The organism is Asticcacaulis sp., assembly GCF_051954415.1.
Classification (GTDB): Bacteria; Pseudomonadota; Alphaproteobacteria; order Caulobacterales; family Caulobacteraceae; genus Asticcacaulis.
The window spans coordinates 52,791-97,008 of the sequence record NZ_JBQCHT010000010.1; the positions used below are offsets into that span (position 1 = coordinate 52,791).

The 44,218-nt window shown below is 58.5% G+C and carries 55 protein-coding genes, 2 tRNA genes and 1 riboswitch (1 of these 58 running past the window's edge); of the genes, 44 read left to right on the forward strand and 13 right to left on the reverse strand.

The window, feature by feature from the left end; all coding sequences use genetic code 11:
* Both ACTHND_RS03345 and ACTHND_RS03350 read right to left on the reverse strand, forming a co-directional pair.
* On the reverse strand, positions 1-646 hold the 5' portion of the coding sequence (locus ACTHND_RS03345; protein ID WP_440175883.1) for an alpha-N-arabinofuranosidase. 923 nt of this gene lie to the left of the window's left edge; only the first 646 of its 1,569 coding nucleotides appear in the window; it begins with the start codon at positions 644-646; the stop codon falls past the left edge of the window.
* Between the two features lie 86 nt (positions 647-732).
* Positions 733-1,176, reverse strand: a complete 444-nt coding sequence (locus ACTHND_RS03350) for a MarR family winged helix-turn-helix transcriptional regulator (RefSeq protein ID WP_440175884.1) — start codon at positions 1,174-1,176, stop codon at positions 733-735.
* Between the two features lie 116 nt (positions 1,177-1,292).
* On the opposite strand from ACTHND_RS03350, the gene ACTHND_RS03355 reads away from it, so the two are divergent.
* Entirely contained in the window at positions 1,293-1,715 is a 423-nt protein-coding gene (locus tag ACTHND_RS03355) for an organic hydroperoxide resistance protein (RefSeq protein ID WP_440175885.1), read from the forward strand.
* A 52-nt stretch (positions 1,716-1,767) separates the two neighbouring features.
* On the opposite strand, the gene ACTHND_RS03360 is transcribed toward ACTHND_RS03355, so the two are convergent.
* The 5 genes from ACTHND_RS03360 to metX form a co-directional block, all read right to left on the reverse strand.
* Positions 1,768-2,661 (reverse strand): DUF4440 domain-containing protein, encoded by an 894-nt coding sequence (locus ACTHND_RS03360; protein ID WP_440175887.1) that lies wholly within the window; start codon positions 2,659-2,661, stop codon positions 1,768-1,770.
* A 75-nt stretch (positions 2,662-2,736) separates the two neighbouring features.
* On the reverse strand, positions 2,737-3,348 hold the full coding sequence (locus ACTHND_RS03365; protein ID WP_440175888.1) for an SAM-dependent methyltransferase: 612 nt from the start codon (positions 3,346-3,348) through the stop codon (positions 2,737-2,739).
* A 19-nt stretch (positions 3,349-3,367) separates the two neighbouring features.
* Positions 3,368-4,537: a cystathionine gamma-synthase gene (gene metB, locus ACTHND_RS03370; RefSeq protein ID WP_440175889.1), complete on the reverse strand. Its 1,170-nt coding sequence runs from the start codon at positions 4,535-4,537 to the stop codon at positions 3,368-3,370.
* Positions 4,538-4,546: 9 nt separating this feature from the next.
* Complete coding sequence (locus ACTHND_RS03375; RefSeq protein WP_440175890.1) at positions 4,547-5,032, reverse strand: hypothetical protein; 486 nt, start codon at positions 5,030-5,032, stop codon at positions 4,547-4,549.
* A 15-nt stretch (positions 5,033-5,047) separates the two neighbouring features.
* On the reverse strand, positions 5,048-6,028 hold the full coding sequence (gene metX / locus ACTHND_RS03380) for a homoserine O-succinyltransferase MetX (protein WP_440175891.1): 981 nt from the start codon (positions 6,026-6,028) through the stop codon (positions 5,048-5,050).
* Between the two features lie 70 nt (positions 6,029-6,098).
* A riboswitch (SAM riboswitch) is annotated at positions 6,099-6,205 on the reverse strand.
* A 117-nt stretch (positions 6,206-6,322) separates the two neighbouring features.
* On the opposite strand from metX, the gene ACTHND_RS03385 reads away from it, so the two are divergent.
* Positions 6,323-7,045 (forward strand): acyltransferase, encoded by a 723-nt coding sequence (locus tag ACTHND_RS03385; protein WP_440175892.1) that lies wholly within the window; start codon positions 6,323-6,325, stop codon positions 7,043-7,045.
* A gap of 193 nt (positions 7,046-7,238) precedes the next feature.
* Here ACTHND_RS03385 and ACTHND_RS03390 read toward each other — a convergent pair whose 3' ends face one another.
* The gene (locus ACTHND_RS03390) at positions 7,239-8,153 is read right to left on the reverse strand and encodes a DMT family transporter (RefSeq protein WP_440175893.1); all 915 of its coding nucleotides are present in this window, start codon (positions 8,151-8,153) and stop codon (positions 7,239-7,241) included.
* Between the two features lie 155 nt (positions 8,154-8,308).
* Between ACTHND_RS03390 and ACTHND_RS03395 the strand changes: the two genes are divergently transcribed.
* From ACTHND_RS03395 to ACTHND_RS03410, 4 genes are all read left to right on the forward strand, one after another.
* Positions 8,309-9,979: an amino acid kinase family protein gene (locus ACTHND_RS03395; protein ID WP_440175894.1), complete on the forward strand. Its 1,671-nt coding sequence runs from the start codon at positions 8,309-8,311 to the stop codon at positions 9,977-9,979.
* 12 nt (positions 9,980-9,991) lie between these two features.
* Positions 9,992-10,342: an MmcQ/YjbR family DNA-binding protein gene (locus ACTHND_RS03400; RefSeq protein ID WP_440175895.1), complete on the forward strand. Its 351-nt coding sequence runs from the start codon at positions 9,992-9,994 to the stop codon at positions 10,340-10,342.
* Entirely contained in the window at positions 10,339-11,172 is an 834-nt protein-coding gene (gene rlmJ / locus ACTHND_RS03405) for a 23S rRNA (adenine(2030)-N(6))-methyltransferase RlmJ (RefSeq protein ID WP_440175896.1), read from the forward strand. Before ACTHND_RS03400 ends, rlmJ begins: the two co-directional genes overlap by 4 nt.
* Before the next feature lie 119 nt (positions 11,173-11,291).
* A complete protein-coding gene (locus tag ACTHND_RS03410) occupies positions 11,292-11,849 on the forward strand; it encodes a hypothetical protein (RefSeq protein WP_440175897.1) in 558 nt (185 codons plus the stop codon).
* On the opposite strand, the gene ACTHND_RS03415 is transcribed toward ACTHND_RS03410, so the two are convergent.
* A complete protein-coding gene (locus ACTHND_RS03415; protein ID WP_440175898.1) occupies positions 11,846-12,766 on the reverse strand; it encodes an endonuclease/exonuclease/phosphatase family protein in 921 nt (306 codons plus the stop codon). The genes ACTHND_RS03410 and ACTHND_RS03415 overlap by 4 nt on opposite strands.
* 209 nt (positions 12,767-12,975) lie before the next feature.
* Here ACTHND_RS03415 and ACTHND_RS03420 point away from each other — a divergent pair, with 209 nt between their 5' ends.
* From ACTHND_RS03420 to ACTHND_RS03445, 6 genes are all read left to right on the forward strand, one after another.
* Positions 12,976-13,455 (forward strand): DUF4112 domain-containing protein, encoded by a 480-nt coding sequence (locus ACTHND_RS03420; RefSeq protein WP_440175899.1) that lies wholly within the window; start codon positions 12,976-12,978, stop codon positions 13,453-13,455.
* A gap of 68 nt (positions 13,456-13,523) precedes the next feature.
* A complete protein-coding gene (locus ACTHND_RS03425; RefSeq protein ID WP_440175900.1) occupies positions 13,524-15,188 on the forward strand; it encodes a DUF2793 domain-containing protein in 1,665 nt (554 codons plus the stop codon).
* 4 nt (positions 15,189-15,192) lie between these two features.
* The gene (locus ACTHND_RS03430) at positions 15,193-15,399 is read left to right on the forward strand and encodes a hypothetical protein (RefSeq protein WP_440175901.1); all 207 of its coding nucleotides are present in this window, start codon (positions 15,193-15,195) and stop codon (positions 15,397-15,399) included.
* 245 nt (positions 15,400-15,644) lie between these two features.
* Complete coding sequence (locus tag ACTHND_RS03435; RefSeq protein ID WP_440175902.1) at positions 15,645-16,157, forward strand: hypothetical protein; 513 nt, start codon at positions 15,645-15,647, stop codon at positions 16,155-16,157.
* On the forward strand, positions 16,147-16,548 hold the full coding sequence (locus tag ACTHND_RS03440; protein WP_440175938.1) for a helix-turn-helix domain-containing protein: 402 nt from the start codon (positions 16,147-16,149) through the stop codon (positions 16,546-16,548). Before ACTHND_RS03435 ends, ACTHND_RS03440 begins: the two co-directional genes overlap by 11 nt.
* A gap of 1 nt (position 16,549) precedes the next feature.
* Positions 16,550-16,975 carry a hypothetical protein gene (locus tag ACTHND_RS03445; protein WP_440175903.1) on the forward strand — a complete coding sequence of 142 codons (426 nt, stop codon included), beginning with the start codon at positions 16,550-16,552 and terminating at the stop codon, positions 16,973-16,975.
* On the opposite strand, the gene ACTHND_RS03450 is transcribed toward ACTHND_RS03445, so the two are convergent.
* Together ACTHND_RS03450 and ACTHND_RS03455 are read right to left on the reverse strand one after the other, a co-directional pair.
* Entirely contained in the window at positions 16,976-17,269 is a 294-nt protein-coding gene (locus ACTHND_RS03450; protein WP_440175904.1) for a helix-turn-helix domain-containing protein, read from the reverse strand. It lies immediately after the preceding gene.
* A 78-nt stretch (positions 17,270-17,347) separates the two neighbouring features.
* Positions 17,348-17,422: transfer RNA gene (locus ACTHND_RS03455), tRNA-Thr, on the reverse strand.
* 163 nt (positions 17,423-17,585) lie between these two features.
* On the opposite strand from ACTHND_RS03455, the gene ACTHND_RS03460 reads away from it, so the two are divergent.
* The 26 genes from ACTHND_RS03460 to ACTHND_RS03585 all read left to right on the forward strand — a co-directional run bounded on the left by ACTHND_RS03460 (position 17,586) and on the right by ACTHND_RS03585 (position 37,847).
* On the forward strand, positions 17,586-17,756 hold the full coding sequence (locus ACTHND_RS03460) for a hypothetical protein (protein ID WP_440175905.1): 171 nt from the start codon (positions 17,586-17,588) through the stop codon (positions 17,754-17,756).
* Positions 17,757-17,846: 90 nt separating this feature from the next.
* Positions 17,847-19,139, forward strand: a complete 1,293-nt coding sequence (gene murA / locus ACTHND_RS03465; protein WP_440175906.1) for a UDP-N-acetylglucosamine 1-carboxyvinyltransferase — start codon at positions 17,847-17,849, stop codon at positions 19,137-19,139.
* Positions 19,140-19,595, forward strand: a complete 456-nt coding sequence (locus ACTHND_RS03470) for a DUF2948 family protein (protein WP_440175907.1) — start codon at positions 19,140-19,142, stop codon at positions 19,593-19,595.
* 77 nt (positions 19,596-19,672) lie between these two features.
* Positions 19,673-20,131, forward strand: a complete 459-nt coding sequence (locus ACTHND_RS03475; RefSeq protein ID WP_440175908.1) for a UPF0262 family protein — start codon at positions 19,673-19,675, stop codon at positions 20,129-20,131.
* Positions 20,132-20,418: 287 nt separating this feature from the next.
* Positions 20,419-20,937 (forward strand): porin family protein, encoded by a 519-nt coding sequence (locus ACTHND_RS03480; RefSeq protein WP_440175909.1) that lies wholly within the window; start codon positions 20,419-20,421, stop codon positions 20,935-20,937.
* 307 nt (positions 20,938-21,244) lie between these two features.
* Positions 21,245-21,466 (forward strand): translation initiation factor IF-1, encoded by a 222-nt coding sequence (infA, locus tag ACTHND_RS03485; RefSeq protein ID WP_023450735.1) that lies wholly within the window; start codon positions 21,245-21,247, stop codon positions 21,464-21,466.
* Positions 21,467-21,478: 12 nt separating this feature from the next.
* Positions 21,479-22,057 (forward strand): Maf family protein, encoded by a 579-nt coding sequence (locus ACTHND_RS03490; RefSeq protein ID WP_440175910.1) that lies wholly within the window; start codon positions 21,479-21,481, stop codon positions 22,055-22,057.
* Entirely contained in the window at positions 22,054-23,061 is a 1,008-nt protein-coding gene (locus ACTHND_RS03495) for a ribonuclease E/G (protein ID WP_440175912.1), read from the forward strand. The genes ACTHND_RS03490 and ACTHND_RS03495 overlap by 4 nt, the downstream gene beginning before the upstream one ends.
* The gene (locus ACTHND_RS03500) at positions 23,058-23,294 is read left to right on the forward strand and encodes a DNA gyrase inhibitor YacG (protein WP_440175913.1); all 237 of its coding nucleotides are present in this window, start codon (positions 23,058-23,060) and stop codon (positions 23,292-23,294) included. The genes ACTHND_RS03495 and ACTHND_RS03500 overlap by 4 nt, the downstream gene beginning before the upstream one ends.
* Positions 23,295-23,402: 108 nt before the next feature.
* Positions 23,403-23,478: transfer RNA gene (locus ACTHND_RS03505), tRNA-Phe, on the forward strand.
* Positions 23,479-23,640: 162 nt separating this feature from the next.
* The gene (locus ACTHND_RS03510; RefSeq protein WP_440175914.1) at positions 23,641-24,858 is read left to right on the forward strand and encodes a tyrosine-type recombinase/integrase; all 1,218 of its coding nucleotides are present in this window, start codon (positions 23,641-23,643) and stop codon (positions 24,856-24,858) included.
* A gap of 57 nt (positions 24,859-24,915) precedes the next feature.
* Positions 24,916-25,305: a type II toxin-antitoxin system RelE/ParE family toxin gene (locus tag ACTHND_RS03515; RefSeq protein ID WP_440175915.1), complete on the forward strand. Its 390-nt coding sequence runs from the start codon at positions 24,916-24,918 to the stop codon at positions 25,303-25,305.
* Positions 25,283-25,759, forward strand: a complete 477-nt coding sequence (locus ACTHND_RS03520; RefSeq protein ID WP_440175916.1) for a hypothetical protein — start codon at positions 25,283-25,285, stop codon at positions 25,757-25,759. Before ACTHND_RS03515 ends, ACTHND_RS03520 begins: the two co-directional genes overlap by 23 nt.
* Positions 25,760-26,055: 296 nt before the next feature.
* Entirely contained in the window at positions 26,056-28,101 is a 2,046-nt protein-coding gene (locus ACTHND_RS03525) for a conjugal transfer protein TraG (protein ID WP_440175917.1), read from the forward strand.
* Positions 28,102-28,108: 7 nt separating this feature from the next.
* Positions 28,109-28,522 (forward strand): CopG family transcriptional regulator, encoded by a 414-nt coding sequence (locus ACTHND_RS03530; RefSeq protein WP_440175919.1) that lies wholly within the window; start codon positions 28,109-28,111, stop codon positions 28,520-28,522.
* Positions 28,523-28,557: 35 nt separating this feature from the next.
* On the forward strand, positions 28,558-29,544 hold the full coding sequence (trbB, locus tag ACTHND_RS03535) for a P-type conjugative transfer ATPase TrbB (protein WP_440175920.1): 987 nt from the start codon (positions 28,558-28,560) through the stop codon (positions 29,542-29,544).
* A gap of 26 nt (positions 29,545-29,570) precedes the next feature.
* Entirely contained in the window at positions 29,571-29,891 is a 321-nt protein-coding gene (locus tag ACTHND_RS03540; protein ID WP_440175939.1) for a TrbC/VirB2 family protein, read from the forward strand.
* Positions 29,888-30,151, forward strand: coding sequence for a VirB3 family type IV secretion system protein (locus ACTHND_RS03545; protein WP_440175921.1), 264 nt, complete (start codon positions 29,888-29,890; stop codon positions 30,149-30,151). Before ACTHND_RS03540 ends, ACTHND_RS03545 begins: the two co-directional genes overlap by 4 nt.
* On the forward strand, positions 30,145-32,565 hold the full coding sequence (gene trbE / locus ACTHND_RS03550) for a conjugal transfer protein TrbE (RefSeq protein WP_440175922.1): 2,421 nt from the start codon (positions 30,145-30,147) through the stop codon (positions 32,563-32,565). Before ACTHND_RS03545 ends, trbE begins: the two co-directional genes overlap by 7 nt.
* Positions 32,566-32,652: 87 nt before the next feature.
* Positions 32,653-33,453 (forward strand): P-type conjugative transfer protein TrbJ, encoded by an 801-nt coding sequence (gene trbJ / locus ACTHND_RS03555; protein ID WP_440175924.1) that lies wholly within the window; start codon positions 32,653-32,655, stop codon positions 33,451-33,453.
* Positions 33,395-34,561, forward strand: coding sequence for a P-type conjugative transfer protein TrbL (gene trbL, locus ACTHND_RS03560; RefSeq protein WP_440175926.1), 1,167 nt, complete (start codon positions 33,395-33,397; stop codon positions 34,559-34,561). The genes trbJ and trbL overlap by 59 nt, the downstream gene beginning before the upstream one ends.
* Before the next feature lie 3 nt (positions 34,562-34,564).
* Positions 34,565-35,272, forward strand: a complete 708-nt coding sequence (gene trbF, locus ACTHND_RS03565) for a conjugal transfer protein TrbF (RefSeq protein WP_440175927.1) — start codon at positions 34,565-34,567, stop codon at positions 35,270-35,272.
* 14 nt (positions 35,273-35,286) lie between these two features.
* Positions 35,287-36,156 (forward strand): P-type conjugative transfer protein TrbG, encoded by an 870-nt coding sequence (gene trbG, locus ACTHND_RS03570; protein ID WP_440175928.1) that lies wholly within the window; start codon positions 35,287-35,289, stop codon positions 36,154-36,156.
* Positions 36,149-37,351: a TrbI/VirB10 family protein gene (locus ACTHND_RS03575; RefSeq protein WP_440175929.1), complete on the forward strand. Its 1,203-nt coding sequence runs from the start codon at positions 36,149-36,151 to the stop codon at positions 37,349-37,351. Before trbG ends, ACTHND_RS03575 begins: the two co-directional genes overlap by 8 nt.
* Entirely contained in the window at positions 37,339-37,551 is a 213-nt protein-coding gene (locus ACTHND_RS03580; protein ID WP_440175930.1) for a DUF2274 domain-containing protein, read from the forward strand. The genes ACTHND_RS03575 and ACTHND_RS03580 overlap by 13 nt, the downstream gene beginning before the upstream one ends.
* Positions 37,552-37,649: 98 nt before the next feature.
* The gene (locus ACTHND_RS03585; protein ID WP_440175940.1) at positions 37,650-37,847 is read left to right on the forward strand and encodes a helix-turn-helix transcriptional regulator; all 198 of its coding nucleotides are present in this window, start codon (positions 37,650-37,652) and stop codon (positions 37,845-37,847) included.
* A 15-nt stretch (positions 37,848-37,862) separates the two neighbouring features.
* Here ACTHND_RS03585 and ACTHND_RS03590 read toward each other — a convergent pair whose 3' ends face one another.
* The gene (locus ACTHND_RS03590; protein WP_440175941.1) at positions 37,863-38,336 is read right to left on the reverse strand and encodes a helix-turn-helix domain-containing protein; all 474 of its coding nucleotides are present in this window, start codon (positions 38,334-38,336) and stop codon (positions 37,863-37,865) included.
* A 103-nt stretch (positions 38,337-38,439) separates the two neighbouring features.
* Between ACTHND_RS03590 and ACTHND_RS03595 the strand changes: the two genes are divergently transcribed.
* The 5 genes from ACTHND_RS03595 (at position 38,440) to ACTHND_RS03615 (ending at position 42,682) form a co-directional block, all read left to right on the forward strand.
* Entirely contained in the window at positions 38,440-39,081 is a 642-nt protein-coding gene (locus ACTHND_RS03595) for a hypothetical protein (protein ID WP_440175931.1), read from the forward strand.
* A complete protein-coding gene (locus ACTHND_RS03600) occupies positions 39,078-39,392 on the forward strand; it encodes a transcriptional regulator (protein ID WP_440175932.1) in 315 nt (104 codons plus the stop codon). The genes ACTHND_RS03595 and ACTHND_RS03600 overlap by 4 nt, the downstream gene beginning before the upstream one ends.
* Before the next feature lie 298 nt (positions 39,393-39,690).
* On the forward strand, positions 39,691-40,542 hold the full coding sequence (locus ACTHND_RS03605) for a TOMM precursor leader peptide-binding protein (RefSeq protein ID WP_440175933.1): 852 nt from the start codon (positions 39,691-39,693) through the stop codon (positions 40,540-40,542).
* The gene (locus ACTHND_RS03610) at positions 40,539-41,846 is read left to right on the forward strand and encodes a YcaO-like family protein (RefSeq protein WP_440175934.1); all 1,308 of its coding nucleotides are present in this window, start codon (positions 40,539-40,541) and stop codon (positions 41,844-41,846) included. Before ACTHND_RS03605 ends, ACTHND_RS03610 begins: the two co-directional genes overlap by 4 nt.
* Positions 41,843-42,682: a SagB/ThcOx family dehydrogenase gene (locus ACTHND_RS03615; RefSeq protein WP_440175935.1), complete on the forward strand. Its 840-nt coding sequence runs from the start codon at positions 41,843-41,845 to the stop codon at positions 42,680-42,682. The genes ACTHND_RS03610 and ACTHND_RS03615 overlap by 4 nt, the downstream gene beginning before the upstream one ends.
* Positions 42,683-42,706: 24 nt before the next feature.
* On the opposite strand, the gene ACTHND_RS03620 is transcribed toward ACTHND_RS03615, so the two are convergent.
* Positions 42,707-42,856: a hypothetical protein gene (locus tag ACTHND_RS03620; protein WP_440175936.1), complete on the reverse strand. Its 150-nt coding sequence runs from the start codon at positions 42,854-42,856 to the stop codon at positions 42,707-42,709.
* 119 nt (positions 42,857-42,975) lie between these two features.
* Here ACTHND_RS03620 and ACTHND_RS03625 point away from each other — a divergent pair, with 119 nt between their 5' ends.
* Positions 42,976-43,221 (forward strand): hypothetical protein, encoded by a 246-nt coding sequence (locus ACTHND_RS03625; RefSeq protein WP_440175937.1) that lies wholly within the window; start codon positions 42,976-42,978, stop codon positions 43,219-43,221.
* The last annotated feature ends 997 nt before the right edge of the window (positions 43,222-44,218 follow it).

Consider the following 44,218-nt stretch of genomic DNA (forward strand, 5'->3'; position numbering starts at 1 on the left):
ATTCGTCGGCATAGTGTTCCGGCGTCATATTGCCGCCGCAGCCCCAGCTTTCATTGCCGATGCCGAGGAAGTTGACGGCGTAGGGCGCCGGGTGGCCGTTTTCACGGCGCGCCATGGCCAGGCTGGTTTCCTTTTCCGAGGTCATGTATTCCAGCCATTCGGCGGTTTCGCGCGGTGTGGAAGAGCCGACATTGGCCGAGACGTAGGATTCGGCGCCGATCTGGCTCAGGAAGTCCATATATTCATCGGTGCCGAAGGTATTGGGCTCGATCACGCCGCCCCAGTTGGAATTGAGCGTCACCGGGCGCGGACCTTTGCCGATGCCTTTTTCCCAGTGATATTCGTCGGCGAAGCAACCGCCTGGCCAGCGCACATTGGGCACCTTGATCGCTTTCAGGGCCGCCACGACGTCATTGCGGATGCCGCGGGTATTGGGGATGGGCGAATCCTTGCCGACCCAGATACCGCCATAGATGCCGGTGCCGAGGTGCTCGGCGAACTGCCCGAAGATCTGGCGGCTGATCGGCGCGCCAGGCTTGGTGGTGTCGACCATGACTTGGGTGACTGGGGTAGCGGCAGAGGCCGCGGCGCTCCAGCCGAAAGCCAGCAGGCCGAGCGCGGTTAAGGAAATAGCGTGATGACGCATGAAAAGAAACTCCCTGAAGTGTCCGGTATTATGGTTGGGTTATTTTGTAGGACAATTAAAATGGGCTGACAAGGCGTCTTTTTCGGCTATTTTTCGCGTAGATTCTGGCCCAGCACCTTGACTTCCTCACGCAAAGCGATGAGGCCGTCCAGTTCCAGGCCGGAGGCACAAAGCATGGCCTGCGGGATGGCGCGGGCCTTTTCCCTCAGACTTTTGCCTTGCGGAGTCAGGTGGACGCGCACGATGCGCTCGTCCTTTGCATCCCGACCGCGTGTCAGCAGGCCGGCCTTTTCCATGCGTTTAAGCAGGGGGGTGAGGGTGCCGGAATCGAGATGCAAGGGATGGGCGATCTCGTTGACCGAACGGCCATCCTGATCCCACAGCAGCAGCATGACGAGATACTGCGGATAGGTCAGACCCATCGGGTCGAGGTGCGGCTTGTAGGCCTGTGCAAAAGCGTGCGCCGCCGAATAGACGGCGAAGCATATCTGGTTTTCGAGTTTCAGTTCTGGCGGGGAGGTGTCAGGCATTTCGTTCTCGGAAAAATTTATCGATATATAGCGCACAATTTAATTGACATCAAATTGCGCGCAATATAATTGTTCATTATTAAATTTAACCCCAGAGACTAACAAGGAGACTGACAATGACTGAAGCTGTAACCGTTCTTTACACCGCCCACGGCAAGGCCACCGGCGGCCGCGAAGGCACCGCCTCGGCGGGCAATCAAAACCTGAAACTCTCGACACCCAAAGAACTGGGCGGCGCGGGTGGTGACGGCACCAATCCGGAAGAACTGTTCGCCATGGGCTATGCCGCCTGCTTCATCGGCGCGTTGAAAGCTGTGGGCGCCGGCCAGAAGATCGCCGTGCCGGCCGATACCCACATCGAATCGAGCGTTGGCATCGGCAAGATCAGCCACGGTTTCGGCATCACGGTCGAACTGAAGATTTCCCTGCCGGGCCTGGCGCCGGACGTGGCTGATAAATTAATTAGCGACGCCCACCAGGTCTGCCCGTATTCCAATGCCACCCGCGGCAATATCGATGTGAAGCTGTCGCGGGTTTAGGTTAGAGCCTGACCCAGGAATAAAGCCCTCCGGTTCTGCCGGAGGGCTTTTCTTATGCGGTCGGTTTCAGAGGATGATAAATATCGGCGATGATATGCCAGTCGGAGACATTCGGGCCGTCCTTGCGCCAGACGCGGATATAGTAGCCCTGCACGGTGGCATCGTGAGTATCGGTGGCGGCATGTCCCCAGGTGTAACCAAAGTCACCGGCCTTCGAGACGCCCTGGCCTTCGGGCACCCAGGCCAGGCCCTGCGGACGAGTATCGAGGATCGGCAGGCGGGCTTCCAGCGTCTGGGCCGGTGCGCCAGTCTCCTGGCTGACAATGCTCGGCGGCACCAGGAAGCCATTATAGGCCGTGGTGGCGGTTTGCACTGTCAGCGCCTTGTTGAGCGTGATGTCGGCGGCCATCATTTCGCCGGCGGCGGTGCCAGGGTTATCGCTCGTCCCGCGGGGGATGAAGTCTGTATAGGTCGGCTGCTTTGGCGGCAGGGCGTCAACGGGACCACTGCCGGCGCGCGTATCGATCAGCCATTTCCAGGTGCCGTCCGCCTGCTTTTGCCAGACCGTGAAGAACCAGCCGCCTTCAGGATTATCACCATAAGTCCAGCCGCCGAGATCATAGGCCAGGTCGCCGGACGATGAAATGCCGAGCCGCGCCGGCCACCATCTAAGCTGCGAGGGCGGTTCGCTTGGAGTGGCGGCCAGGGCAGCGGCGGTTATGTCGTGCGTGCGTTCCGGCGCGGGACCGAAGGTCAGGGCGTCCGGGGCCGAGTATTCATGGAAGCCGGCATTGAAGCCGTGCTCAAAGGTAAAGGCATCAAAGGCGCGCTCGGCGGCGATGACCTCTTCGGACGGCAGGGGCGGCGGCGCGGGCGGCGCCTTTTTGGCAAAGGCCGGCGCGGCCAATAAGCCGCTGATCAGAATGCCGATGATAACCCGTTTCATGCAGAACCCCCATCTAACCCCATATAGGTATAATGCGCCGCAATATGAGTTTGGCAAGTCCTGAACTGGTGTCTGTTACGGTTTGCGCGCCACCATATCGATGAGGGCCGATTTTCCGCGGTGACCGGGGCCTTCATCAAGTTCCGCCTCGTACGTGCTCAGAGTCAGCATGTCCATGTCAACAAAAGCTTCACGTAACAGCGTCTCGGTGTACAGGTTTTCGATTTCAGAGGGGCCGCCCGTGCGGTATTCGAGCTGTTTCGGGGTATAGCCGTGCAGCAGGATCAGCCCGCCCGGCTTCACCGCGCGTTTCATGCCCTGGAAAATTTCGGCACGAAAATCCGGTGCTGCGAACTGGATGAAGATGGCGACAACGGCATCATAGGCCGCTTCCGGCCAGTCATAGCCCTTAAGGTCGGCCTGGCGTATGTCCATGCTGACGCCGGCTTGTGCCGCCAGGCGGCGAGCCTTGGCCACGCCGTTGGCGGCATAATCCACGGCTTCGACCGCGTGGCCGAGACTGGCGAGATAGACGCCGTTGCGTCCTTCGCCATCGGCCGGCAGGAAAACGCGGCTATGCGGTCGTAAAAGCGGCGCATAGTTGCGAATAAAGGCGCTGGGCGCGGTGCCGAAGAGGTAGTCAGGCGTATCGTAGCGCGTGTTCCAAAAATTCGTCGGTGTCGTCATAAACGCCTCCTGCCGCAGGTTAATCTATAAGGTCCAAACTGCGTTCAAGGGCGGCGATCAGGTCCGGGGCTTCTTCCAGGCCGATCGACAGGCGGATGAGACCGTCGCTGATGCCGGCCGTGGCCAGGGCTTCCGGCGACATGGCGGCGTGGGTCATCGAGGCCGGGTGGACGATCAAACTCTCGATGCCGCCGAGCGATTCCGCCAGCGAAAACAATTCGATATGATCAAAAAGCTGCTTCACTGCTTCAAGTCCGCCGGCCAGTTCGAAGCTCATCATGGCGCCGAAACCGGCCTGCTGCTTTTTCGCCAGGTTGTGCTGGGGATGCGAGGGCAGTCCGGGATAGTGGACAGCCTTGACCTTCGGGTGGGCGTACAGGAATTCGGCCACAGCCTGCGCCGACTGCTGCTGCTGGCGGACGCGGACGAACAGGGTGCGCACGCCGCGTAAGGTCAGGTAGCTGTCGAACGGCGCGGCGGTGGCGCCAACACAATTGGCCCACCAGCGATAGAGCGTCACGTCTTCCGGCGTGGTGCAGACCAGGGCGCCGCCGATCACGTCCGAATGGCCGTTGATATATTTGGTCGTCGAATGGACGACGAAATCGGCGCCGAACTTGATCGGGTTTTGCAGAGCCGGCGACAGGAAAGTGTTGTCCACGGCCACCTTGGCGCCGGCCTTGTGGCCCAGGGCGATCAGCTTTTCCAGGTCGATCAGGCGCATCAGCGGATTGGAGGGCGTCTCCAGCAGGAGCAGGGCGGTCGGCTCGGAAAGGGCCTTTTCAATGGCGGCGTCATCGCCCTGATCGACATAGACGAGATCGATCAGGCCCTGTTTGGCGCGGGCATTGAGCAGGCGCTGGGTGCCGCCATAGCAATCATGCGGTACGACCACGCGGCGATTGCCGGGCAGATCCTGCCAGAGGAGATCAAGCGCCGCCAGTCCGGAGGCGGTCATGACCGCGCCGACGCCGCCTTCGAGTTCGGCAATGACTTCGGCGATGATGTCGCGGTTCGGATTGCCCGACCGGCCATAATCATAGCTGCGCTTCTTGCCGAAGCCTTCGAAGGTGTAGTTGGTCGTCAGGTAAATCGGCGGCATAACCGCGCCGTGCGCCGGGTCAGAGTCGATGCCGATATTGATGACCTTGGTGCCGAGGCCGGCATTTTTCAGATAGTCTTTGGACACGTTAAAGCTCTAGTTTGAAGTCGAGGTGGCGGTGGGTTGAGTAGGGCGAACTGATGCTGCAATTTCCTGTGCCAGCGGGTTATGTTCCTCGCCTTTTATAATCCAGATGTGCAATTCGGAGGGCCAACTATAATCCGTTTGCCATAAGAAACCGCGAATGGTTTGAGTCTGGTCTGACGCAACAACAATACGGCTTCGCTTGCCGATGTCTGGCTTGGCGATCAGTCCTTCATTGTTATTATCAATATTGGCTGCGTTACCAGCATATATGCCGATCAAGGGGGTATTTTTGCAGGTGACGCGTAAAATCGCAAAGTCGAGCTGGGCGTCGCCACCCATCAGATTACACTCTTTTGGCAAGTCAATTGCAAATGCCTCCTTCGCCTCAACGGATTGGCGCATGTCCTTGGCAGGAGGAGGTGAAGAAGGGGGACGGTGCTGACAACTGGCCAATAATAGAAATGCGGTCGCCGGAATCAGGTATGGCGCTTTCATAATTCTCCCCCTCGGTCATTTTAGTGAAGTGCGAACGATTTCAGAAACGAGCTTGATTTCCTTCAGGAAAGCATCGTGGCCATAAAGTGAGGGGAAGTCGATGAAGACGCTGTCGGACAGGGCCTCGGAAAGCGCCTTCATATCTTCGTAAGGCACCAGCCGGTCGGTGGGAACGGCGGCCAGGAAGACCTTGGCCTTGATTTTCGACGGATCGACGCGGTGGCGGTCCAGGCTGTCGGACATCGAGATCCAGCGGTTGACGTCGGTGGCGGTATAGGCGTCACCACGGGCGCGCAGATAGCCGCAGACGACATAGTTGCCGCCGGCCGTTTCCGGCGGCGGGCCGTCGAAGCGTTCGGAAAATTCGGCGTCGGAACGATAGGTGGTCATGGCCAGTTGGCGGGCGAGGGAGATGCCATCCTGCGGCCGGCCGGTCTCTTTTCCGAATTGCAGCAGGCGGCGTTGCAGGCCGCGGAAGGCGGTCGCCATTGGATGGGCACGGTGGGCGGCGGAGATCACGCACAGGCGCTCAACCGCATCCGGATAGAGCTCGGCGAAGGCGAGACCGATCATGGCACCGTAGGAGGCGCCGATAAAGCTGTAAATTTTCTCAACGCCTAACTGGTCGAGCAGCAGCTTTACCAGCCGCGCCTGATCGTGGGTGGTGATGGTATAGACCTGCGAAGCCTGCAGGCGCGGGGCGAACTCGATGGAGAGCACCCGGAAGGTATTGAGATCGAGCGCTTCGCCGGGACCGGCCACGCCTTCCCACCAGCCGGGGGCGGTGTCGGTGGTGTCTTCCTTTGCGAACAGCACGCGGCCGGCCGAAATGCCGCCCGCCGCCACGACCACCGGAGCCTCCTTCGGGCCATAGAGCCGCGCCACCACGTCCGTCTGCTCCAGCTTCATGCCGCTTTGCAGGCGGAAATCGGCGGGAATGGGAGCGGTGATATCGGTGCCGATCAGATCGGGCGCGCTGAAGGTGTGGGCGTTCATGGTGTGTCCGGTCGCTGCAAAACCTCACCGGACCAGACGGGAAAAGACGCCGCGCGGGCGTTGGACTTCCGTCTCATCTGTCAGGGAAATGCGCCCTGTAGGAGTTGGCACCATTCTGCGTTTGCAGCGGTTGCCCCAGCGTCGTTGGGCCTTTCCCTCGGCTGGTCTCGATGAGTAAGCGCCTATATGCGCAAATGCTGCTGTTGCGTCAAGAGGGCTTCATCGGGCGGAATATATTCCGGAGGCAAAAGCTCAGGGTTGCACATGTCGAACGCCTAACATAATGTGCGCGGTATGATAGACCTCAGCAAATTGCAGCGTTTCGGTTTTCCCGCCACAACTTTTCTACTGCCGGAACTTGAAAAGCAGAATATCGAGTGTGGAACGCTCTATCTGAGCGAGACGGCTAAAAAAAAGCCACCAAGAATTACGCATTCAGATAATGCGGCAAAAAATACAATTATCGTATGTTGTCCGCTGGACGCTCCGATTATGCTTCAAGGCTCTGATAATCTCGTTGTTATCATTGGCGCGTCTAATAAGCAGGCGAGAATGGGGCTGAACTTCTGGGGCGACAATGCTATCTTCGCTATAGGTCAGGGCACAACTGTTGGCGGCCTGGAGGCTGAATTTCGTAACGATGACGCCTTGATTATCGGTGCAGATTGCATGATTTCCAAAGGTGTAACTTTTCGCCCCAACGACATGCACCCGGTTTTTGATGAAACTGACCGACAGATTAATAAGTCGGCGCCCATTGTTGTCCGGGACCACGTGTGGATTGGCCAGTCTGTCATGGTGCTAAAGGGAAAGACAATCGAAGCGGGAGCCGTGATAGGGGCCGGTTCTGTCATAACGAAGGATGTTCCGCAAGCGTGCGCGGTTGGGGGAAATCCTGCTAAAATCGTACGAGAGCGCATATATTGGACCCGCGACAGAATACCCACATATAGTGAGCGTCAGGAAGCCAAGAGTTATATTCAGCCAGTTATTGGCGTTGCTGCAACCGGCCGATAATATGTTAGCCCTTTCCGCATTTAATGGGGCTCCGCCGGGCAGACGATGAGTGCTCCCGCTGCCAGTCGGCACCAGCAAAACATGGCAAACTGAGGTTAGTTCGGATTCCAAATCCTGATAGCAAGCTTCCGTCGTATGGTAATAGGTTTTTGTGAGCAGAGTCTCACCAAGACATTTTGGTGCCATTTATCTTCTATGCCGCGGGCTTAGCCGGCCTGAATCGGCGCCATTCGGAGAGGACGATCCCCCCGCAGACCAGGGCCAACGCCACCAGATGGAAGCCATGCAGCGGTTCGCGCAGGATCAGCACAGCCAGGAAGACGCCGAAGATCGGCAGCAGGTTGATGAACAGGCCGGCGCGGTTGGGGCCGATCAGTTCGATGCCGGCGATATAGGTGGCCGAGGCGAGCAGTGCGACGAACAGCGCGGCATAGGCGACGACGCCCCAGCCGGTGGCGTCCGGTGCCGCGAAGGGATGCGTAAACGCGCGCCAGATGATGAAGGGCACGCAGGTCAGGGCGCCGCCGATGCAGGGAATGGCCAAAAGGCTCTGCCAGTGGATCATCGGCTTCCATTTCAGACTGATCGTATAGCCGCCATAGACGAGTATGGCGCCCAGCATCATCATGTCGCCGATATTGAGCTTGAGGTGCAGAAGCTGGTGGATATCGCCGTGGCTGGCGGTGATCAGCACGCCAGCGAAGGTCATGACAAAACCGGTGAGTTGCGCCGCTGTCGCCCTAATGCGGAACAGCAGGAAATTGCCGAGAAAGATGATCAGCGGAATCCCGGCCTGTTCGATCATGACATTGACCGCCGCCGTCTGGGTGAGGGCCGAATAGAGGAGGATATTGAACAGGGCAAATCCGCTGGCGCCATAGCCGAACAAAAGCGGCCAGTGGCGTTTGATCGCCGGCCAGTCGGCTTTCAGATGTTTGACGGACAGGATCGTGATGACGAGGGCGGCGATCGACCAGCGCAGGGTGGTCAGCAGGATCGGGTCGATATGGCCGGCGGCGATCTTGCCCGCCACGCTGTTGCCGGCCCAGATCAGGCTGGTCAGGATGAGAAGGCCATAAGCCCGGAAAAGAACGGCGCGGCTGTGCATGGGGCTGCTTTGCCGTATTGCCGTCCATTGTTCAAGCCCGGTTACGGTTGCGTCCGAAACCAACACTAAGAATCTTAACGCCAAACACGTTTTTTCTTGGCTCCGGCGTCAAAGTCTTATAGCGACCGTGCAAATTGGTCTGAAACGGGTGAATTATGTCTGTCCTGGTCGTTAAGTTCGGTGGGTCTGTGCTGACGAGCGAAAGCGCGCTGCAACGCGCGGTCTCCGAGATTTACCGCTATGTCCGCGACGCCCACAAGGTGATCGCCGTGGTTTCGGCCTTCAAGGGCCAGACCGACCAGCTTCTGCGCCTGGCGGGCAGCTACACGCAGGCCTCCGTATCCTCGGCCACGCCGCACCTGGTGGCGACCGGTGAAATGCGGGCCGCCACGCTTCTGGCCATGGCCTGCGAGCGGTCCGGCATCGTGACGCAGTTCCGTTCGGCCAACGAGATCGGGCTGGTGGCCGATGGCGAACACCTGAACGCCAATCCGGTCTCTATCAAGTCCGAAGTGCTGACCGCCGACTTGGCTAAGGTCGACCTGGTGGTCGTGCCCGGCTATGTGGCGGAAAACGCCGCTGGTGAGCCGGTGCTGCTCGGTCGTGGCGGTTCGGACTTGACGGCTGTTTTCATCGCCAAGTCGCTGGGTGTCACCGCCCGCCTGATCAAGGATGTCGATGCGGTCTACGATGCCGATCCGGCCAATGTCGGTGATTCCGCCAAACCATATGAATCGCTGAACTGGGACGAGGCGCTGAAGATCGCCTTCCCGGTCGTGCAGGGCAAGGCCATGCGCTTCGCCGCCGATAATAACCTGACCGTACAGGTGGCCGGCCTGGCCAAGGGCTATGAAACGACGCTCGGCACCGAAACCGTCTATCGCAAGACCCAGACCCTGAAGCGCCCGATCCGTATTGCCGTGATGGGCGCCGGCGGGGTTGGTTCCAAGTTCCTGGAGCGTTGCCTGGAATGGCCCGAAATGATCGAGGTCGATCGCATCCTGGTTCGCGATGCCTCGAAGCGCCGCGATCATCCGCTGGCGGCGAAATTCACCTCGGATGCCCGGTCGTTCGTGCGCAATGATGTCGATGTGTTCGTCGATATCGGCACCGGGGTATCGCCTTCGGCCGAACTGCTGGAAGGCTTCCTGAAGGCCGGTGTTTCGGTCACCAGCGCCAACAAGCAGGCTGTGGCGGCTTCGGCCGACAAGTTGCGCGCCGCCGCCAAGGCTTCCGGCGCCATGCTGACCTATTCAGCCTCGGTCGGTGGCGGCGCCCCGATCATCGAGGCGCTGAAGCGCGCCGCAGCGGCGGGCCACAAGGTCAAGTCGCTGGCGGGCGTGCTCAACGGCACCTCCAATTTCGTCATCGACCAGGTGGAATCGGGCAAGACCTTCGATGCCGCCATGGATGAGGCCCGTCGTCTCGGGTTCGCCGAACCGGACTCGACTGCCGATCTCGACGGCACCGATGTCGGCGCCAAGCTGAAACTGCTGCGCGAAATCGCCTTTCCCGGCCAGACGCCGAAACATATCGAGGTCGGCCAGATCACCGAGGAGTCGCTGGTCATTCCGAAAGGCAAGGGCCTGCGCTATGTGGCGCGCGCCTATCCGACGGCGAATGGCCTGGAAGGTTCGATGAAGCTGGAAGTGCTGGATGCCGACCACTATCTCGTCGGCGCGCGCGGCGAGCAGAACCGCGCCATTATTGAGCTTGATAACGGTGAGACCTGGTACGTCACCGGCAAGGGCGCCGGCGCCTGGCCAACCTCGGAATCGCTGCTGGCCGATACCCTGCAAATCGCCCGCGAGATGCCCCTGAAATAGTGGAATAATGCAGTGACCCCTGAAGCCTTCAACGCCTTCTGCGCCACCTTGCCCCAATCCACCCATGTGGTGCAGTGGGGCGGGGCGGATGTCTGGAAGGTGGGCGGCAAGGTGTTTGCCATTGCCGGGTTCCTGGAAGATGTCGGGCTGTCGGTCAGTTTCAAGGTGACGCCAATCGGCTACGAGCTACTGAGCGATGCCGAAGGCTGCCGGCCGGCGCCCTATCTGGCTTCGCGCGGCATGAAGTGGATTCAGGCCCGTGGCATTGCGGACGATGACCTGATGGATCATGTGCGCGGGTCTTATGATCTGATCGCCGCGGCCCTGCCAAAAAAGACGAAGCGCGAACTGAGATTTTTATGAACTACAGACACGGCTTCCACGCCGGAAATTTCGCCGATCTCGCCAAGCACGCCGCTATGTTGACCTTGCTGCGTCTGTTGCGGAACAACGAAAAGCCGCTGCTGGTGGTCGATACCCATGCCGGCGCCGGCCATTATGACCTGTCCAATCCCGATTTTGCCCGCTCGAAGGAAGCCGAAGCCGGTATTAAATACCTGATGGGGCGTGATGTACCGGAAAGCCTGAAGCCGCTGGCCGATTATGTCCGGGCCAAGAATGCCAAGGCGGGATTCAAGGGACAGATCGGCATCTATCCCGGTTCGCCGGTGCTGATTCTCGATCATCAGCGCGCCGGCGACCAGTATGTCGGCTGTGAACTGCGAGACGACGATTACCGCCTTCTGCATGACCGCATCGAACCGCGTGGCCAGGCCATCAAGGCCGACGGCTTCAAGGTGGCCCTGCAGACGACAGAAGGCGATGAGGATCTGCTGTATCTGATCGATCCTCCCTTCGAGAAACCGGACGATTACAAACGCATCACCGGGACGGTGCGCAATGTGCTGACCTTGCGGGCGGATGCGCGCTTCCTGATCTGGCTGCCGCTCAAGGACCTGGAAACCTTCGATTCGTGGCTGCGTCATATGGAACGCGAAATCGGCGAAATGGCGCCGATGGCGGTGGCCGAACTGCGCCTGCGCCCGTTGTGGAACCCGATGAAGATGAACGGCTGCGCCCTGGTGACGGTCAATGCACCGGAGGACTTCGCACCGTTATTGACGGCGATCTGCGAAGACGTGGTGGCGACCTTTGGTGAGGCGGACGGTCAGGCGCGCATACGGATTTTGTGATCGCCAAACTTTTGTGATCGCCAATCTTTTTGTGATCGCTCGCCGTATTGGCGATTTATGCCCCCTATGCTATGTTGCGCCGCAATATTCCCCATAACCCAGAGGCCGAGATGTTGAGCATGACCGATTACCCGACGCCGAAATTTCCCGCCACCCCTGAAGAGGTCAAGGCGGCCTCCGAAAAAATGGTGAATTTCTGGGTCGGCGCCCTGTCACCGATGTGGGTGCCCTTCTGGGCCGCCTCCAGCTTCGGCCTGGGCGCCTGGGCGATGACCCAAAGCCTCAGCAAGGGCGAAGGTTTGCTGAAGGACATGCCGCAAATGACCGACCTTGCCGGGAAATGGCCAGGCTTCGGCGTGTGGGGCGGGGCCACGGCCGCTGCGGAACCCGTGGCCAAGGCGGCGGAAAAAGAGGTCACCGCCATGGCTGACGAGGCGGCGGATATGGCGAAAACCACCGTTAAGGCCGCGGCAGAGACGATTGAAAAGGTAGCGGATACGGTCACTGAGATTGCCCCTGAGCCCGAAATCGTCTTTGATCCGGTGATCGAAGCCCCGGTGGCGGTGAGCGAAGCGGTGCTGGAAGCGCCGGCCGTGCTCAAGGCGGCCGCCAAGGTCGAACCCAAGCCGATCGCCAAGGCCGTCTCGGCCGTCAAAAAGCCGACAAAGAAGTCTTAATTCAGGGTTGGCCGGATATCGACCACGATCGGTCGGTGGTCCGATCCGTTATCCGGCCCGACCTTGCGGCGTGACAGGCTGAAATTCCTGCCGGCGAAGGCATTGTCGATGCCGATGCGCAATACGCCCGGCAGTACTGATGGCCATGTGCCAACTGGCGCCGCCATCGGCCTGAAGCCCATGTCGTGCGCGAAATCCTGCAACAGATAGGCGCTTAGGTCAGAGTTGAAGTCCCCGACCATAACGGTATTCGGGCGCTGGTCCGCCGTTATGTCCGCCCGCAAACGCGTCATTTGCGACGACTGGCAGTCATGGGTCTCGATCTTCGGCTGGCAAAGATGCACGACCGCGAGGTGCATCAGGCCCTGGGGCGTGCGGATATCGAGCATGTCGAAGCTGTATTCCGTATCGCCGCGATGGCTCGCCAGGATCGGATAGCGCGAATAGACGACCGTATCGTGGTATTTGTAATGGTACGGATAGCGGCTGTCGACCATCGGCGTGTATTTGGGATCGGTCAGGTTTTCAACCGTGGCGATGATATCCGGTTTCTCTTCGTTGACCCAGTCCAGCAGGCGCTCGGGCGTCTTGTTGTGGATATACAGGTTGGCGAACATCAGCCGCACAGCCGGCACTGTGGCTTGCGCCGGAGCTTGCGTCACGAAGGCTTGCGGTGCCAGGGCCAGCAGCCAGACGCCACTGGCGACTGCGCCGAGCCGCCAGGCGGCTTTTTCCCGGACCAGCCAGAAGGCCACGGTCAGCCCCACCGTCAGCGTCAGAAAGGGCAGGGTAAAGATATCGATGAGATAGAGCGGGGGATAATGAAAGGTCTTGAGGCAGATCAGCCCGCCCGCCAGCGACAGGGCGGATGCGCCGATGCACAGACTTGACCAGCTTGTTCTGAGGACAGTGATCACGCGCATCTGAGTCCAATCGGTATTGACAAAAGCGGTGTCCGCCCCGCTACTGGTTAATAGTGCCAGTCTGTAGCGTCTATATGTGTCGATCCATTGGGGGGCAAGGGCCAGAGCCTTTTCCCAGTTAAATAATCTGAAAAAGGCTCCGGCCTTTTCGTTTGTACGCACTTTTTAATCCAAATAGTGCGGACACTTTTGGGAAAGTGCTCATGTTCGCAAAAACACATGACGAGGTGCGCCGCATCTATGACTCGGTGGATACGGTCAAGCGCCTGTCTGATCGCATCATCGGCATAGGGCCTATCAATATTATCGGCCTGGACGGTATTTTGGCGTGGTTTCCCGGCGTGGCGCCCGTCTATTCGGTGCTGGCCGGCGGGTTTATTCTCCTTCAGGGGCTGCGCGCGCGCTGCGATCCGGTGACCTTGGTCGCCGCCTTTATCGTTCTGGCCATGGATAGCGGCATCAGCGTGTTTGACGGCATTATTCCGGTAATCCCCGCCGGCAGTATCCTCGATACCTTCTTCCAGGGGCACCTTTATGCCGCCCACATGATCCAGAAGGATATCGATAAGACGCTCTATATCGCGGGCAGCGCCTCTCAGGCCCACCGGGATGGCAGCCATCAGGATAATGTCGGCGAGATGCGCGCCATGAAAGGCAAGAAACGGCTTGTCTACCTCGGATAAATAATCCCCGCTGATCGTTACCCCCTCATCCTTCAGACACCTGTCCATTCCTGAAGCAAAGGTGAGACGTGAGCGATACGACACCCCGACTCCAACTGCCGCTGATCGGCGATCACAGCCAGAAGCGCATTGTCATGAACGCCGGCCTGATGCGGCTGGAAAGCCTCGTCCAGGCGCAGGCAATCAGCCGAACCACCAGCGCGCAGCCGGCCAGCCCTGCCGACGGCGACAGCTACATCCTGCCGGCCAGTCCCACGGGGGCTGTGTGGGGCACACTGGCGGCGGGCACGTTCGTTCGCGCTGAAGGGGGCGTCTGGGAAACGGTGACCTTTCCCGAAGGCGCGATCGTCTACATCCGGTCAGAGAGCGTTTTTCTGCTGCGCACGGCCACCGGCTGGACGGCGTTCGAGGACGCGATCAAGGCGCTGTCCAACCTAAACCGCTTAGGCGTGGGCACGACCGCCGATGCCTATAATGTGCTGGCCATGAAAGGCCCGGCGGCGCTGCTCAGCGGCAAGACGGTGGCCGAAGGCGGCAGCGGCGATATTTCGCTGACGATCAACAAGGAGGCCGACGGCAACAGCGCGCAACTCCTCCTGCAAAAAGCGTACAGCACACGCGCCGTTCTGGGCTTGCTGGGTGACAACAATTTCGGGGTGAAGGTCTCGCCGGATGGCAGTTCCTGGCGCGCGGCCCTGACGGTGAATCGCTTCAGCGGCCGGGTGCGTTTCGGTAAGGCCGCTTACAAGACGCCACCCGTCCCCCAGCGCAACTATGTCGCTGGCGCCGCCTGGCTGGCCAGCACCAGCGCCGCCGACAACAGTTGGTACAGCATCTGCTGGGCATCGGAGCTGGGCCTGTTCTGCGCCGTGGCGATTACGGGTACCGGCAACCGGGTCATGACCTCGCCGGACGGCATCACCTGGACGGCGCGCACGAGTGCCGCCGACAACAACTGGATTTCCGTGTGCTGGTCGCCTGAACTGGGCCTGTTTTGTGCGGTGGCCAATTCAGGCACCGGCAACCGGGTCATGACCTCGCCGGACGGCATTGCCTGGACGGCGCGGACCAGTGCCGCCGATAACGACTGGTGCTCGGTGTGCTGGTCGCCGGAACTGGGCCTGTTCTGCGCCGTGGCGATCACCGGCACGGGCAACCGCGTCATGACCTCGCCCAATGGCACGACCTGGACGGTCCGCACCAGTGCGGCCGATAACAGTTGGTACAGCGTCTGCTGGGCCGCGGACCTGGGACTATTCTGCGCGGTAGCCCTTACCGGCACGGGCAACCGGGTCATGACGTCTCCTGACGGCATAAGCTGGACGACGCGCGCCAGCGCGGCAGATAATAACTGGCTGTCGGTGTGCTGGTCGCCGGAGCTGGGTTTATTTTGTGCCCTGGCCAATTCCGGCACAGGCAACCGCATCATGACCTCCCCTGACGGTGTTACCTGGACCACACGCACGAGTGCGGCGGATAACGATTGGCGCGGGCTGTGCTGGTCATCGGAACTGGGGCTCTTTTGCGCTGTTGGCGGCAGCGGCACGGGCAACCGGGTCATGACCTCGTCCGATGGCGTCACCTGGACCCTGCGCACCAGCGCCGCTGATAATAGCTGGCGCGGAGTCTGCTGGTCCACTGAACTGGGCCTGTTCAGTGCGGTCGGTATCAGCGGCACCGGCAACCGCGCCATGACCTCCGTTTCCATGTTCAAATACCCCTACAGGAGCTAAACATATGAAACTCATCGATAACTGGCGCGAAGCCTTGAAAGCCTATTCCACCTGGGCGCTTGGCGCGGTGGTGGCCATCCCCACGATCTGGCTGCAGGTGCCGGACGAACTGAAGGCGCTGATTCCGGCGCAGGGCATGGCTAAGATCACGGTGCTGGTGGCCGTGGCCGGCCTGATCGGACGGTTTGTCGATCAAAAGCATGAAGGGTAACAGGTAGGGGCACCGAAAAGCAGGAAAATGACATCTTCAAGATCTGTGATCGGATGTTAAGGTCGCTTTCGGTGTCATCGTCACGCTGGTTGGCCTCAGTCGTAAGCCTGATCGGGGTGGTGTTCCTGCTGGTGACGAAGGGAGGGGGAGGCGTATAAACGGATTGCGCGAATTCTCTTGAGATAATTTTTATCTGCTGCAATTTATAATTGATTGACGATTGACTCTCATTACTGTTGATATAAATGGCAACAATACCCATCTTGGTTCAGCGGAGCCAATTATACAAAATTGATCCGCAACTTGAACCAAGCGTTCAAGAACAGGCTTATGTTTATGCGATGCCAAGGGCGAAAGATCAATTTCGTGACCGGTTGCCGAGGATCGTTTCAAAGTGGAGGCCGAAGGTTTCGGCTAGTCAACAAGTGGATGAATTGCTTTATGCATTTTGTTCTGGAGAAGATTTGGCTCATGATACAGGAAGGGGGAACGGCGGTGATTTTCACTATATGGAAGTCGCGGTTGAGGGAGTTTGGGAATTCAAAACGGGTGACGTCAGAATTTTCGGCTGGTTCTATAAACGGGATGTTTTCATTATCTCAGACTTAGATGATGCCAATAAAATCAAGAAATTAAACCTCTACGGGCCTTATGCGGATCAATTGCAGCGGGATAGAGACGCGCTTGATTTAGATGACCCCAAATTTTTGGTAAGCAGGAATCCATATGACGTCGTTACAAATTACTATGACTCCTAGCCGTCGTGCCGCTGGTAGGTTTATCGGGAAGGTGCGACGCAGTTTACGAAGGGCTTTGGCAGAAGAGACTGACCAGAACAGTCTCACGCAGGCGGAGCTTGCCCGAAAACTAGGCATCCATAGATCGGTCGTGAACCGTGAGTTCAACAGTTCTAGAGATATTACACTTGGCCGAGTGGCTGAGCTGGCCTGGGCGATGAATCGTGAGATTGATTTTACTCTTAAGAAGCCCTCGGATAGTCAGGGCTCAAATATTGCGGTCACCTCGACACCGGTTACATCACCTACAGCTCAGATGAGGATTGCTCCAGTTACTTTGGGAGCCGTATCCAATGGTCTTAGCTGGAATGAGGCGCCGACTAATTCAAAAATAACGGTTCGGTCCTCCTAAAATGCCACTTTCAGCAATTTCATTTTTCTGCGAGGACGTTCGCAAGGAATTCAACGGCGGTGAGACAATCGTCGGATTAATGTCAGACAATCTTACGGTCGAGGTGCCTTCGGTGGCGCCGCCTACTGGCCATCAGCCCGCGCTGCCAAAAATTTGTGTGTACACGCGTATTAACTTCGATATGAACTCTGTGCCTGATCGTTTGGCGATCGTAATTTTGTTGCCTGATGGGAAGGAGCTTGGCAGAAATGTCATTGCCAAAAGTGTCATCGATCAGGCAGCTTCTGAAATGGGTAGTAATGGGCTGGTCGGAATTAAAGCTGAATTGACGATTGGTAACTTTGTTCTGATTCCGGGCTTATTTAAGGTGATAGTTGAGACTAGTTTTGGCGACTACGTTTCAGGCATATTGAACGTTCACACTTGATTAGGTCCCCCACGGCTCCAGCCCGGCAATGAGCGCCGCGACGGCCAGTCTCAGATACCCCGGCGACGTTCGCTTGTCGGTCTCCCATTGGGCCACGGCGACATTGGTGACGCCGATCGCCGCAGCGAAGGCGACCTGGGACATATTCAGGGCTGCGCGGGCGGATGCGCCGCCCCCGGCCGTAACGGTTGTGAAGTGAAAGAAAGCCCTGCTGGAAACGGTGGGTTTTTTTATTTGGCGCGAAACGATCTGATAACAGCCTGTACGGATTCTGTACCAGTTCTTCTGGTACATTCACGGCCCGTTCTGGTTACTTAGCTGTTACAGAAGGATGATGGTGGGGCCCCAAGTCTTTATAAACAAGGGGCCCCGTGGTGCCACGTGAGAGACTCGAACTCTCGACCTCAGCCTTACCAAGGATGCGCTCTACCACTGAGCTAACGCGGCGGACGGGGACGCAAACGTCACCCGAGGCGGGGGCTATAGCCAAAGTTTCTGAAAAGACAAAGCGAAAAATGCGCTGGCCGGCGCGAAAAATCATCCCGCTTGCAATTAATCCCCGGATTTCTTAAGCCCTGAGCCTCTCGTCCCAAACCGAGCGGCTTTTTTTATGTCTGAAACGCCCAAAGTTCCGAAACGCAAGCTGACCCAGGCAGAGATGCGCGCCGCGCGCCTGCAGGCGGCCCTGCGCGACAATCTGCGCCGCCGCAAGGCCGCTTCTGCCGCCCCTGACGAGCAACCCGCCGCCGATAACGAAAAAGGGAAGCAAAACGAGTCCTAAAAGCGCAAGCATGTATTGCGCACGGCTTAATGTCATGTAGAACCGCGTATTCGCCGCTTTGGCGCCAAGGTTCGAGTTACAGGCCGGTTCATGGATCGCATTGCTATCGAGGGGGGCACCCCTCTTTTCGGAGACATTCCCGTTTCGGGCGCAAAGAATTCCGCCATCAAGCTGATGGCCGCGTCCCTGCTGACCTCCGAACCGGTGCGCCTGACCAATATGCCGCGCCTGGCTGATACCCGCCTGCTGGGGCGACTGCTGACGCGCTTCGGCACCCAGATCACCGAATCGGATGGCGCGGACGGCCAGGAAACCCTGCTGCACACGCCGGAAATCACCTCGGCCTTCGCGCCCTATGACCTGGTGCGCCAGATGCGTGCCTCTTTCAATGTGCTGGGGCCTTTGATCGCCCGCACCGGCCACGCCAAGGTTAGCTTACCCGGCGGCTGCACCATCGGCGCCCGCCCGGTTGACCTGCATTTGAAGGCACTCGAAGCCCTGGGCGCCCATATCGACATGCACGAAGGCTATGTCTTTGCCCAGGCGCCGCGCGGCCTGAAGGGCGCCGAGATCGAGTTCCCGTTCGTCTCGGTCGGTGCCACCGAGCACGCCCTGATGGCCGCCGTGCTGGCCCACGGCACCACGGTGCTGAAAAACGCCGCCTGTGAACCGGAAATCTCCGACCTGGCGGAATGCCTGAACGCCATGGGCGCCAAGGTCTCCGGCCACGGCACCACCACCATCGTCGTGGAAGGCGTCACCAGCCTGCACGGCACGGACTGGTCGGTGATCTGCGATCGTATCGAAGCCGGCACCTATGCCGTGGCCGGCGCCATGGCCGGCGGCGAGGTCCGCCTGACCAAGGTGCGCCCCGAACTCATCTCCATTCTGCTCGACAAGCTGGTCGAGGCCGGCTGCGAGGTCCATCGCGGCTTCGATACCGTGACCATCAAGCGCTCCGGTGCCATCAGGCCGGTTGACGTGACCACAGATGTCTATCCCGGTTTCGCCACCGATCTCCAGGCGCAGTTCATGGCCCTGATGACCCTGGCCACGGGCGAGAGCGTGATCAAGGAGACCATCTTCGAGAACCGCTTCATGCATGTGCCGGAACTGGGGCGCCTTGGTGCCGATATCCGTGTCACCGGCAGCGAGGCGCGCGTGCATGGTGTGGCCGAACTGCGCGGCGCCCAGGTCATGGCCACCGACCTGCGCGCCTCGGCCTGTCTGGTGATCGCCGGACTGGCGGCGCGCGGTGAAACGATCGTCAATCGCGTCTATCACCTCGATCGTGGCTTTGAAAATCTCGAAGGCAAGCTGTCGGCCTGCGGCGCGAAGATTCGCCGCATCAAGGGCGACACGCCGGTCATGGAAGACGAATAGATGGGGCTTTTCGGGCTAGGAAAGGCGCCGGCAAAGCCCTTGCGCCTGATGGCGCAGGAAACCGACGACCTGCCGGCCATTTCGGCCCTGGTGCAGGATGCCGCCCTGCGCGCCGGCGATCTCAGCTATGATCCGGCCGGCCGTCACTTCACCCTGCGCATGAACCGTTTCTGCCATGAGGCCGGAAAGGGCGTCCCGCTGCGCGCGCCGAGCGTCTTGCGGATTTCGGGCGTGACGGCGGTTAAAATGCGCGGGCTTGATATCAAACAGGCGAACCTGCCGCTGAGCCTGCTCGATATCGCGGTCGAACCCCTGGAAGCGCCCGCTGTGGCCCTGACCCTGCGTTTCGCCGGCGCGAGCCATCGGGACATCCGCATTGAAGCCGAGTGCATCGACGTGCTTCTGTTCGACCTGGCGGCCCCGCGCCGCGCCCGCAGTACGCCGGAGCATTTCTGACGCATCGGGACTTGATCTTGCCAAATCAGGGGCAATCATGCTCATCCTGCTTTGGGACCGAAAGTGAGACAATTGCCATGCGTATCGCCCGAATCGACATTGATGAAGCCTCCTTGAGCGCACCTTCCGACCAGGTGGAGCACGAGCGCAAGGTCGCCATGTTCGACCTGATCGAGAAGAACAGCTTCGTGCCCGAAGGGGCGGCGGAAGGGCAAGGGCCTTTTGACCTGCGGCTGGCTCTGGAAGACAACCGGCTGGTTTTCGATATCACCGGGCCGGACTTCGCCCGCAAGATCATGCTGTCGCTGGCGCCTTTCAAGACCATGCTGCGTGACTACCGCATGATCTGTGAAAGCTATTACGAAGCGCTCAAGAACGCCACGCCGGCGCAGATCGAGTCGATCGACATGGGCCGCCGCGGCGTCCATAACGAAGGCGCCGAACTGCTGGCCGAGCGCCTCAGGGGCAAGGTGGCCATCGATCATGAAACGGCGCGCCGCCTCTTTACGCTGGTCAATGCACTGGTGCGGATCTGAGTCGGCAAATTTTTCCTATCTTTATGATTTTATTACATTTATTTTATTCATCTTCGTTCAGCAACAGGGCGTGAATCCGGCCAAAAGCGGCCATATATCACGCCGTTCGCCTTAATCGGGGCGGAAGGGTGACCATAAGGTCTTATTTGGCCGCAAAGACCTCAAAAAGACCCCGCAATCGCCCCACGAAGGCCCGTCGGCATCGCCATATTGAACGCAGACGACAACAGGATCGTCCGGCCCGCACTCTGCCCGGTGCGTGACCAGTTCAATATGGAGCACATGCTATGAAGACCCTTTTGATCGCCACGGCTGCCGTGGCTACCCTTGCTATCGGTTCGGCTGCCAGCGCCCAGGATGTGGGCCATGTCTATGGTTCGCTCGGCTACCAGCAGACCGACAATGACAAGACCGACTCCAAGCTGGGCAGCGTCAATGCCCGCGTCGGTACCAAGATCACCCCGCATTTCGGCGTTGAAGGCGAAGCCGCTTTCGGCACCAATGACGACAATGGCGTCGGCGGCAATTACAAGCTGACCAACAAGGCCGCTGTCTATGGCGTCGGCTATCTGCCGGTATCGCCCAGCTTCGACCTGATCGGCCGCGTCGGCGTCTCCGACACGGATCTGAAGGCCCCGGCCGTTGCCGGCAAGATGGAACAGGGCACCGCGCTCGATTACGGCATCGGCGGCCAGTATCACATCAATCCGAGCTATGCGGTCCGCGCCGACTATACCCGTTCGGATTTTACCGGTGACAAGGGTAATGCCGACACGGCTACCCTCAGCCTCGTGAAGAAGTTCTAATTCCCCCTCCGGAACCTCTTCACTTCAAAAGTGCGTCGGGCCTTGTCCGGCGCACTTTTTTTTAATCGCGCAATACCTAAACTGGCGCATTGAGCGCCCGCGCCACGTTTGGCGCGTAGCCAAGGCCACGGATGTGGCTGCCGGCGATTGAGGCTAACTAAAGCCGGGCAAGCGCCTGAAGGCGCTGGGCCGGCGCGTTTTCCTTTTTGGGCTTTCCACTTGCGGCCTTTGGGTATAAAGGGCGCAATCTGATATTTTGAGCGATGTGAGTCCCGGTGCGGATTCCGTCCGCATCCAGAGGGGCCGTATGGCAAAAGAAGAACTGTTGGAATTTCCGGGCACGGTCGTTGAACTGCTGCCGAACGCCACTTTCCGCGTCAAGCTGGAAGAAAGCGGCCACGAAATCATCGCCCACACCGCGGGCAAGATGCGCAAGAACCGCATCCGTGTGCTGGCTGGCGACCGTATCCTGGTCGAAATGACGCCCTATGACCTGACCAAGGGTCGTATCACCTACCGCTTCAAGTAAGTTAAGCGCCTGATGGCTGAGCGCGCGAACCTGATTTTGGCCAGCGCCAGTCCGCGCCGCCGCGATCTCCTGGCTCAGATCGGGCTTGTGCCTGATCATACCGCAGCGGCCGATCTTGACGAATCCCCTTTGAAAGATGAAACCCCGGCGCAACTGGCGCTGCGTCTGGCCGTGTCCAAGGCGCAGGCTGTGGCGGCGGTAACACCCGGCTTTGTTCTGGCCGCCGATACAGTGGTCTGCCTTGGTCGCCGGGTACTCGACAAGCCCAATGCCGAAGCCGATGTGGCGGCCTGCCTCAAATTGCTCTCCGGGCGCGGCCATCGCGTCTACACCGGCGTGGCCGTGGTCAGCCCGGCCGGTAAACTGTCGTCGCGCCTGGTCGAGACCCGCCTGACCTTCAAGCGCCTGACTGACAGTGATATTACCGCCTATCTGGCTTGCGGCGAAGGCATCGGCAAGGCTGGCGGCTACGCTATCCAGGGCCTCGCCGGCAGTTATGTGACCCAACTCGTCGGCAGCTATACCGGCGTCATGGGATTGCCGCTCTACGAAACAAAATGCCTGCTCGATGGCGCGGGTTACAGGCCGTGATCACCCTCCATTATGAAAGCCGGTTCGGACTGGCGCGTGGTGCCGTCTATATCGATGGTAAGCCGCATCTTTACGCCGAGGGCTATGAGCATGATCAATCATTGATTATGGTTAATGTCTGCTCAGTGGCCCGCCTGAAAAACAAGACCGGTGGCCTGGCCTTCCTCTTGCTGGCCGATGGCAGCGAAGCGGTGCTTGACGTGCCGCAGGAGGTCTTTGCCAAACTGGTGGAAGGCGCGGCGCTGGAAATTGAGATCATCGCCGAGGCGCGTCAGGAGAAACGGGCGCGCGCCCGGTTGATCGGTGCCGCGCAAGGCGAGCCGCGCCGGATAACGCCGGTTCAATCCCTGAAGGATCGTCTGCTGGCCAAGGCTGCCGCTTTTGGCGATGTCATTGAATCAATCGTTGATTTTGATGCGTTGGATGCTGCCGAAGACGGCGCGCTCAACCCGTCGGGGCCACTGTCGCAAGGCGGCTATCTCAGCATAGAACGCACGCGTGCCCTGATCGCCTGCGATGTCGATTCTGCCGGTGGCGAGGGTGTGCTGACGCCCAAATCCTTCGCTAAAGCGTGCAATGAGCGCGCCGTCTCCGATATCGGCCGGCGGCTGCGGCTGTCCGGACTGGCCGGACTGGTGGTCATGGACCTGATCGGCAAGCGCCATGATGCGGATCGCCTGCGCCAACTGTTGCTGGCTGGCTTCGGCCCGGAGGCGGAGCAGCTTATTGTCGGTCCGGTCGGCAAGTTCGGCACGCTGGAATTCGTCCGCCCGTGGGGCGCCACGCCACTGATGGATACGGCTCGCACGTCTGTCCGGGCGGCGCACCTGTTGCTGCGCGAAGCCGTCAAGCGCGCCGAAAGCGAACCGGGGCGCTTGCTGACCTTGCGCGCGCCGCCGGGTACATTAGATATTATCCGTCCGCTGCTGGCGGCGTCGCATGATCCGCTGTCAGCGATCATCCGCCTGGAAGCGGCCACCAGACCTGAGGTTATCGTCACATGATCCGCAAATGTACCCGCTGCCAGAAGCCCTATGGTGAGGCGTTGGAAGGCGTGGCCAATGCCGCGAAAAGCTTCGCCCCGTTCTGTTCCAAACGCTGCGCCGATGTCGACCTGGTCCACTGGCTGAAGGGGGATTATGTCATCGATGGTGGCGGCAGCCTGTCTGTCAGCGAGGAAGACAGCGATGCCGGACTGACTTCGGCGACCTCATCACAGGATGATGTGGAAGACTGACAGTTTTTCGGAAATCCTTGTCTTTTTCGTCTGGACAAGGGGGTGTAGCTCCCCTATAGACCTGCCTCCGCCCGAGGCGTCGTGACTATTCCGATGCTGGCTTTGAGGGCCTGGATAGCTCAGTTGGTAGAGCAGCGGATTGAAAATCCGCGTGTCGCTGGTTCGATTCCGGCTCCAGGCACCATCATACCTTCCGCAGACGTCCGGAAATTTGAAAAATCCCTTATAATATGGTAATTTAGGGCCATCGAGGTCCGTTATCGTCCGCCAAAATCCGCCTGCATCCGGGCGAATTTTGGGTCTCATTCGGGTCTCCTCACCAGACCCCAAAATCGAGACCCCAAACATGTCACTTTCCGACGCGAAACTCAGGTCCGCCAAGGGCCAGACGAAGGACTACAAGCTCTACGATAACGAAGGCCTCTTCGTCATCGTCAAGCCATCGGGGTCTGTTCTGTGGCGATTTCGGTATCGGTTTCAGGGCAAGGAGGGAAACCTGGCTCTGGGGACCTATCCCGCGACAAGTCTGAAGGAGGCCAGGGAGCGCCGCAATGAGGCGAGGACGCAGTTGGAGCAGGGGATTGACCCTGGCGCTGAGAAGAAGCGCCATGCGATCGCTGCAGCTATGCACGCCGCTAATACCTTCAAGCTTGTGGCGGAGGAATATATCGAGAAGGCCAAGGCCGACGGCATGGCGCCGGCAACCGAAGTCAAAACCTACTGGCTTCTGAAGCAACTCGAACCCAAGCTGGGAAATCGCCCGATTGCTGATATTGAGCCGTTTGAGGTCCTAAGTGTATTGAGGGCCGTTGAGCGGCGCGGCAATATCGAGACGGCCCATCGGCTGCGGTCCTTCGCCAGCCGGGTATTCAAGTATGCCATCTGGACCACCCGCGCGCAGTCCGACCCTACGGCGGTGCTCGGTGGGGCCCTTCGAGTGGTAAAGGTGACCAACCACGCCGCGATTGTCGATCCAGGCCGCCTGGGAGGCCTTCTGAGGGCGATTGACGCGTTCGAAGGGTTCAAGCCCTTGGCAGCAGCCTTGCAACTCTCTCCGCACGTCTTCGTGCGCCCTGCGGAACTGCGGCTGGCGGAATGGTCCGAGTTCGACCTGGAAGAGGCCTGTTGGCGCATCCCAACGCCGAAGACGAAAATGCGTAGGGAGCATTGGGTGCCATTGTCGAGGCAGAGTGTGAATCTGCTTCGGGATCTCCGTCCAATTACCGGCGACCACCAATACCTCTTCCCGAATATTCGGTCATGGCAGCGGCCCATGTCCGAGAACGCCGTCAATGTGTCCCTCCGGCGCCTGGGTTTCACTGGCGATGAAATGACGGGACATGGATTTCGGAGCACGGCCAGTACGCTCCTCAATGAATCCGGCCTCTGGCAGCCCGATGCAATCGAGGTCGCGCTCGCTCACCGAGTCGATAAGAGCAAAACCCGCTCGGCTTATAACCGCGGCCAGTACTGGGAGGAGCGGGTGCGCATGGCGCAGTGGTGGTCCGACTATCTCGATCAGATCAAGGGCGGGAACGTCAAACCACTGAAGGTGCGAGCCTGACACTTACCGCGTGACTTAACACACCAAAGTTGAAATCTCTAGCACTGGGTGCTATATATGGAAAAGCCTGTTGTTGACGGCGCGAGAGTATTCAAAACAGCCTGGTTTTCCAGAGCTGCGAGAAAGGCTCTTATTAAGGATACTGAGTTATGCGCCGGCATTGCCGACGTTATGGCAGGCCTTGGTGACAATCTTGGGGGTGGCGTTTTCAAAAAACGCCTCAATAAGAATAGGCACCGAAGCATCATTCTGGCGCGCGGCGGGAACTATTGGGTTTACGCTTTCCTTTTTGCGAAGAAAGATAGAGCCAATATTGACGACGAAGAGTTGGACGCCTTCAGGAAGTTGGCAGGCATCTACGCCGGCAAGAGTACGGCAGAAATCGACCTTGAAGTGGCCGGTGGGGAGTTGATGGAGATTTGCAATGACTGCGCCTCGGAAATTTAAAAGCGACGCGTTTGAAGCGATTCATAGTGCTGTTTCTGGGATGGAACGCGTCGGGACGATCGACAAAACCACCATGCGCCAATTCGATGAAGCATGCCTTGCGAAGCCAGCAAGTTTCGCGCCGGCTGAAGACTGCGTGTCTTTCAGGCTATCAGTTCTGACGCAGAAGGACGAAGAGGAACGAAGAGGTTATCTGGAAATTGATGGTTTCCACGAGAGAGCTACCTCGGACACTAAGCGTCAAATTACCTGGTGGGTTTTCTGGTTCGAAATTGGGGCGGCTGCAAAGAGGCGAGCCTATTATCGCGAATGTGATCGATACAATCAGTTACAACCTGTTTTTAAAATGTCACCACAATTATTGAGTTCGATTAGGCGACGGGACAGCAATGGCAAGTCGCGTCATCTGTTAAACGAATGGCTCAAAGATATTGACGTTCATCCTCAGGCCTAAAATTTTTTTCTGGATGAAGAGGCTGTTCGACGTTGCCCCATTCCATGATCCGCTAGGTTTGAGAAAATCGAAATCTTAATGACCGCTTTCGGGCGTGGTAGTTGTGCGCACTGCCAACGACCGCAACGGGCGCATTGCAGAATAACTTGGTCAGAATTCGAGTATGCAAACCCTACGAACACAAACTATGTGACAGGATGTGGTAAGACCGTACACAACCGTTATATGAGATTGGCTGATCATCGCTGATTCTACTCGCACGGGCGGCACCGGGCCGCGCTTTGCGAGTAGACGACATGACGCCCACCAAATTCCTAATCGGACAGATTGCTCTCGTCATCGGATTGATCGTCCTGGGAATGTGGTCCGCGACGCAATGGGCCGCAGTTCAGCTCGGGTTTCAGGCGCAACTGGGTGCGCCCTGGTTTACGATGGGCGCTTGGCCAATCTACCGGCCCTGGCAGCTCTTCCCCTGGTGGTTCTCGTACGAGGCCTATGCACCCGAGGTATTTCATCGGTGCGGCTGGCTTGCGACGACTTCGGGCCTGGTCGGATGTGGCACAGCATTTATTGGCTCTCTGTTACGCGCGAGGCAGGCCAAGTTCGTGACGACCTATGGCTCGGCGCGATGGGCTCGCCTGCCGGAAATCAAGACGGCTGGATTGCTTGGTGATACCGGGGTCTTTCTCGGCAAGTTGCGGGATCAGTATCTTCGCCATGATGGACCCGAACATGTCATGGCATTTGCACCCACTCGGTCGGGCAAGGGCGTAGGGCTGGTCATTCCGACCCTTCTGTCATGGACCGGCTCCGTCATTATCCATGACATCAAGGGGGAAAACTGGGAGTTGACGGCCGGCTGGCGTTCGCGCTTTTCACACTGCGTCCTGTTCAATCCGACTGATGTCAGGTGCGCACGCTTCAACCCTCTGCTTGAAGTCCGCAAAGGCCCTTACGAAGTCCGAGACGTCCAAAACATCGCGGACATTCTCGTCGATCCGGATGGCGCGCTCGAACATCGCAATCACTGGGAAAAGACCAGCCACAGCCTGCTTGTCGGCGCGATCCTGCACGTTCTCTACGCGGAGGAGGAAAAAAGTCTGGCTCGCGTCGCCACCCTGCTGTCCGATCCACAACGGTCCATCGTCGACACACTCCACCGGATGTTGTCTACCAACCACCTGGGGACTGAAGCCGTGCCGGTGGTCCACCCCGTCGTCGCCATGTCTGCACGGGAGCTACTCAACAAGGCGCCGAACGAGCGCTCCGGCGTGCTGTCCACCGCCATGTCGTTTCTGAGCCTGTATAGCGATCCAGTCGTCTCTGCGACGACCGCCACCTGCGACTGGCGCATCGCTGACTTGGTCAATACCGAGCACCCGGTCTCGCTCTACCTCGTCATTCCGCCCTCGGATATTTCCCGCACAAAACCACTTGTACGCTTGATCCTAAACCAGATCGGTCGTCGGTTGACCGAACGTCTGGAAGGGGAGGCAGGTAAGAGCAGCCGTCATCAGCTCCTCATGATGCTCGACGAGTTTCCGGCACTCGGGCGGCTGGACTTCTTCGAGACGGCACTGGCTTTCATGGCGGGATACGGCATCCGAGCCTACCTCATCGCCCAAAGCCTCAACCAAATCGCCAAAGCCTACGGCGAAAACAATTCGATTCTCGACAACTGCCATGTGCGGATTGCCTTCTCTTCGAACGATGAGCGGACGGCAAAGCGGATTTCTGACGCCTTGGGCACCGCCACTGAGCAACGCGCGCAGCGCAACTATGCCGGCCACCGGCTGGCGCCCTGGCTCTCCCATGTGATGGTGTCCCGCCAGGAAACGGCGCGGCCACTTCTGACGCCAGGCGAGGTCATGCAATTGCCGGCGGCTGATGAACTGGTTCTCGTTTCCGGCCTGCCGCCAATCCGCGCGAAAAAACTGCGCTACTTCCAGGACCGCAACTTCATCAATCGTCGCCTGCCGCCCCCGGCCTTGCTGGACACAGGGTTCGCCGACTGCCCGCCGGCCCGCGACAACGATTGGGAAGGCCATATCCGCGGCGCGGACCAGCGCTTGGCCTCCGCCTTGGCATCGGACGACGACAAGACTTCGGAAGGTTTGGGGCATGTGCGTCATCCCTCGCTGCCGAGTGAGGCAAGGGCGTCAATGCCGTCGAGGGAGGCGACCGCCCCCACGCCGGAGGACGACAACGAGGCCGCGACAGACAAGCGGGCCATGGACCGCCTGCGCGGTGTCAGCGCCGCCAATCGGGCCAACCTCCTGCGTGTCGAAGCGGCCGGCCATGCAAGGCCTGGTCAGACGCCTGACCTTTTTGCGGATCTGTGAGGGACATATGGCCAATCAAAAGACTCGCTACCAACTGTTCCTTGACCCACCCTTGAGCACACGTCTCGAAGCCCTGGCGGCCAAGCCAGGGATGAGCAAGTCCGCTGTTCTCCAAGATGCTGTCCGGTCATGGCTCAATCGTCGAGGAACCAACGAACTCGATGATCATTTCGGTCAACGGCTGAACCGGCTGTCGGCACAACTGAACCGGATCGAAAGGGATCAGGCCATTCAATTAGAAAGCCTGGCCTTGTTCGTCCGGCTGACACTTCTGCGAGACGCTCACCTGCCCGAACCGGACGCAGCCACGCGGGCAATTGCCCGCGAACGCTACGAGACATTCGTGACGCAGGTCGGGCGCCATCTGTCCTCAGGCGTGGCCACCCTCAATCCACAGATCAGCGGGGGGGAGCGGACATGAGCCAACACCCACTGTCGTGTCAGCGCTTACGGACAATGCTCAAGACAGCCATGGGCGACCAGCTACTGGCGGCGTTAAATAGATCCGACGTGCTGGAACTCATGGTCAATCCGGATGGTGCCGTGCGTCTGGATATTGCTGGCGAAGGGCGCCAAGATACGGGAAGCTCCCTCGTCCCGGCCGATGCCGAACGGGTCATTCGCCTGGTCGCCAGCCACGTACGAGTTGAGGTCAACTCTGACAGTCCGATCGTCAGTGCGGAATTGCCACGTGACCCGGACGGCACCGGCGGCGAACGGTTCGAAGGCCTGCTGCCGCCAGTCGTCTCCGCGCCCTGCTTCTCAATCCGAAAGCCGGCTGGAAAGCTGTTCACGCTCGCGGACTACATATCTGCCGGCGTGATGTCTGACGCCCAGGCCGCCATCCTGCGCCGAGCGGTCGTGGATCGGAACAATATATTGGTCGTGGGCGGAACCAGTTCCGGCAAGACCACCCTGATGAACGCCCTTTTAGCAGAAGTCGCCGAGCTGTCAGAGCGCGTCATCCTCATCGAGGACACTCGAGAACTGCGCTGTGCGGCCGAAGACGTGGTCAGTCTGCGCACCCGGCCTGGATATGTCACCATGACAGATCTCGTGCGTTCAACCCTGAGATTGCGACCCGACCGGATAATTGTGGGCGAAGTAAGAGGGGGAGAGGCACTCGACCTCCTGAAAGCCTGGAACACCGGTCACCCCGGTGGTCTGGCAACCCTACATGCCAGTTCGGCCCGCGGCGGGCTCTATCGTCTGGAGCAATTGATCCAGGAAGCGGTGCCCCAGATTCCCCGTGCTCTGATCGCCGATGCCATGGACCTCATTGTCTTTATGGCCGGCGCGAATCCCTTGACCGGCGTTCGTCGCCACCTGGCAGACATCGCACGGGTCGAAGGGCTCACGAACGAAGGCGACTATCTGCTGTCTTCATCTGCGGCCGGCATGTCCATCACCACCTGTCCTTCCACCCACAACAAAGGAGACTGATCATGATTTCATTGCCGGCTATCCAAATGCGTTCGCGGCTGACCCGCCTGCTGCCGCTTATCATTCCCACGCTGAGCCTCGGCTTGGCCACGGCCGCCTTGGCTACGGGTACGGGTATGCCATGGGAGGCCCCCTTGCAATCCATTCTGGACAGCATCCAGGGGCCTGTCGCCAAAATTGTCGCGGTCATCGTCATCATCGTGACCGGACTAACCCTGGCCTTCGGGGAGACCAGCGGCGGTTTCCGCAAACTCATTCAGATCGTCTTCGGCCTATCGATCGCCTTCGCCGCATCGAGCTTCTTTCTTACCTTCTTCAGCTTCGGCGGGGGGGCGTTGCTCGGATGAGCGGACCCGTCGAGGGGTTTGAAGTCCCCCTGTACCGATCACTGACCCAGCCCATTCTGTTAGGTGGCGCGCCCCGAACCCTGGCAATTGCCAACGGAACCGTGGCCGCAGCCTTAGGACTCGGTCTGCAGATGTGGCTGCCCGGCCTGTGCCTTTGGCTGGTCGGGCACACCCTGGCCGTTTGTGCCGCCCGCTACGACCCCGATTTCGTTCCCATCCTGCTTCGTCACCTCAGGCAAAAGGCCTTCTACACATGCTAAACCTGCGACAGTACAAAAACACAGCGGATAGGCTGGCCGATCATCTCCCCTGGGCGCTACTCGTTGCGCCTGGCGTCGTCCTGAATAAGGACGGCAGTTTCCAACGAACCCTGAGATATCAGGGCCCCGATTTGGAGAGCTCGACACTCGCTGAACTGGTCAGCATCTCGGCACGCGTGAACAATGTGTTGCGCCGCTTCGGTTCAGGCTGGGGGCTCTTTTTCGAGGCACGCCGGTCGCCCGCACTGGAATATCCTGCGACAGGCGATGCCACTGGCGTGGCCGCTCTGGTGGACGAAGAGCGGCGCGCCTTATTCGATGGTCAAGCGTCCGGCCACTTTGAAACCCGGTACTTCCTGACACTGGTCTACATGCCCGCGCCGGATGTTGTCGCAAGCGCCGGCCGCGCGTTTATGGAGGCACCCGAGGACCTGGGCCAGAGAAGTGAGCGGGATTGGAATCGGGAACTCGAAACCTTCGTCACAAGAACTAATTCTGCGATCGATCTGCTGTCGACCTTTATGCCATTCGTGGAAGCGCTAGATGACGAAGAGAGCCTGACCTATCTGCACGGCGCCATTTCAGAAAACCCCCATCGAGTGCGCGTACCTGAAATGCCTGTCTATTTGGACGCTTGTCTGGTGGACACGCCGTTGTTTGGGGGGATGGCCCCACGCTTGGGAGAGCGCCACCTACGAACCTTGACCGTCCTGGGGATGCCAGGCGTTACCCGCCCGGGGCTTTTAGATGCGCTCAATCACCTCGATATCGGCTATCGTTGGGTGACGCGTTTCATCTGTCTCGACAAGGAACTGGCGACGAAGACGCTCACCCGAGCGCGTCGACAATGGTTCAACAAGCGCAAATCCGTGACGGCGTTGCTTCGGGAAGTCATGTATTCCCAACCGACCCAACTCACCGATACGGACGCGGACAATAAGGTCGCGGACGCCGATCTGGCACTACAGACACTGGGCGGTGACGAAGTCGGCTTCGGTTACCTGACGATGACGGTAACCTTGTTGGCGCCCGACGCACAGGCGGCAGATGAGCAAATCCGCCGCGTTGAACAGGTGATCAACGGCCTGGGCTTTACGACGGTGCGGGAAACCCTGAATGCCGTGGAAGCCTGGCTCAGCAGCCTGCCGGGCCATCTCTATGCCAATGTTCGGCAACCCTTGGTCCACACACTAAATCTGGCCCATCTCATGCCGCTATCCGCGGTTTGGGCCGGGGAGCCGAGAAACACGCATTTGGACGGCCCCCCTCTGCTATATGCCCTGAGTTCAGGGGCGACGCCTTTCCGCCTGTCGACCCACGTGGGCGACGTCGGCCATATGATGATCCTGGGGCCGACCGGCGCGGGGAAGTCAGTCCTGCTGAGCTTCATCGCATTGTCCTTCATGAGATATTCAAACGCCCAGGTCTTCTTGTTTGACAAGGGCGGCTCGGCGCGGGCAATGACCTTGGCAGTGAAAGGTCGCCATCACACCGTCGGGCGGACGGCCGACCTCAGCTTCCAGCCTCTGCGACACATCGATGATCCGGCTGAACGAACCTGGTCCTCGGAATGGCTTCAGCTCTTATTGGAGGGCGAAGGGGTCGCTGTGACACCAGAAATAAAGGTCGAGCTTTGGAGCGCCCTGAATAGCCTGGCCACCGCGCCGGAGCGCCAACGGACTTTGACGGGGCTGACGGCGCTCCTGTCCTCGAAGCCATTGAAGACGGCATTTCAGCCTTTCACCCTGGAAGGGCCCTTCGGCCAATGTCTCGATGCCGATGAAGACGCTCTGGATCTGGCGGACATTCATTGTTTCGAGACCGAAGAGCTTATGGGCGAACGAAATCTCATCGCCCCGGTCCTGACCTATATCTTCCATCGGCTGGAAGCCCGCTTTGACGGTCGGCCGACCTTGCTGATCCTCGACGAAGCCTGGGTCTTCCTGGACAACCCGATGTTCGCCGCCCGCATTCGGGAGTGGCTGAAGGTCCTTCGGAAGAAGAACGTTAGCGTCCTGTTCGCAACGCAATCCCTCAGCGACGTAATCGATAGCCCCATTGCACCGGCGGTGATCGAATCTTGCCCACAACGGATATTCCTTCCCAATGAACGCGCACGCGAGCCGCAGTCGGAAGCCGCCTACCTTCGTATTGGGCTGAACCACCGTCAGATAGAACTGATCGCTCAAGCCCTTCCGAAGCGCGAATATTACCTCCAGTCGCGGCGGGGCAACCGCCTGTTCGACCTTAACCTCGGAACTCTGGCGTTGGCCGTGTGCGCGGCGTCGACGCCCGAAGATCAACAGTTGATTGACCGACTTCTTGAGAAGGGGAGCGAGGAGGATTTCGCCGCTGCCTTCTTGAAGAGCCGAGACCTGAATTGGGCGGCCGACCTGCTGAAGGCGCCTCCCTGATCCAGACGCAGCCCCAAGCGCTTTAGTCCTCTGCCGGCCTGCCTCGTCAGGTCTCGCTACCCCTTTGTCAAAAATCAGGAGCCCTGAATGCCCGTTATCAACCGCCGCCTGACCTTAGGCCAGCTTACATCCGCGATCATAGGGTTGGGCGTGCAGCCCGCCGCAGCGCAACTCGCCGTCTTCGACCCCACCAACTACGCCCAGAATATCCTTCAGGCCACGCGCGCGCTGGAGCAGGTCAACAATCAGATCCTTCAACTCCAACATGAAGCTCAGATGCTCCAGAACATGGCGACCAATTTGAAGCATCTCGACATCACCACGATCCTGAAACTCAACAAGGACCTCGACGCCATCAACCAACTCATGGCGCAGGCCAAGGGCATCGCGTTCAACCTGTCTCAAACCCAGGCAGGGTTGAAGGCTCAATATCCGTCCGGATACACGTCTTCGACCACGGTTCTGCAACTAACCAGCGAGGCGCAGACCCGTTGGCAAAGTGCGATGGACGCATTCCAGCAAACCCTGCTGGTTCAGTCACAAATATCCGAGTCTGTGCAGAATGATGCCGGCACGCTCAACGAGTTGCTGAGTGCTTCCGACGGAGCGGAAGGCTCCTTCAGGCTCAGCAGGCGGCCAATCAACTTCAGGCGCTTGCCACCAAACAGCAAATGCAGATCGCTACACTCATGGCCGCGCAATACCGCGCCGAAGCGCTCGATGCGGCGCGCCGCGCGCAAGGGGAGGCTGCGGCCAAAGCGACCACTGCCAAGTTCCTCGGCAGCGGCACAGCCTACACGCCGCAATAACTTGAACCGGGAGGGTGCTGATGTCCGACCTCAATGTTATCGACCAGTTTCTGGCTACCTTTACGGCCTATATCGATAGCGGTTTCGGCCTGCTCAAAGGTGATCTCGCCCATCTCACAAGTCTGCTTATCGCCCTGGATGTCACCATCGGGGCGCTCTTCTGGAGTTTGGACGACGAAAACAACATCCTTGGTCGACTGGTCAAGAAGGTACTCTACATCGGCACCTTCGCCTACATTCTGAACAACTTCCAGACACTGGCCTCTCTGGTGTTTCAGTCGTTTGCCCAATTGGGTCTGGCCGCGAGCGGCAACACGCTGACGGCCGGAGATATGCTGAAACCGGGGCGCTTGGCCGAGGTCGGTTTCGAGGCGGCACATCCGCTACTGACACAGATATCCGATTTGGTGGGGCTGGACACGCTCCTGCCGAACCTGCTGACCATCCTGATTCTGCTGATCGCCTGGCTACTCGTCATCCTCGCCTTCTTCATCCTGGCGATTCAGTTGTTCATTACGGTGCTGGAATTCAAACTGACAAGTTTGGCGGGCTTCGTTCTTGTCCCCTTCGCCTTTTGGAATAAGACCACCTTTCTGGCCGAACGGGTACTCGGCAATGTCATTACCAGCGGCATCAAGGTCATGGTGCTGGCTGTCATCGTAGGCATCGGCTCCAGCTTTTTCGATCAATTCATCACGGCGCTTGGCGGCGCCGAGCCCGATCTCGCGCAAACCCTCTCGCTTGTCCTGGCTTCACTCACGCTTCTGGGGCTGGGAATCTTCGGGCCAGGTATCGCGTCCGGTCTGGTCGCCGGCGCACCACAACTCGGCGCCGGCGCGGCGATCGGCACAGCCGGCGCTGCGGTTGCCAGTGGCGTCCTGGCCGGCGGGGCGGTCGCAGCCATGACACGCATGGTGGGTGGTGGTGCGCTCGGAACCATAAAGACGGCGGCTTCCCTTGCACAGGGCGGGAAAGGGGGAGGGGCATCGACAAATCCCCCATCGTCGCCCCCGCCCGCATCGGGGGGAGCCAAAAGCGGCGCCGAAGGAAAGACGCCACCCGCCTGGGCCGCGAAAATGCAAACCGAGCAGCGCCTGCGCGGACATCTGCATGCGGCGCAGACCGCCATTGCGGCGGGCGACCAACCCGTTGCCTCCGCCACCCCTGATCTTTCGCAAAAGGAGTAGTTGATGTTCTTCAAACGTCCAATTCAGCGCTATGCGGAAACGCCAGAGCCCGTCACGCCTTACCAAAAGGCCGCGCAGGTCTGGGATAGCCGCATAGGGGCGGCGACGGTCCAGGCCGCGAACTGGCGGGCCATGGCATTCGGCGTAAGCGCCATCGCCCTAACCTTGTCGGGCGGGCTCATATGGCTAAGCACCCAAAGCAGAGTCACACCCTACGTGGTGGAAGTGGATGGCCAAGGCGCCGTGCGAGCCGTTCAGCCCGCGTCGACCGTCTATAATCCAACCGACGCTCAGATCGAGTGGTTCCTCGGCAAGTTCATCTCAAATGTGAGGTCCCTACCGATAGATCCGGTCGTCGCCCGCAAGAACTGGCTGGAGGCCTATGATTTCACAGCCGAAAAGGCCGCCGCCTTCCTAAGCGCGCAGGCTCAGGCGAACGATCCATTTGCCGGGCTGGGTGAGCGCAGTGTCACCGTCACAATCACCAGCATCGTTCGAGCGTCGCCCACCGCTTTCCAGGTGAAATGGCAGGAACAGGCTTTCACCAAGGGCATACCCACCGGGACGAGCCATTGGACAGCGATCCTGTCGGTCAACCAGACCTTGCCCAAGCGGGAGGACGTCCTTCGCAAGAACCCGCTCGGTCTCTACGTCACCGAGATGGCCTGGTCACAGGATTATGGCCAACCCACCGCTTCCACCAACCCATAGCCAAAGGAGCAACCATGACAGTCTCAAAGATTTTGTTGATCGCGCTGGCCGGTATCCCGTTGGCCATGGGGAGTGGCACGAGTGCCAAAACGCCCCACAAAACCGTGCATCGGCCGGTCAGTTCCAACCCTGCGACGCCGGCCGCCAGCGTAATCGCCGCCAACGCGGCGGCGACGCGAGAACCTGAACCAGGCAGCTATCTCAATGCGGTGCAGGTGTACACGTTCGTCGATGGCAGCATTTACAGGCTGTTCACGGCGCCAGACAAGGTAAGCGATATCGTCTTGCAGCCGCAGGAACAACTGATTGCGATTTCGGCAGGAGATACGGCCCGCTGGGTCATTGGGGACACGGTGAGTGGAACCAATGCCAGCAGACAGGTTCATATACTGGTCAAACCATTTTCAGCGGGTCTGAAAACAAACCTGATTGTTACGACGAACCGGCGCACCTACCACCTCGATTTGCAGAGCACGACGCGTACAGCGATGGCGGCAATGTCCTGGCGTTATCCGCAAGATGACGTCTTGACCAAGTCCGTCGAAGCGGTGAAACCCGACACAGCTTCCATTCCGTCGGTCGCTTTTCGGCCGGAGTTGCTTCAATTCAATTATACCATAACGGGGGCGAAGCCGTCATGGCGGCCGGTCCGAGCCTTTGACGACGGACAAAAGGTCTATATCGAATTTCCAGCAACAATAGGCCAAGGCGAACTGCCACCGCTTTATCTCGTGGGGGCAGGAGGCAAGGCGGAACTGACCAATTACCGTCTGTCCGGTCGCTACTACATTGTCGATCAGATATTTGCCGCGGCCGAGCTACGTCTCGGGGCGAAGCGCCAAGCTGTTGTGCGGATCACGCGGGCAGGTGTTGGCCATGACTAAAACAGTCCCATCGCCTGAAGCCAGCAAGGAAGACCCGGAAACTCTGGTTCTGAGAGCGAATCCGAAGCCAGTCCTCAGGTTCAAGCGTCCTGTTCTGGTTGGGACGGCCGCTGTCGCCAGTGCTGGAATCCTGGCAATCACCTGGCTGGGGCTGGCGCCACCAACGCCGAAGGCCGCTCGGAATGTGACGAGTTACGATCCAGATGCGATGGCCGGCCGAGCTAAGCCCAAACCGGAAGCCCTCAACTCCCTCCCTAAATCCTATGACCAGGTCAAAAGCACAGTGCCTCTTCTCGGCCCGCCCTTGCCGGGAGATTTAGGTGGACCGATGCTCGCAAAGCAACGCAGGCTGTCATCGCAGGATCAACCACTGACGTCAGGACGCACCGGAGGGAGTGCGCCATCGCAAGTGACCTCCGGTGTCTTTTTCCAGGTCTCGCCACAGCCACGCGGTGACCTTGCAACTGGACAGGTGTCAGGCACGGAATCCATTATGGATGTTGAGGAGGGCAGCGTCCTATCAAGTGCCCATTACGGGAATCAGACCAAGCCATCAGCCGTTGATCGTCAGGCAAGCGGAGGGATTTACAACACTCATTCAGTGCAAGTGCCGGCCTCACCTTATCAGGTAATGGCCGGCACAGTGATTGCCGCCAGTCTCGTCACCGGGCTGAATTCTGACTTGCCGGGTCTGGTAATCGCGCAGTTGACGGCGCCGGTCTATGACACCGTGTCCGGGCGGGTCCTGCTATTACCCCAAGGCACACGAATTCTCGGCGAATACCGAAGTGACATTGGATTCGGACAGTCCCGCGTCCTGTTGGTCTGGAAGCGCTTCGTCATGCCGGATGGCTCATCCCTCGAAATAGACAATTTCCCGGCGGCCGACGTGCAAGGTTACGCGGGCCTTCAAGACCGTGTCGACTATCACACATGGAGCCTTCTCAAAGGCGTGGGATTATCGACCCTCCTGGGACTGACAAGCTATAGCGGTGACGACGACAGTGATCTGGTCGAGGCCTTCCGAGACGGCATGCGTCAAACGGCAAATCAGGCGGGACAACGTCTCGTACAGAAGGCTATCGATATCAAGCCTAGTCTCACTGTCCGCCCCGGCTGGCCTGTGCGGGTGATCGTTCAGAAGGATTTGATCTTAAAGCCCTATAAAACAGGAGAAGCACCATGGCCGAATTGAAGCTGGCACGTTTGCCAGACCGAACTCCAGTAAAGCTGACGATTACGATCGGCGCTGAATTGAACCAATTGCTGAAGGAATATGCCGATCTCTATGAGGTGACCTACGGGACCTCGGAACCCGTGGTCGACCTAATCCCATTCATGCTGGAGGCCTTCGTTCAAAGTGACAAGGGGTTTGTAAAAACAGGTCGACGGTAAACCTGGTCGCAAGTGTAACTGTAGAAGAGGAGGGTATCAAATTGAGTTTATTGGATAATATCAAAGGCAGCTCACTTGAGTTGCCCGTGGTGCGGCAAGTGTCACGCATCGTTCGATTGCCGGAGGTCAAAGCTATGACGGGACTTAGCCGCACCACCCTTTACGACCGCATGAAAGACGGGCTTTTCCCACACTCGGTGAGCCTGGGCGGGAGAGCAGTAGGCTGGTTGGAGGACGATATCACTCGGTGGATCGCTGCGCGCGTGGCAGAAGGACGCCGGGAATGTGGATACTAGCGTGGCTAGGTAAGTTTAGCCCAGTTCAGGGTCTTCATCCGCCAAGGTTTTAGTGAGTTCGAGAATGCGTCGCCGCAACTTTACGCCATTGACCTTGGGAAACAGTTCCGCAAGTTCGATACCTTCCCGGGTGGACAGGAATGTGGATATGCTCCGCTCAGAAGCCGACTCGACGAAACTATCGGGCGCCGCATCGTCACCATATTCAGCAAAGAAATAGCCAATGGGCTTCTGAAGGGTCGTTGCGATTGCGTGGAGTTTCGATGCGCTGATACGGTTCGAACCGCGTTCGTATTTTTGGACCTGTTGGAAGGTGAGGCCCAAGTGTACCGCCAAAGTTTCCTGGCTCATACCGAGTTCTTTACGCCGTTTCCTGACACGCAACCCGACATGAGTATCGATTCCGTGCGGTGATCCATCGTTCGACGTCAAGATGCGCCTCTCATAAAATTGAATTAGTAATTTAGCCCGAAATATAGGACAATGCAACCGATGATTGTCTGGCGAGCCTGTCGCGATTCGAATTTGGTCTGGTTCAGAGCCATGCTTAGCGGTATGCATATCTCTTGTTAACCGTAACGAGAGATTGACGATGTCGCAAGGGCCGGGGCTTGACGATTTACTGCCAGATCTGACGGAAGAGGAATTCCTGCTTCGGCATGAAGAGTTCCTGCATCTGGTTCAGGTCGCGGACAGGGGAGACGCCTTGCCACTTAGCGGTGGCGCGATCTGCGCCTGGTGGGGATTATTGGTGGGAGTCACGAACCTATATCAGGCCGCGGCCTTCGCCGGCTTAGTGCCCGGTCCGATCATGATAGGCTTGATACAGATGTTTTTGGGTTGGGGAGGAACATACGCCTTGATCGTCTTGCAGAAGAAGAAAAGCATCCTCCTGGGATGGCGCAGCCAGGCCATCTCTTCGATCTGGATTTTTTCATGCATCTGCATTTTCATATTTTTCTTCGGCAGTCTCATTTCCAACTTCTATGACGCCGCGATAACGAATATTTTCCTGACAATCGTGTTTTCCCTCAATTTCGCTACTATGGCGACCTCCCGATCTGCGGGGTGGTTGCGCATTCCGTCTTTAGGATGGATAATGGTCGGGTTTGTTACCTTTTTCTGCAAGGGAAATGATGTACTGCTGAGCCTGGTGTTCGGCTTGGCAAGCTTCGCCTTCATGCTGGTGCCCGGTGCACTGCTTTGGCGGCAGGAGAAAAGAGTTTTGGCATGAGTTTTTTCAGGGCGGATGGCATTGATGATGACATCCATTCAAAACACAGACTGACGATCATGTTTTACCTGTCCACGGTTGCCAAGGTGGATTTCGTAAAACTGAAGGACGAGGTGGGCATTCCGGCCGGGAACCTGTCCCAGAATCTGAAGAGACTTGCCGAGGCGGGCTACGTCAAAATCGAAAAGGCTATCGTCGCGGACAAGCCGAACACAACCATCTCGATGACGTCGGTTGGCCATGAGGCATTCGAAATCTATCGCGCGAATATGCGCCGCATTCTGGATGGCCTGCCATCAAAAAGGTCTTAGGACGTCGTCAGCCCTTTCCATATAAATAGTCACGCAAATCTAAAAATACCATTTAAAATCAATTAGTTCAAAAAAAGAACCAGTTCTCATTGCGAACTTGAATCATTCGTGTCATGCTCCCTTGCCGACTTAAGACGGCACAAAGGAGCGACACATGCTTAAGCACTTCGAAATCTACGACGACGACCAGGCAGCCAGCGTCAATTCGACCTACGGCAATGCCTGCTGTTGCTGTTGCGTTCTCTAAAGGGCGGGGGCGGACCGTGCGAGAAGCACGGTCCTTTCGGAGGGTGAGGGGATGGCGGACGATAAGCTACGAATAGACCCGGCTGTCGATGTGGTCGAGGGGGCGGACAAGATACGTTTCATTACGCCGCGTGGCGGCTTCGCGTTGCGTGATCCCAATGGCCTCGCGCAGGCCATCACCAACAAATGCCGCAAAGGTGATGCCGCGGATGACATTATCTCCGCGTGCACGGAAGACGCCGAAAGGGCGGCTACGAAGGAATTACTTGGCTTCCTTCAGACGCGAAACATTCTGGGACCGGAAACGGCGCAAGATCAGTCCGGTGATATAACGAAGGCCTGGCTGAGGCACTATGCGACCTCCCGGGATACGCCAATTCCCGCCGTTGAGGTCCGTGGCGCCGGGCGACTGGCGCAGTCGCTTAAAGACAAGCTTACGGTGGCTGGCATGCCGCAGGCCATCAACCGGACGCCAACCTGCGTCGTGGCTGCATTCGATACGCCGCAATTAAACACGTTGCGGCAAATCAATCTCGACGCCCTCAATAATCAAGTTGCCTTTCTTCCCGTTTGGCTGGAACGGTCGACCGTCAGGTGGGGGCCTATGACACTGCCCGGCGCTACCGGGTGCCTGGAATGCCTCCTACACCGCCGCCACAACAATGAGCGCAGGGCCGATCCTGTCGAAGCCATGGACCTTCCGGAGCTCAGCGTCAGTCCCCTGTTGTGCGAATTTGCCGCAATGCTCGCGGTGGGGGAGGTCCAACGTTGGGCGCTGGATGCCTACGTCGAAACAGATCTTGGCGTGGCCTGGCATTTTGACTGGTTGACCATGCAGATGTCAGGTAGCCGCGTCCTGCGCCTGCCGCGTTGCCCCGCCTGTGGACTGAGCCGCGCCCTATGAACGTGACACATCTTCAGCCAGGTCTACGGTTTTCGCCTGCTTTGCATGCTGTCATTGAACGCGTGCTGGACCCTGTCCATGGACTTTTCACTGAGTTTACCGAAGAGCGCATATCGAGACAAACAGGCGAGATACGTATCGTTCGGGCGCGGCTGGCGTCACCCGCATATTTCCGGGAGAATGCGCCATCACCTATCCGGACGGCGAACGACGGCTGCGGTGCGGCCTTCGATTTTGAACGGGCCTATTGGTCTGCCATCGGCGAAGGAGTCGAACGCTATGCCGGATCGCTTTACTGGGCTGAGCGTTTGGTCGTCGGATGTAAAGACGATCTGGACGATCCGATCGACCTCGAGCCATTGATCAGAAGTGGCCGGCCGGAAATTCAGCGCTACTGCCCGGATGCCATATATCGTTGGGTGGGGGGGCATGATCTGGCGAGCCGGCGTCCGGTTTACGTGCCGGCCAGCCTGGTCTTTCTGGGATATCGCCCATCGGGAGCGCACGAGATTCTGGCCCAGAATGACTCAACCGGGCTGGCCTGTGGGCAGGACTTCGATGACGCTTGCCTGCGCGCCTTATGCGAGCTCATTGAACGCGATGCGTTCGCCGCTGGTTGGATGCTTGACCGCCGGCCGCCGGAACTTCGCCTAAGCCCCGACGATATGGCATTCCTCAGTAAGCCCGTGCGCAATGCGTTGCTGAATCCCCACGTTCCCGTTAGGCTTTTCTACCTGGCGAACAGTTTCGGCGTTCATGTTGTAACGGCTGTTATGCGAGGCGCTCGCACCCAAATATCCGTCGGTGCCGCCGCCGGCCTGTCACTTGTTCAATCAGTGGAGAAGGCCGTTGCCGAGGTCCTGCAGGGTTGGCAGGCTCTGGGAAGCCTGCCTGAGACTGGGGCGTGTTTGCAGGTTGAAGATCTTAAAACGCCGTTCGATCACCTTCGTTTCTATCTGCATCCTGACCGGATCGCGATCGTTGATGGATATTTCTCAGGCGCGGAAGAGATTGACTTTAAAAACGTCGTGACAAGTCCACCTCAATCCCCCTTAGAGTATCTAGTTGAAAGGCTGTCGGCTGCCGGTTATCGCGCCGTGGCAATTGATTTGACGACCGACGACACTGCCGAGCTCGGCTTTAAGGTGGCGCGGGTGGTTGTTCCCGGCCTTCAGCCGCTGATTTTCGGTCCCGCCGCGTCTCTGGTCGTTGATGATCGCCGGCTCAAGATCTGGCAGGGAATCTGGGGTAACGAAGCCAATGACCGGCCAGTCTACAATCCATGGCCACACCCGTTCCCATGACCAAAGGCAATCTTGACCTGAATGCGGACGATCGGGACCTGATGGAAATCTGGCATGAGCAGACCCGCAACTACCGGGGCGCCATGGGCCGACGCGCACGGATCATCGATCAATATATGACTGATCCGGCGGCTATCCGTCGCGCCACAGCCGGCTGGCCCCTGATGGCTGGCGATAAGGTACTTCAGTTGCCGGCGCCTCAGGGTGTGTCCGCGGAATTGGCGGAGGTTTGCAGGGCGCGCCGTTCAACGCCGCGGGGCGAAATCGGAGGGACCATATCCCTGGCCGCATTGAGTAATGTGCTTGGAATGGCCGTCGCGAGCACCCGACACAGGCCCTCATCCCTGGTGCCGGAAGCCATCGTCAGTTTTAGACCATATCCCTCTGCCGGTGCGCTCTTTCCTTGTGAAATCTTCATTATAGCTGGCGCGATCAATGGCTTGCCGCCGCAACCCCTTCGATATGATGCCAGAAATCACACCCTGATCGACTTCGGCTGTCCGAGGGGACGTTTCCAATCCATGGAGACGGTGCCGGACCTTCAGACACCACCCTGTGCGGTCGTCATCGCTGGAGTGCTTGATCGGACGACGGCGAAATATGGCCCTAGAGGTTACCGTTTCGCTTGCCTGGAAGCGGGCCATCTTGGTCAGAACATCCTTTTGGCTGCGGCGGCCGCAGGGCTGTCATGCCTAACCTATGGTTCCTATTACGATTACGAAATCGAGAAGTGGCTCGACCTCGACGGCCTGAACGAGGTCGTACTGTCAGTAATATTGCTCGGGGGCGCCGAAGAACAGTCGGCGCAAGTCTTTAACACGCAGGGGAGTACGTAAATGCCGGCATTAAATTCTGGAGCGTCAGCGGAAGATCGTCGATTGGAACGGGCCAATGGGCGCCGAAAGGTAATCATCGAGTTGCTGGAATATGCGCGTGGCCTGGCTGCCGACGAAGATGAGCTGGCAATGGCCGGCCATATAAACGAGGCGATCGTCGCCTGCTGCCGGCATCAACTCGCACTTAAGATAGAAGCGTCAGGTTCGAAGGCGAACTGAAACACCTCTGGAGTTTAATCAACCAACAGGTAGGATGTTGCTTCATTATAGGTGCGCCTAAGGGGAAGCTGGCAATGGAAGGTGCAACGGGACAGATTCTTGACGCGTTCATTCTGGGTGACATCAATGCGGTAGACACCAAGCGCCGTCTTTTGTCACTATTTAGCACGACAGTTTCGAGTCAACACATGAAAATGATCTGCCGATATCTGGACGAAATCCTGGCGGACCTGGAGGCCGGACAGGTGTCGCCGCCTTTGGCCGCCGAGGGAGTTGAAGAGGCGGCCGCGGCTTCGCATGTACCCTCCGTAAGCCGATAGAGTGGGCCGCCTCGTTTCCCAACCTTAACCTATCACCCAAAGTCGCGGGTGAGGACAGTAGTCGCCATGGACTGAGACATTGTGCGGCCCCTATCGACTTAGGTGACCTTGCCGCCCTGCAGGTGCAATCCGTCTTCGGGTGATAAGAGTGGTGCGGACACCATTTGCCCGTTGGCGGATGCCTCGCTAGTGAATTAGGATAAATTGGCCACTGAACGCGGCAACAGGTATCGTCACCGTCACCTGAGGTACGCGGCGATGTGGCCCAAAAAAATGGTGCGAATTAGCGCCTGGCAAATGAGACGGTTCTGGTGATCTACGGAAATTTTTTATGCACATTTCTGTGGATATCTTTGCACTGCGCCGTGTCGCGCTGTATGTTGATACCATATAAAAAACGGCAAATCCTTACCGCATAAGGAATCGAACCCGTGCCGAAAACTCCGAAAGGGCCTCATTTAGGGTCTCAGGAAACACGAAAGTCTTCGTACATTTAAGTATATCAATGCATTGCTGACTCTGTGTGGTGACGGCTCCAGGCACCATCTCCTGAAGACACCTATACGGCTTGGAAAATCATTATGAAGTAAGGTTTTCTGGCATTCTTAGTCCAGAGATGTCCTGAATATCCGTAAATCGAAAGATCCAGTGGTATCTTATGCCGGTGAATCCGGTGCCCATAATGTCACTTCAGATGCGTTTATCAGAGCTGCGCAACCTAATCCTGCAAAGAATTACAAAAATCGCCGACGCAGGTGGCTTGTTTCTATTTATAAGCAAGGCAGGCGGCAAGTTTTGGCCTATGACGCGCCTTAAATAAGTGAGTCTGTTAAGGCGCGGGATTTATAAAATCTGCCCTAGGGCGTAAACCCATAAACGGGATTCCCATTTAGAACTGATCGTGATTCAAGGCTTCCGGTGAACAGGGAGCCTTTTTCATGACGCGTCGCCGCTACGAGTTGACCGATACAGAATGGGATGTCATCGCGCCTTTGTT

Coding starts and splice junctions, on each gene's coding strand:
- ACTHND_RS03395 (WP_440175894.1), top strand. CDS start 8,309: ATGTCTGTCCTGGTCGTTAAGTTCGGTGGGTCTGTGCTGACGAGCGAA.
- ACTHND_RS03525 (WP_440175917.1), top strand. CDS start 26,056: ATGACGCCCACCAAATTCCTAATCGGACAGATTGCTCTCGTCATCGGA.
- ACTHND_RS03385 (WP_440175892.1), top strand. CDS start 6,323: ATGATAGACCTCAGCAAATTGCAGCGTTTCGGTTTTCCCGCCACAACT.
- trbL (WP_440175926.1), top strand. CDS start 33,395: ATGTCCGACCTCAATGTTATCGACCAGTTTCTGGCTACCTTTACGGCC.
- ACTHND_RS03595 (WP_440175931.1), top strand. CDS start 38,440: ATGTCGCAAGGGCCGGGGCTTGACGATTTACTGCCAGATCTGACGGAA.
- ACTHND_RS03510 (WP_440175914.1), top strand. CDS start 23,641: ATGTCACTTTCCGACGCGAAACTCAGGTCCGCCAAGGGCCAGACGAAG.
- ACTHND_RS03605 (WP_440175933.1), top strand. CDS start 39,691: ATGGCGGACGATAAGCTACGAATAGACCCGGCTGTCGATGTGGTCGAG.
- ACTHND_RS03540 (WP_440175939.1), top strand. CDS start 29,571: ATGCGTTCGCGGCTGACCCGCCTGCTGCCGCTTATCATTCCCACGCTG.
- ACTHND_RS03545 (WP_440175921.1), top strand. CDS start 29,888: ATGAGCGGACCCGTCGAGGGGTTTGAAGTCCCCCTGTACCGATCACTG.
- ACTHND_RS03575 (WP_440175929.1), top strand. CDS start 36,149: ATGACTAAAACAGTCCCATCGCCTGAAGCCAGCAAGGAAGACCCGGAA.
- ACTHND_RS03470 (WP_440175907.1), top strand. CDS start 19,140: ATGGGGCTTTTCGGGCTAGGAAAGGCGCCGGCAAAGCCCTTGCGCCTG.
- trbG (WP_440175928.1), top strand. CDS start 35,287: ATGACAGTCTCAAAGATTTTGTTGATCGCGCTGGCCGGTATCCCGTTG.
- trbF (WP_440175927.1), top strand. CDS start 34,565: ATGTTCTTCAAACGTCCAATTCAGCGCTATGCGGAAACGCCAGAGCCC.
- ACTHND_RS03460 (WP_440175905.1), top strand. CDS start 17,586: ATGTCTGAAACGCCCAAAGTTCCGAAACGCAAGCTGACCCAGGCAGAG.
- ACTHND_RS03390 (WP_440175893.1), bottom strand. CDS start 8,153: ATGCACAGCCGCGCCGTTCTTTTCCGGGCTTATGGCCTTCTCATCCTG.
- metX (WP_440175891.1), bottom strand. CDS start 6,028: ATGAACGCCCACACCTTCAGCGCGCCCGATCTGATCGGCACCGATATC.
- ACTHND_RS03365 (WP_440175888.1), bottom strand. CDS start 3,348: ATGACGACACCGACGAATTTTTGGAACACGCGCTACGATACGCCTGAC.
- ACTHND_RS03620 (WP_440175936.1), bottom strand. CDS start 42,856: ATGCCGGCAGCAGGCGACGATCGCCTCGTTTATATGGCCGGCCATTGC.
- ACTHND_RS03500 (WP_440175913.1), top strand. CDS start 23,058: ATGATCCGCAAATGTACCCGCTGCCAGAAGCCCTATGGTGAGGCGTTG.
- ACTHND_RS03430 (WP_440175901.1), top strand. CDS start 15,193: ATGAAACTCATCGATAACTGGCGCGAAGCCTTGAAAGCCTATTCCACC.
- ACTHND_RS03435 (WP_440175902.1), top strand. CDS start 15,645: ATGGCAACAATACCCATCTTGGTTCAGCGGAGCCAATTATACAAAATT.
- ACTHND_RS03360 (WP_440175887.1), bottom strand. CDS start 2,661: ATGAAACGGGTTATCATCGGCATTCTGATCAGCGGCTTATTGGCCGCG.
- ACTHND_RS03580 (WP_440175930.1), top strand. CDS start 37,339: ATGGCCGAATTGAAGCTGGCACGTTTGCCAGACCGAACTCCAGTAAAG.
- infA (WP_023450735.1), top strand. CDS start 21,245: ATGGCAAAAGAAGAACTGTTGGAATTTCCGGGCACGGTCGTTGAACTG.
- ACTHND_RS03625 (WP_440175937.1), top strand. CDS start 42,976: ATGGAAGGTGCAACGGGACAGATTCTTGACGCGTTCATTCTGGGTGAC.
- trbB (WP_440175920.1), top strand. CDS start 28,558: ATGCTCAAGACAGCCATGGGCGACCAGCTACTGGCGGCGTTAAATAGA.
- ACTHND_RS03355 (WP_440175885.1), top strand. CDS start 1,293: ATGACTGAAGCTGTAACCGTTCTTTACACCGCCCACGGCAAGGCCACC.
- ACTHND_RS03520 (WP_440175916.1), top strand. CDS start 25,283: ATGACTGCGCCTCGGAAATTTAAAAGCGACGCGTTTGAAGCGATTCAT.
- ACTHND_RS03440 (WP_440175938.1), top strand. CDS start 16,147: ATGACTCCTAGCCGTCGTGCCGCTGGTAGGTTTATCGGGAAGGTGCGA.
- rlmJ (WP_440175896.1), top strand. CDS start 10,339: ATGAACTACAGACACGGCTTCCACGCCGGAAATTTCGCCGATCTCGCC.
- ACTHND_RS03420 (WP_440175899.1), top strand. CDS start 12,976: ATGTTCGCAAAAACACATGACGAGGTGCGCCGCATCTATGACTCGGTG.
- murA (WP_440175906.1), top strand. CDS start 17,847: ATGGATCGCATTGCTATCGAGGGGGGCACCCCTCTTTTCGGAGACATT.
- ACTHND_RS03445 (WP_440175903.1), top strand. CDS start 16,550: ATGCCACTTTCAGCAATTTCATTTTTCTGCGAGGACGTTCGCAAGGAA.
- ACTHND_RS03490 (WP_440175910.1), top strand. CDS start 21,479: ATGGCTGAGCGCGCGAACCTGATTTTGGCCAGCGCCAGTCCGCGCCGC.
- trbE (WP_440175922.1), top strand. CDS start 30,145: ATGCTAAACCTGCGACAGTACAAAAACACAGCGGATAGGCTGGCCGAT.
- ACTHND_RS03475 (WP_440175908.1), top strand. CDS start 19,673: ATGCGTATCGCCCGAATCGACATTGATGAAGCCTCCTTGAGCGCACCT.
- ACTHND_RS03610 (WP_440175934.1), top strand. CDS start 40,539: ATGAACGTGACACATCTTCAGCCAGGTCTACGGTTTTCGCCTGCTTTG.
- ACTHND_RS03615 (WP_440175935.1), top strand. CDS start 41,843: ATGACCAAAGGCAATCTTGACCTGAATGCGGACGATCGGGACCTGATG.
- ACTHND_RS03410 (WP_440175897.1), top strand. CDS start 11,292: ATGACCGATTACCCGACGCCGAAATTTCCCGCCACCCCTGAAGAGGTC.
- ACTHND_RS03530 (WP_440175919.1), top strand. CDS start 28,109: ATGGCCAATCAAAAGACTCGCTACCAACTGTTCCTTGACCCACCCTTG.
- trbJ (WP_440175924.1), top strand. CDS start 32,653: ATGCCCGTTATCAACCGCCGCCTGACCTTAGGCCAGCTTACATCCGCG.
- ACTHND_RS03515 (WP_440175915.1), top strand. CDS start 24,916: ATGGAAAAGCCTGTTGTTGACGGCGCGAGAGTATTCAAAACAGCCTGG.
- ACTHND_RS03480 (WP_440175909.1), top strand. CDS start 20,419: ATGAAGACCCTTTTGATCGCCACGGCTGCCGTGGCTACCCTTGCTATC.
- ACTHND_RS03600 (WP_440175932.1), top strand. CDS start 39,078: ATGAGTTTTTTCAGGGCGGATGGCATTGATGATGACATCCATTCAAAA.
- ACTHND_RS03375 (WP_440175890.1), bottom strand. CDS start 5,032: ATGAAAGCGCCATACCTGATTCCGGCGACCGCATTTCTATTATTGGCC.
- ACTHND_RS03350 (WP_440175884.1), bottom strand. CDS start 1,176: ATGCCTGACACCTCCCCGCCAGAACTGAAACTCGAAAACCAGATATGC.
- ACTHND_RS03450 (WP_440175904.1), bottom strand. CDS start 17,269: ATGTACCAGAAGAACTGGTACAGAATCCGTACAGGCTGTTATCAGATC.